Annotated in this window: 54 protein-coding genes (1 of these 54 cut by a window edge); 36 read left to right on the forward strand and 18 right to left on the reverse strand. The window is 42.6% G+C overall.

Going from position 1 to position 57671, the window contains the following annotated elements; translation table 11 throughout:
- From DPF90_RS04510 to carB, 15 genes are all read left to right on the forward strand, one after another.
- Positions 1-201, forward strand: partial view of a UDP-N-acetylmuramoyl-tripeptide--D-alanyl-D-alanine ligase gene (locus DPF90_RS04510; protein WP_114785114.1) — the 3' end only. 1158 nt of this gene lie to the left of the window's left edge; the window shows 201 of its 1359 coding nt (coding positions 1159-1359); the start codon falls outside the window, past its left edge; the stop codon is at positions 199-201.
- Entirely contained in the window at positions 198-1280 is a 1083-nt protein-coding gene (gene mraY, locus DPF90_RS04515) for a phospho-N-acetylmuramoyl-pentapeptide-transferase (protein ID WP_114785116.1), read from the forward strand. Before DPF90_RS04510 ends, mraY begins: the two co-directional genes overlap by 4 nt.
- A gap of 17 nt (positions 1281-1297) precedes the next feature.
- On the forward strand, positions 1298-2617 hold the full coding sequence (gene murD / locus DPF90_RS04520; RefSeq protein WP_420855716.1) for a UDP-N-acetylmuramoyl-L-alanine--D-glutamate ligase: 1320 nt from the start codon (positions 1298-1300) through the stop codon (positions 2615-2617).
- Between the two features lie 14 nt (positions 2618-2631).
- Positions 2632-3831, forward strand: a complete 1200-nt coding sequence (gene ftsW / locus DPF90_RS04525; RefSeq protein WP_114785119.1) for a cell division protein FtsW — start codon at positions 2632-2634, stop codon at positions 3829-3831.
- Complete coding sequence (gene murG / locus DPF90_RS04530; protein ID WP_114785258.1) at positions 3818-4879, forward strand: undecaprenyldiphospho-muramoylpentapeptide beta-N-acetylglucosaminyltransferase; 1062 nt, start codon at positions 3818-3820, stop codon at positions 4877-4879. The genes ftsW and murG overlap by 14 nt, the downstream gene beginning before the upstream one ends.
- An 11-nt stretch (positions 4880-4890) precedes the next feature.
- Positions 4891-6354: a UDP-N-acetylmuramate--L-alanine ligase gene (gene murC, locus DPF90_RS04535; RefSeq protein WP_114785120.1), complete on the forward strand. Its 1464-nt coding sequence runs from the start codon at positions 4891-4893 to the stop codon at positions 6352-6354.
- A gap of 158 nt (positions 6355-6512) precedes the next feature.
- A complete protein-coding gene (locus tag DPF90_RS04540; RefSeq protein WP_114785122.1) occupies positions 6513-7322 on the forward strand; it encodes a cell division protein FtsQ/DivIB in 810 nt (269 codons plus the stop codon).
- Positions 7306-8568, forward strand: a complete 1263-nt coding sequence (gene ftsA / locus DPF90_RS04545) for a cell division protein FtsA (RefSeq protein WP_114785125.1) — start codon at positions 7306-7308, stop codon at positions 8566-8568. Before DPF90_RS04540 ends, ftsA begins: the two co-directional genes overlap by 17 nt.
- A gap of 29 nt (positions 8569-8597) precedes the next feature.
- On the forward strand, positions 8598-9833 hold the full coding sequence (ftsZ, locus tag DPF90_RS04550; protein WP_114785127.1) for a cell division protein FtsZ: 1236 nt from the start codon (positions 8598-8600) through the stop codon (positions 9831-9833).
- A gap of 150 nt (positions 9834-9983) precedes the next feature.
- Positions 9984-10901, forward strand: coding sequence for a UDP-3-O-acyl-N-acetylglucosamine deacetylase (gene lpxC, locus DPF90_RS04555; RefSeq protein ID WP_114785129.1), 918 nt, complete (start codon positions 9984-9986; stop codon positions 10899-10901).
- A 337-nt stretch (positions 10902-11238) separates the two neighbouring features.
- On the forward strand, positions 11239-13968 hold the full coding sequence (secA, locus tag DPF90_RS04560) for a preprotein translocase subunit SecA (protein WP_114785131.1): 2730 nt from the start codon (positions 11239-11241) through the stop codon (positions 13966-13968).
- A 63-nt stretch (positions 13969-14031) separates the two neighbouring features.
- Positions 14032-14430 (forward strand): 8-oxo-dGTP diphosphatase MutT, encoded by a 399-nt coding sequence (gene mutT / locus DPF90_RS04565; protein ID WP_114785133.1) that lies wholly within the window; start codon positions 14032-14034, stop codon positions 14428-14430.
- Positions 14431-14573: 143 nt separating this feature from the next.
- Complete coding sequence (dapB, locus tag DPF90_RS04570) at positions 14574-15383, forward strand: 4-hydroxy-tetrahydrodipicolinate reductase (RefSeq protein WP_114785135.1); 810 nt, start codon at positions 14574-14576, stop codon at positions 15381-15383.
- Between the two features lie 484 nt (positions 15384-15867).
- Positions 15868-17007, forward strand: a complete 1140-nt coding sequence (gene carA / locus DPF90_RS04575; protein ID WP_114785137.1) for a glutamine-hydrolyzing carbamoyl-phosphate synthase small subunit — start codon at positions 15868-15870, stop codon at positions 17005-17007.
- Positions 17008-17023: 16 nt separating this feature from the next.
- Positions 17024-20254, forward strand: a complete 3231-nt coding sequence (gene carB, locus DPF90_RS04580) for a carbamoyl-phosphate synthase large subunit (protein ID WP_114785139.1) — start codon at positions 17024-17026, stop codon at positions 20252-20254.
- Between the two features lie 112 nt (positions 20255-20366).
- On the opposite strand, the gene DPF90_RS04585 is transcribed toward carB, so the two are convergent.
- The 5 genes from DPF90_RS04585 to DPF90_RS04605 all read right to left on the reverse strand — a co-directional run bounded on the left by DPF90_RS04585 (position 20367) and on the right by DPF90_RS04605 (position 24023).
- Positions 20367-21050: a cytolytic delta-endotoxin gene (locus DPF90_RS04585; protein WP_114785141.1), complete on the reverse strand. Its 684-nt coding sequence runs from the start codon at positions 21048-21050 to the stop codon at positions 20367-20369.
- A 20-nt stretch (positions 21051-21070) separates the two neighbouring features.
- The gene (locus DPF90_RS04590) at positions 21071-21688 is read right to left on the reverse strand and encodes a hypothetical protein (protein WP_114785143.1); all 618 of its coding nucleotides are present in this window, start codon (positions 21686-21688) and stop codon (positions 21071-21073) included.
- A 31-nt stretch (positions 21689-21719) separates the two neighbouring features.
- Positions 21720-22307 carry a type-2Aa cytolytic delta-endotoxin gene (locus tag DPF90_RS04595; RefSeq protein ID WP_114785145.1) on the reverse strand — a complete coding sequence of 196 codons (588 nt, stop codon included), beginning with the start codon at positions 22305-22307 and terminating at the stop codon, positions 21720-21722.
- A gap of 62 nt (positions 22308-22369) precedes the next feature.
- Entirely contained in the window at positions 22370-23005 is a 636-nt protein-coding gene (locus tag DPF90_RS04600; RefSeq protein ID WP_114785146.1) for a delta-endotoxin CytB, read from the reverse strand.
- 319 nt (positions 23006-23324) lie between these two features.
- A complete protein-coding gene (locus tag DPF90_RS04605) occupies positions 23325-24023 on the reverse strand; it encodes a hypothetical protein (protein ID WP_114785147.1) in 699 nt (232 codons plus the stop codon).
- A gap of 334 nt (positions 24024-24357) precedes the next feature.
- Here DPF90_RS04605 and DPF90_RS04610 point away from each other — a divergent pair, with 334 nt between their 5' ends.
- The 9 genes from DPF90_RS04610 (at position 24358) to DPF90_RS04650 (ending at position 31310) form a co-directional block, all read left to right on the forward strand.
- Complete coding sequence (locus DPF90_RS04610; protein ID WP_114785148.1) at positions 24358-25314, forward strand: MBL fold metallo-hydrolase; 957 nt, start codon at positions 24358-24360, stop codon at positions 25312-25314.
- On the forward strand, positions 25304-25618 hold the full coding sequence (locus DPF90_RS04615) for a hypothetical protein (protein WP_114785149.1): 315 nt from the start codon (positions 25304-25306) through the stop codon (positions 25616-25618). Before DPF90_RS04610 ends, DPF90_RS04615 begins: the two co-directional genes overlap by 11 nt.
- Positions 25606-26466, forward strand: a complete 861-nt coding sequence (locus DPF90_RS04620; protein ID WP_114785150.1) for an MbnB/TglH/ChrH family RiPP precursor modification enzyme — start codon at positions 25606-25608, stop codon at positions 26464-26466. Before DPF90_RS04615 ends, DPF90_RS04620 begins: the two co-directional genes overlap by 13 nt.
- Positions 26466-27200 (forward strand): putative DNA-binding domain-containing protein, encoded by a 735-nt coding sequence (locus DPF90_RS04625; RefSeq protein ID WP_114785151.1) that lies wholly within the window; start codon positions 26466-26468, stop codon positions 27198-27200. The genes DPF90_RS04620 and DPF90_RS04625 overlap by 1 nt, the downstream gene beginning before the upstream one ends.
- On the forward strand, positions 27193-27795 hold the full coding sequence (locus DPF90_RS04630) for an HvfX family Cu-binding RiPP maturation protein (RefSeq protein WP_114785152.1): 603 nt from the start codon (positions 27193-27195) through the stop codon (positions 27793-27795). The genes DPF90_RS04625 and DPF90_RS04630 overlap by 8 nt, the downstream gene beginning before the upstream one ends.
- Before the next feature lie 122 nt (positions 27796-27917).
- Positions 27918-28655: a hypothetical protein gene (locus DPF90_RS04635; protein ID WP_114785153.1), complete on the forward strand. Its 738-nt coding sequence runs from the start codon at positions 27918-27920 to the stop codon at positions 28653-28655.
- Complete coding sequence (locus DPF90_RS04640) at positions 28625-29008, forward strand: VOC family protein (protein ID WP_114785154.1); 384 nt, start codon at positions 28625-28627, stop codon at positions 29006-29008. Before DPF90_RS04635 ends, DPF90_RS04640 begins: the two co-directional genes overlap by 31 nt.
- Positions 29009-29014: 6 nt before the next feature.
- A complete protein-coding gene (locus DPF90_RS04645; RefSeq protein WP_114785155.1) occupies positions 29015-30214 on the forward strand; it encodes an MFS transporter in 1200 nt (399 codons plus the stop codon).
- 316 nt (positions 30215-30530) lie between these two features.
- Positions 30531-31310: a TSUP family transporter gene (locus DPF90_RS04650; protein WP_114785156.1), complete on the forward strand. Its 780-nt coding sequence runs from the start codon at positions 30531-30533 to the stop codon at positions 31308-31310.
- Here the strand turns inward: DPF90_RS04650 and DPF90_RS04655 are convergent.
- The 5 genes from DPF90_RS04655 to grcA all read right to left on the reverse strand — a co-directional run bounded on the left by DPF90_RS04655 (position 31261) and on the right by grcA (position 36502).
- Positions 31261-32106, reverse strand: coding sequence for a LysR family transcriptional regulator (locus tag DPF90_RS04655; protein ID WP_114785157.1), 846 nt, complete (start codon positions 32104-32106; stop codon positions 31261-31263). The two genes, DPF90_RS04650 and DPF90_RS04655, sit on opposite strands and share 50 nt — an antisense overlap.
- Positions 32107-32212: 106 nt before the next feature.
- Positions 32213-33355, reverse strand: coding sequence for an RCC1 domain-containing protein (locus DPF90_RS04660; protein WP_114785158.1), 1143 nt, complete (start codon positions 33353-33355; stop codon positions 32213-32215).
- Positions 33356-33748: 393 nt separating this feature from the next.
- Positions 33749-34150, reverse strand: coding sequence for a hypothetical protein (locus tag DPF90_RS04665; RefSeq protein WP_114785159.1), 402 nt, complete (start codon positions 34148-34150; stop codon positions 33749-33751).
- Positions 34151-34405: 255 nt separating this feature from the next.
- Entirely contained in the window at positions 34406-35977 is a 1572-nt protein-coding gene (locus tag DPF90_RS04670) for a sensor domain-containing diguanylate cyclase (RefSeq protein WP_240314466.1), read from the reverse strand.
- A gap of 147 nt (positions 35978-36124) precedes the next feature.
- Positions 36125-36502, reverse strand: a complete 378-nt coding sequence (gene grcA / locus DPF90_RS04675) for an autonomous glycyl radical cofactor GrcA (RefSeq protein WP_114785160.1) — start codon at positions 36500-36502, stop codon at positions 36125-36127.
- 781 nt (positions 36503-37283) lie between these two features.
- On the opposite strand from grcA, the gene ung reads away from it, so the two are divergent.
- On the forward strand, positions 37284-37976 hold the full coding sequence (gene ung, locus DPF90_RS04680) for a uracil-DNA glycosylase (protein ID WP_114785161.1): 693 nt from the start codon (positions 37284-37286) through the stop codon (positions 37974-37976).
- 92 nt (positions 37977-38068) lie between these two features.
- Positions 38069-38620 carry a hemerythrin domain-containing protein gene (locus DPF90_RS04685; RefSeq protein WP_114785162.1) on the forward strand — a complete coding sequence of 184 codons (552 nt, stop codon included), beginning with the start codon at positions 38069-38071 and terminating at the stop codon, positions 38618-38620.
- Between the two features lie 40 nt (positions 38621-38660).
- On the opposite strand, the gene DPF90_RS04690 is transcribed toward DPF90_RS04685, so the two are convergent.
- A complete protein-coding gene (locus tag DPF90_RS04690) occupies positions 38661-38843 on the reverse strand; it encodes a DUF3545 family protein (RefSeq protein ID WP_114785163.1) in 183 nt (60 codons plus the stop codon).
- A gap of 701 nt (positions 38844-39544) precedes the next feature.
- Between DPF90_RS04690 and DPF90_RS04695 the strand changes: the two genes are divergently transcribed.
- The 5 genes from DPF90_RS04695 (at position 39545) to DPF90_RS04710 (ending at position 44256) form a co-directional block, all read left to right on the forward strand.
- A complete protein-coding gene (locus tag DPF90_RS04695; RefSeq protein ID WP_114785164.1) occupies positions 39545-40978 on the forward strand; it encodes an alanine/glycine:cation symporter family protein in 1434 nt (477 codons plus the stop codon).
- Positions 40979-41076: 98 nt separating this feature from the next.
- Entirely contained in the window at positions 41077-41850 is a 774-nt protein-coding gene (gene yaaA, locus DPF90_RS04700; protein ID WP_114785165.1) for a peroxide stress protein YaaA, read from the forward strand.
- A 12-nt stretch (positions 41851-41862) separates the two neighbouring features.
- A complete protein-coding gene (locus tag DPF90_RS20325; RefSeq protein WP_205395161.1) occupies positions 41863-42009 on the forward strand; it encodes a hypothetical protein in 147 nt (48 codons plus the stop codon).
- A gap of 2 nt (positions 42010-42011) precedes the next feature.
- On the forward strand, positions 42012-42785 hold the full coding sequence (locus DPF90_RS04705) for a TatD family hydrolase (RefSeq protein WP_114785166.1): 774 nt from the start codon (positions 42012-42014) through the stop codon (positions 42783-42785).
- A gap of 205 nt (positions 42786-42990) precedes the next feature.
- A complete protein-coding gene (locus DPF90_RS04710) occupies positions 42991-44256 on the forward strand; it encodes a NupC/NupG family nucleoside CNT transporter (protein ID WP_114785167.1) in 1266 nt (421 codons plus the stop codon).
- A gap of 80 nt (positions 44257-44336) precedes the next feature.
- Here DPF90_RS04710 and aroQ read toward each other — a convergent pair whose 3' ends face one another.
- Positions 44337-44891, reverse strand: a complete 555-nt coding sequence (aroQ, locus tag DPF90_RS04715; RefSeq protein WP_114785168.1) for a gamma subclass chorismate mutase AroQ — start codon at positions 44889-44891, stop codon at positions 44337-44339.
- A gap of 400 nt (positions 44892-45291) precedes the next feature.
- On the opposite strand from aroQ, the gene deoC reads away from it, so the two are divergent.
- The 3 genes from deoC to deoD all read left to right on the forward strand — a co-directional run bounded on the left by deoC (position 45292) and on the right by deoD (position 48285).
- Entirely contained in the window at positions 45292-46068 is a 777-nt protein-coding gene (gene deoC, locus DPF90_RS04720; RefSeq protein WP_114785169.1) for a deoxyribose-phosphate aldolase, read from the forward strand.
- 91 nt (positions 46069-46159) lie between these two features.
- Positions 46160-47488, forward strand: coding sequence for a thymidine phosphorylase (gene deoA / locus DPF90_RS04725; protein ID WP_114785170.1), 1329 nt, complete (start codon positions 46160-46162; stop codon positions 47486-47488).
- A 77-nt stretch (positions 47489-47565) separates the two neighbouring features.
- Positions 47566-48285 (forward strand): purine-nucleoside phosphorylase, encoded by a 720-nt coding sequence (gene deoD, locus DPF90_RS04730; protein ID WP_114785171.1) that lies wholly within the window; start codon positions 47566-47568, stop codon positions 48283-48285.
- 38 nt (positions 48286-48323) lie between these two features.
- On the opposite strand, the gene DPF90_RS04735 is transcribed toward deoD, so the two are convergent.
- The gene (locus tag DPF90_RS04735; RefSeq protein ID WP_114785172.1) at positions 48324-48929 is read right to left on the reverse strand and encodes a YtjB family periplasmic protein; all 606 of its coding nucleotides are present in this window, start codon (positions 48927-48929) and stop codon (positions 48324-48326) included.
- Positions 48930-49032: 103 nt separating this feature from the next.
- Between DPF90_RS04735 and serB the strand changes: the two genes are divergently transcribed.
- Complete coding sequence (serB, locus tag DPF90_RS04740; RefSeq protein WP_114785173.1) at positions 49033-50013, forward strand: phosphoserine phosphatase; 981 nt, start codon at positions 49033-49035, stop codon at positions 50011-50013.
- 59 nt (positions 50014-50072) lie between these two features.
- On the opposite strand, the gene DPF90_RS04745 is transcribed toward serB, so the two are convergent.
- On the reverse strand, positions 50073-52418 hold the full coding sequence (locus DPF90_RS04745; RefSeq protein ID WP_114785174.1) for a PilZ domain-containing protein: 2346 nt from the start codon (positions 52416-52418) through the stop codon (positions 50073-50075).
- Positions 52419-52552: 134 nt separating this feature from the next.
- Between DPF90_RS04745 and radA the strand changes: the two genes are divergently transcribed.
- Positions 52553-53932: a DNA repair protein RadA gene (gene radA, locus DPF90_RS04750; RefSeq protein ID WP_114785175.1), complete on the forward strand. Its 1380-nt coding sequence runs from the start codon at positions 52553-52555 to the stop codon at positions 53930-53932.
- 34 nt (positions 53933-53966) lie between these two features.
- Here radA and csdA read toward each other — a convergent pair whose 3' ends face one another.
- Genes csdA through DPF90_RS04770 form a run of 4 tightly spaced genes read right to left on the reverse strand, consistent with a single transcriptional unit; the run spans position 53967 to position 57560 of the window.
- On the reverse strand, positions 53967-55178 hold the full coding sequence (gene csdA / locus DPF90_RS04755; RefSeq protein ID WP_114785176.1) for a cysteine desulfurase CsdA: 1212 nt from the start codon (positions 55176-55178) through the stop codon (positions 53967-53969).
- The gene (locus tag DPF90_RS04760; RefSeq protein ID WP_114785177.1) at positions 55175-55780 is read right to left on the reverse strand and encodes a DJ-1 family glyoxalase III; all 606 of its coding nucleotides are present in this window, start codon (positions 55778-55780) and stop codon (positions 55175-55177) included. The genes csdA and DPF90_RS04760 overlap by 4 nt, the downstream gene beginning before the upstream one ends.
- Positions 55773-56741: a 2-dehydropantoate 2-reductase gene (gene panE, locus DPF90_RS04765; RefSeq protein ID WP_338062857.1), complete on the reverse strand. Its 969-nt coding sequence runs from the start codon at positions 56739-56741 to the stop codon at positions 55773-55775. Before panE ends, DPF90_RS04760 begins: the two co-directional genes overlap by 8 nt.
- A 27-nt stretch (positions 56742-56768) precedes the next feature.
- On the reverse strand, positions 56769-57560 hold the full coding sequence (locus tag DPF90_RS04770) for a nucleoside-specific channel-forming Tsx family protein (RefSeq protein WP_114785178.1): 792 nt from the start codon (positions 57558-57560) through the stop codon (positions 56769-56771).
- Between the last annotated feature and the right edge of the window lie 111 nt (positions 57561-57671).

The raw sequence follows: 57671 nt of genomic DNA on the forward strand, positions 1-57671 counted from the left end.
TATGTGCTTACTTACGGATCAGATAGCATAGCGATTAGTAATGTATGTGACGGTAAGCACTTTGATACTCATGACAGCATGATTGAGTTTATAAAGCAGCACATTGCTCAGCATAGTGGTTCCCAGACAATACTTGTCAAAGGGGCGAATAGCGCAGGCATGAATCATATTGTTGCTGCTGTGAAGGAGATGTATACATGATCATTTGGCTTGCAGAGCTTCTACAGCCATACTTTTCATTTTTCCGTTTATTTGAATATTTGTCTTTTCGAGCCATTGTTAGCGTATTAACAGCCCTTGGTTTGTCTTTGTGGATGGGACCTCGTCTTATTAAGCGATTACAAACATTGCAAATTGGCCAAGTCGTTCGTGATGAAGGCCCAGAGTCTCACTTCAGTAAACGCGGGACTCCCACTATGGGAGGGCTGATGATTTTAACCAGTATTATTACAACCGTTCTTGTTTGGGCTGATTTGTCTAACCCTTACGTTTGGGCTGTACTCGCTGTATTGGTTGGGTATGGGACTGTTGGTTTTGTCGATGACTACCGTAAAGTTGTTAACAAAGATACGGATGGTCTCATTGCTCGTTGGAAATACTTCTGGCAATCCGCTATCGCTTTGGTGGTTTCCTTTGCATTGTATGCCTATGGAAAAGAGACAACCGCTACTCAGCTTGTGGTGCCATTTTTCAAAGATGTTATGCCTCAGCTTGGGCTCTTCTATATCGTTCTGAGTTACTTTGTTATTGTTGGAACCAGTAACGCGGTTAACTTAACGGATGGTCTTGATGGATTGGCGATCCTGCCAACTGTGCTTGTCTCTGCAGGTTTTGCTGCGATTGCATGGGCAACCGGTAACGTGAATTTTGCTAATTATCTCCATATTCCCTATGTTCCTCAGGCTTCGGAATTGGTTGTAGTATGTACTGCTATGGTCGGCGCAGGGTTGGGGTTTTTGTGGTTCAATACCTACCCAGCACAAGTTTTTATGGGAGACGTTGGCTCGCTTGCTCTTGGTGGTGCTCTAGGAACTATTGCAGTATTGGTGCGCCAAGAGTTTGTCCTAGTTATTATGGGCGGGGTGTTTGTTATGGAAACGCTCTCTGTAATCCTCCAAGTCGGTTCATATAAACTTAGAGGTCAACGCATTTTTCGTATGGCGCCAATTCACCATCACTATGAGCTGAAAGGCTGGCCAGAACCTCGTGTAATCGTACGTTTTTGGATTATGTCGATTGTGCTTGTGCTGGTTGGTCTAGCAACACTGAAAGTACGTTAAGGAAGTTGAGTTTGATTTTGAAACCTTGGCAAAATATTGAGAGTGTTGTCGTTGTTGGCCTTGGTTTGACAGGGGCTTCGGTAGTAAGACATTTGTTAAGCCTGCCTAAAAGTCTGACGATCAAGGTGATCGATACTCGCGAGCAGCCACCAGGTTCTGAATCTTTGCCGAAAAATGTGGAATTAGTTTGTGGTGGTTGGCCCCAAAATTGGTTGATAGATGTAGATCTAATAGTTGTTAATCCCGGAATTGCTCTATCAACTCCTCAACTGCAACAAGCGATCAGTATGGGAATTCCTGTCATTGGAGACATTGAGCTTTTTGCTTGGCAAGTGGATAAACCCGTGATTGCTATTACTGGGTCAAATGGTAAGAGCACTGTTACTGATCTTGCTGGTTCTGTGGCAAACGCATCAGGCCTTAAGGCGGCTATTGGTGGAAATATAGGTGTACCTGCATTGGATTTACTTGACCAAGATGCTGACCTGTATATTTTAGAATTGTCTAGCTTCCAATTAGAAACAACTTCGAGCCTTTCTTTGGTCGCCGGTGCTTTCTTAAACCTTTCGGAAGATCATATGGACCGATATTCCGATATGGAGGCATACCGCCAAGCTAAACTACGTATTTTTGCACATGCTCAAGCATGTGTGGTGAATGCTGACGATCCAGCAAGCTATCCTGAGCAGCAAGACAAGCGTCTGATCGAGTTTAGTTTGCAGAGGCAAACCGAGTATCATGTCAAATCAGTAGATGGGCGAGAGTTTTTATGTCATCGAGATTCAGCAATATTAGCTGCCGACGAGCTTAACTTAGTGGGTCGACACAATATGGCCAATGCTCTCGTTGTTCTGGCGTTACTAAAGGAAGCTGGTGTAGATGTCGCTAAGGGTTTGGATGCATTAAAAGCTTATACTGGGCTTACTCACAGGTGTCAGCTTATAGCTAATAAGCAAGGCGTAAAATGGGTAAATGACTCCAAGGCAACCAATGTTGCAAGCACTTTAGCGGCTTTATCCGGTTTATCTCTTCCTGGGAAACTTTATTTACTCGTTGGAGGTGATGGTAAGGGCGCTGACTTTTCAGAGCTTGAGTCTGCCCTTAACCCCTTGGATGTTCAGCTATGTTGTTTTGGCCAAGATGGTCGACGCTTTATGTCACTCACACATGATTCAAAGTATTTTGAAACACTAGCGGATATTATTAAGTGGGTGAGTTGTAGAGCGCAACGTGGAGATATGGTTATGCTATCCCCTGCCTGTGCTAGCTTTGACCAGTTTGAAAATTTTATGGTTCGCGGCGAAACCTTTACGGCGCTAGTCAAGCAATTAGCATAACTAAGCTACCGCATATGCAACTAAAATATTTATTAGCAAGAACTAGACATTGGGTCACCACCTCTTCTCCTGAAGCATTGTATGATCGCCAACTGGTTTGGATAGCTTTAGGCTTAATGTTGACAGGATTAGTGATGGTGACTTCTGCTTCATTTCCAATTAGCACGCGTCTTACAGACCAGCCATTTCACTTTATGTTTCGTCATGCTGTATTTCTTTTGCTTGCGTTAGTAACCGCTAGCATAGTACTTCAGGTTCCCTTGAGTAAATGGTCCCAATATGGCTCTTTGTTATTAGGTTTATCGGTTTTTCTTCTTATCGTTGTTTTGGTGGCGGGTAAGTCAGTCAATGGAGCTTCTCGCTGGATACCCTTTGGGCTGTTCAATTTGCAGCCTGCAGAGCTTGCAAAATTGTCATTATTTATCTTTATGTCAGGCTATCTTGTTCGTAAACACCAAGAAGTTCGTTCAAGTTTTTTTGGTGGATTCATCAAGCCGATTATCATTTTTGGTACTCTAGCTAGTTTGCTTTTACTTCAGCCTGATTTAGGAACAGTTATTGTCATGCTGGTTACTTTGTTTGGCATGCTATTTATTGCCGGAGCTAAATTAAGTCAATTTTTAGCACTCATGGCAGTCGGTATTTTTTCTGTGGTTGCTCTCATATTGTTAGAGCCTTATCGAGTAAGGCGAGTGACCTCTTTTCTTGACCCATGGGAAGATCCGTTTGGCAGTGGCTATCAGTTGACACAATCTTTAATGGCATTTGGTCGAGGAGAGTGGTTAGGGCAAGGGTTAGGCAACTCAATTCAAAAACTGGAATATTTGCCGGAAGCTCACACTGATTTTGTTTTTGCTGTACTTGCAGAAGAATTAGGCTTTGTAGGTGTTGTTTTAGTTCTTATGTTGATTTTTAGTTTAGTCATCAAAGCGATTTTAATAGGGCGTAAAGCGTTTGAAAATAATGTGCTTTTTGGTGGTTATTTAGCATTTGGCATCGGAATTTGGTTTGCGTTTCAAACCTTGGTCAATGTAGGAGCCGCAGCGGGTATGGTTCCTACAAAAGGGTTAACTTTACCTTTGATTAGTTATGGCGGATCGAGTTTAATTATTATGACAGTTGCGGTGGCCATATTATTAAGAGTTGATTTTGAATGTCGTATTAGTTCGATGGCCCCAAGACCTAAAAAGATAGCAGATGATGAAAAAAAATAAACGTTTGATGGTAATGGCTGGAGGAACTGGTGGACATGTCTTTCCTGGTTTAGCTGTTGCTAAAAAGCTTCAGCAACAAGGTTGGGATATTCGCTGGCTTGGTACTGCCGATAGAATGGAAGCAGAACTGGTTCCCAAACATGGTATAGAAATCGATTTTATTAAGGTTAAAGGCTTACGTGGGCAAGGTCTATTGAAATTGATTCAAGCGCCTTTTCAGATAGTTAATGCCGTTCTTCAAGCAAGAAAGCATATCAAAGCTTGGCAGCCAGATGTGGTATTGGGCATGGGGGGCTATGTTAGTGGCCCTGGAGGAGTAGCCGCAAGAATTCAGGGTATTCCTGTTGTTTTGCATGAACAAAATGCCGTTGCTGGATTAACCAATCGTTGGCTATCATGGATTGCAGCTAAGGTTTTCCAAGCTTTTCCTGGCGCTTTCCCTGATGCTGAAGTTGTGGGCAACCCAGTTCGTGAGGACGTTGTTGCTATTAGGGACCCTTCTCAACGAATGGGTGGGCGTACCGATAATATTCGTATTTTAGTCATGGGCGGAAGTCAAGGAGCACAAATTCTTAATCGCACTATGCCTGAAGTCATGGCAAAATTAGGTGTCGGATATGAGATTCGCCATCAAGCAGGAAAAAATAACAAGGCTGAGGTTGAGTCTAAGTACCATAGTCTTCAAGTTGAGTCTGCGCAGATAGTCGAGTTTATTGAAGATGTTGCTGAAGCGTATGCTTGGGCTGATATACTTATTTGTCGTTCTGGTGCATTAACGGTATCAGAAGTTGCAGCAGCAGGTCTGGGGGCTATTTTTATTCCCTTTATGCATAAAGATAGACAGCAAGCTTTGAATGCTGATCATTTAGTAGAATGCGGGGCTGCAAAAATGATAGAGCAACCTGAGCTTACAGTAGATAAACTCGCTCAACAAATACAACAACTCGATCGCCATAAACTGATTGAAATGGCAAACAGTGCGCGTTCGGTAGCAAGGTTAGATGCAGATGATAAAGTGGCTGATGCCATCATTGCACTGACAAATTAACGAGAAATTCCATGACTGTTTTACATACTCAAAATTTAGCCCAAATTCGATCCATGGTGCCAGAAATGCGGCGTGTAAAGTGTATTCACTTTATTGGTATAGGTGGTGCTGGAATGAGCGGTATCGCTGAGGTATTGCTCAACGAGGGGTACCAGATATCTGGTTCGGATCTTGCGAATAATCAAGTGACCGAGCGTTTAGCTCAGAAAGGAGCAAGAATCTTTATTGGTCACAATGAGTCTAATGTTCAAAAGGCTAGTGTTGTGGTTGTATCGACGGCTGTCAGCGAGGATAATCCTGAAATTAAAGCCGCTAGAGCAGTTCGAATCCCGGTCGTGCGCCGAGCTGAAATGCTTGCAGAGTTGATGCGTTTTCGTCATGGTATCGCAGTGGCAGGAACGCATGGTAAAACGACAACAACAGCTTTAGTGACTCAGATATATTCTGAGGCTGGTTTGGACCCAACCTTTGTTAATGGTGGTTTGGTTAAAAGCGCGGGTACTAATGCGCGCTTGGGTTCAAGTCGTATCTTAATTGCAGAAGCAGATGAAAGTGATGCTTCATTTCTCCACTTACAGCCCATGGTGAGTATCGTCACCAATATTGAGTCAGATCATATGGATACTTATGGTGGTGACTTTGAAACGCTTAAGCAAACCTTTATTGATTTTTTACACAATTTGCCTTTTTATGGACAGGCAATTGTCTGTATCGATGATCCTGTGGTAGCTGAACTCATCCCGAAAATTAGCAGACAAGTCATTACTTATGGTTTCGACGAACAATCCGATGTTCGTATTGAAAATTACCATCAGCATGGTCAGCAAGGTAAATTCACAGTAGTTCGAAATGGTTGTGCAGATTTGGAGATAACCCTAAACATTCCTGGTCGACATAACGCTCTCAATGCAGCGGCGGCAATCGCCGTGGCCACTGAAGACGACATTCAGGATGATGCTATTTTGCGCGCAATGGCCTCAACCCAAGGTACTGGCCGACGATTTGAACATTTAGGCGAATTTGAAACGGGTAATGGCCTTGTTATGCTAGTTGATGATTATGGTCATCATCCTACGGAAGTTGATGTCACTATCCAAGCGGCTCGTAATGGTTGGCAGGATAAGCGTTTGGTCATGGTATTCCAGCCTCATCGTTACAGCCGAACACGAGATTTATACGACGACTTTGCTAATGTCCTTGAACAAGTTGATGTGCTGATTATGTTGGATGTCTACTCCGCAGGTGAAAAGCTTATATCGGGCGCTGATGGCCGTTCATTATGCCGCACCATTCGCAGTAGAGGAAGGCTGGATCCTATTTTTATTCCTGATATCAGTGTCTTACCTTCAGTTTTAGCGAATGTTTTGCAAGATGGTGACTTAGTGTTAACTCAAGGAGCTGGTGATATTGGCAAAGTGGCGAAGCAGCTTGCGGCACTTGAATTAAACTTAGGCAAAATGACCGCTGGCGATTGAAAAAATGAAAATTCTATTATTTGAGACAAATGATAGAATTAAAGTGTTATTTCTCAATTTCTGTGTTTGATACTTTAGATGACGCCAGTATAATTCGAAGGTAAAGTCAGTACTTTACCTTCTTATGACACACAGGTAATTGATAGGGTTAGGATTGAATGACGGAGGCAATTGCCTTGGTTGAGAGTACGAGCACACAAAGACGTCATTTAACCAAGCATCCACTAGCAAAAAAACATAGCCTCGGTGGGTTGTTTTTGTTACTTGTGGTGCTGTCGATTAGCTCGATTCTATACTCTACGGTATCTTGGATGTGGGATGAAAAGCGTCTGCCTTTGTCGAATATTATATTGGAAGGGGACCTTAAATACGTATCATCCCGAGACGTGCAACGCGCCATTGCAACTTTGCCGCATGTGGGGACTTTTATGTCACAAGATGTCAAAGTTTTGCAAGAAACGGTGGAAGATATTCCGTGGGTTGCGCATGCTTCAATAAGAAAGCAGTGGCCAGATACGATTAAAGTGTTCTTAACCGAGTATGCTGCGGTGGCTATTTGGAATGGGACTGAGCTTCTTAATCGGCAGGGTAATGTTTTCAATGGTGATATTGATAAATTAACTGGTGATCGTGTCAGGCTATATGGTCCTTTGGACAGTAGTAAAGAAGTATTAGAAGTGTGGCGAGAAGTAAGTCCCAAATTTGCGGCGTTAAACCTCAATATTTCGTCTTTATTGCTCAACGATCGCCGAGCTTGGCAGATAATTCTGGATAATGGTATTAGGCTTGAGTTAGGTAAAGAATATTTGCATGAGAGGGTTGAAAGATTCCTTTCATTATACAAAAACTTAGGTAGCGATTCACAGAGAGTCAGCTATATTGACCTCAGGTATGATACGGGAGCTTCCGTAGGTTGGTTTCCCGGACAAGAGATAGAACAAGAGAGCTCAGATGACAAAGACCGCTGATGACAACATTATTGTTGGTCTTGATATAGGCACTGCAACCGTATCAGCTCTGGTTGGAGAAGTATTGCCTGATGGTCAGATAAATATCATTGGAGCAGGCAGCAGCCCGTCTCGTGGGATGGATAAAGGCGGGGTTAATGATCTGGAGTCTGTTGTCAAGTCTGTCCAACGTGCTGTTGACCAAGCCGAGCTCATGGCTGAATGTCAAATCAGTAATGTGTTTATCTCGATATCGGGCCGACATATTGCCAGCCGAATAGAAAAGGGTATGGGAACCATTTCTGATGAAGAGGTTTCTCAAGAAGATATGGATCGAGCGATTCATACTGCTAAATCTATCAAAATAGGTGACGAACAGCGCATTCTTCATGTAATTCCTCAAGAATTTACTATTGATTACCAAGAGGGGATAAAAAATCCGCTAGGGTTATCAGGAGTAAGAATGGAAGTCAGCGTTCATTTGATCTCATGTCATAATGACATGGCGAGGAATATCATCAAAGCTGTCGAGCGCTGTGGATTAAGAGTTGAACACTTAGTTTATTCCGGTTTGGCTGCGAGTACTGCAGTGATAACTGAAGATGAACGAGAACTTGGTGTTTGTGTTGTTGATATTGGTGCTGGCACCATGGATGTTTCTATATGGACTGGCGGAGCACTGAGGCATACTGAGGTATTTTCCTATGCTGGCAATGCGGTTACGAGTGACATTGCCTTTGCATTTGGTACACCAGTCAGCGATGCTGAAGAGATAAAAGTAAAGTACGGTTGTGCCCTCAGTGAACTGGTAAGTAAAGATGATACCGTTAATGTTCCTAGTGTTGGAGGGCGACCTTCACGTAGTTTACAGAGACAGACTTTGTCTGAGGTCGTTGAGCCTCGTTATACTGAATTGATGGGCTTGGTCAATCAAACAATAGACACGATTCAGGAAAAACTGCGAGAAGATGGGATAAAACATCATCTTGCAGCAGGCGTAGTTTTGACGGGTGGAGCTGCGCAGATTGAGGGATTAGTTGAATGTGCTGAACGTGTATTCCGCAATCAAGTAAGAGTTGGAAAGCCTCTTCAAGTGAGTGGCTTAACAGATTATGTAAAAGAGCCGTATCATTCAACGGCAGTGGGTTTACTTCATTATGCAAGAGATAGCCAAATTAATGATGATACAGAGTATACTGAGCCGAAGCGTCAGTCTGTAACGACATTATTTGGTCGTTTGCGTAATTGGATACAAAAAGAATTTTAACCTGAGTGCAGGATAAACGGAGATAACACATGTTTGAACCGATGATGGAAATGTCTGATGACGCTGTCATTAAGGTCGTTGGAGTTGGTGGCGGCGGCGGTAATGCCGTTGAGCACATGGTACGTGAGTCCATCGAAGGCGTGGAATTCATTAGCATTAATACCGATGCGCAAGCGCTTCGTAAAACGAGCGTGAATAGCGTTATCCAAATTGGTGGTGATATTACAAAAGGTCTTGGAGCGGGTGCAAACCCTCAGGTTGGGCGTGATGCAGCTCTCGAAGATCGCGATAGAATTAAAGAAGAGCTCGAAGGTGCCGATATGGTATTTATCGCAGCTGGTATGGGTGGTGGAACAGGAACAGGTGCTGCTCCAGTGATTGCAGAAGTTGCAAAAGAGCTGGGAATTCTGACGGTAGCTGTCGTGACTAAGCCATTTAGCTTCGAAGGCAAGAAGCGCTTAGCTTTTGCAGAACAGGGAATTGAAGAACTATCGAAGCAAGTCGATAGTCTGATAACGATTCCAAATGAGAAACTGCTTAAAGTGTTAGGGCGTGGTATTACTTTACTAGAAGCTTTTGCCAGTGCGAATGACGTACTTAAGAATGCAGTACAAGGTATCGCAGAGCTTATTACTCGTCCGGGCATGATAAACGTCGACTTTGCGGATGTTCGCACTGTGATGTCGGAAATGGGTCATGCAATGATGGGAAGTGGCGTGGCTAAAGGTGAAGATCGTGCTGAGGAAGCTGCTGAGATGGCAATCTCAAGCCCGCTTTTAGAAGATATAGATCTCGCTGGTGCTCGTGGTGTTCTAGTGAATATTACAGCAGGTCTTGATATGCGTCTGGATGAGTTTGAAACGGTTGGTAACACAGTTAAGGCATTTGCGTCAGATAATGCTACAGTTGTTATTGGTACTTCGTTAGATCCTGATATGGCCGATGAAATTCGTGTCACTGTTGTTGCTACTGGTATAGGCACAGAAAAAAAGCCTGATATCACATTGGTAGCGGGAGGGAAGGCAAAAGTGTCCCCTGTTGCTCAGCAACAAGCTCAACCAGTTACGCCAGCTCAACAGCCTGCTGTAAATAAAGTAGAAGAAAAAGCGGCATCAAGTTTGCAGGAGAAACCTCAGGTACCTCCTCAGCCGACAAGTTCTGCTCCTTCAAGCACAGGTGCTGGCCAACAAAGTGCTGCACCAAAAGCCGACAAGGACACCGGATATCTGGACATTCCAGCATTCCTTCGTCGTCAGGCTGACTAAACGTAATTAGACACTGTTCAAAATTATAATTTGACAGTGTTCAAAATTATGAACTAAACCTAATTTGACACTGTTCAAAATTATGGTACGATTCGCGGCTGATATTGTTTATCAACCGAGTTTTGTAGCAATTTGTACTGAGGCAAGCAGATGATCAGACAACGTACTCTGAAAGAAATGGTGAAAACAACTGGTGTGGGCTTACACTCCGGTCGTAAAGTCACATTAACTCTTCGCCCAGCGGCTGCAAACACTGGCGTTATTTACCGTCGAACGGACGTGAATCCACCTGTTGATTTCCCTGTCGATGCTCAATCTGTTCGTGACACTATGCTTTGTACAGCATTAGTCAATGATGAAGGTGTGCGCATTTCAACCGTTGAACACTTAAATGCAGCGCTTGCGGGGATGGGGATCGATAACATTATTGTTGAGGTCGACGCTCCTGAAATTCCGATTATGGATGGCAGCGCAAGTCCGTTCGTATTTCTGCTTCAACAAGCGGGCATTGAAGAGCAAAACGTAGCGAAGCGTTTTATTCGTATTAAAAAACCAGTGCGTTTTGAAGATGGTGATAAGTGGGCAGAAGTCGTACCTTACAACGGTTTCCGTATGGACTTCGAAATTGAATTCAACCACCCAGCAATAGAATCTGATGAGCAGCACCTTTTGTTCGACTTTTCATCACAAGGTTTTGTTAAAGATATCTCTAGAGCCCGAACTTTTGGCTTCATGCGTGATATAGAATACTTGCAGTCACAAAATTTGTGTCTTGGTGGTAGTTTCGATTGTGCAATCGTGCTGGATGAGTATCGCATTCTAAACGAAGAAGGCCTGCGTTTTGAAAATGAGTTTGTTACTCACAAGGTGCTTGATGCTATCGGTGATTTATACATGTGTGGACATCCAATTATTGGTGAATTCCGTGCATTCAAATCTGGCCATGGATTGAATAACCAACTGTTGCGCTCTGTGCTTGCTGATCAAGAAGCTTGGGAGTGGGTAACGTTTGAAGAAGAAGCAACATCTCCTGTTGCTTTTGCAAGCGTTAACGCATTAATTGTGTAAAAATTCTTGTGTTTGAAAACCAGGCAAGCTGCCTGGTTTTTTTGTTTATAGTAGCGGCAAAATGCTGCCTTATTGAAGTAAGCTGGCTCTTAAAGCGGCCAAACATCCGCCATATAATCACTGAAAATAAAGAATGCTTCAAACAAATCACCTTGTTATTGGTCCTTGACGGTAAAATTCCTTAAACTAAGCGCCACTTACGCCTTGAAATCCCGTGTTCTCATCGCAATATCTGAATAACGTGATTTATCTCAGTATTCTTAGTTTAGAACTGTTAGAGACTGAAGGCATAGAATGTAGATCGGGCCCGATCTAAGTAAAGAGAGATGCATAGCAAATGATAACTAAGCTACTGACAAAGGTAATTGGTAGTCGCAACGACCGCACGTTACGTCGCCTTAGAAAAATTGTAAAAGAAATAAATAACTATGAACCGGGCTTTGAAGCACTTTCTGATGAAGAGCTAAAAGCAAAAACTGTTGAATTCCGCCAGCGTCTTGAGCAAGGTGAAACTATAGATGGCCTTCTTCCTGAGGCATTTGCGACTGTGCGTGAAGCGTCAAAACGCGTATTCGGCATGCGTCATTTTGATGTGCAGCTTATCGGCGGTATGGTGCTTAACTCAGGCCAAATTGCAGAAATGCGCACAGGTGAAGGTAAAACACTGACGGCGACACTTCCAGCCTATTTAAATGCTTTAGCTGGGAAAGGTGTTCACGTCGTGACGGTCAACGACTATCTTGCTAAGCGTGATGCTGAAACAAACCGTCCTTTGTTCGAGTTTTTGGGTATGACGGTTGGTGTCAATATACCTAACATGCCTCCTCAAGAAAAAAAACAAGCCTATCTAGCAGATATTCTTTACGGAACTAACAACGAATTTGGTTTCGATTACTTGCGTGACAATATGGCGTTTCGCTCAGAAGACAGAGTTCAACGCGAGCGCTTCTTCGCTGTTGTTGATGAAGTCGATTCCATCCTGATCGATGAAGCCCGAACTCCTTTGATCATTTCCGGCCCTGCTGAAGATAGCTCGGAATTGTATACCCGTATCAATACCTTAATTCCTCACCTTGAGAGGCAGGATCAGGAAGACTCTGAAGAATATCGCGGTGATGGCCACTACACAGTGGATGAGAAATCAAAACAGGTGCACTTGACCGAAACTGGTCAAGAGTATGTTGAAGAGTTGATGATCAAAAATGGTTTAATGGAGGAGGGTGATACACTTTACTCGCCGACCAATATTAGTTTGCTACATCATGTTAATGCTGCCTTACGAGCGCATGTTTTGTTTGAGAAGAACGTTGATTACATAGTTAACGAAGATGGTGAAGTCGTGATTGTTGACGAACACACTGGTCGTACTATGCCCGGGCGTCGTTGGTCTGAAGGTCTTCACCAAGCTGTGGAAGCAAAAGAAGGCGTTAAAATTCAAAACGAAAACCAGACACTAGCATCGATTACTTTCCAGAATTACTTCCGTCTATACGAAAAGCTGTCCGGTATGACAGGTACCGCAGACACTGAAGCATTTGAATTTCAGTCTATCTATGGGTTGGAAACAGTCGTTATCCCAACTAATAAGCCTATGGTTCGTAACGATATGCCAGATGTGGTGTACCGTACTGAGGCAGAAAAGTTTGCCGCTATTATTGAAGATATTAAGCAGCGAGTTGAAAAAGGCCAGCCTTCTTTGGTGGGCACTGTATCGATAGAAAAGTCAGAGCTTTTATCTAATGCACTGAAAAAAGCCAAGATCAAACACAATGTCTTGAATGCTAAGTTCCATGAGCGGGAAGCTGAAATTGTTGCAGAAGCAGGCACACCGGGTGCCGTTACCATTGCGACTAACATGGCTGGCCGTGGTACAGATATCGTGCTTGGTGGCAGCTGGCAGGCGAAAATTGATGCTTTGGATAGCCCAACTCAAGAACAGATTGAGGTGATCAAAGCAGACTGGAAAGAAGTGCACGATAAAGTGTTAGAGGCAGGTGGCCTGCATATTATTGGTACGGAGCGTCATGAATCTCGCCGTATTGATAATCAGCTGCGTGGTCGTTCTGGCCGTCAAGGTGATGCTGGTTCGTCACGTTTCTACCTTTCTATGGAAGACTCACTGCTGCGTATCTTTACTTCCGATCGTATGGCGAGCCTTATTCAAAGTGGTATGGAAGAAGGGGAAGCGATTGAGTCTAAAATGTTATCTCGCTCAATTGAGAAGGCTCAACGTAAAGTTGAGGGTCGAAACTTCGATATCCGTAAGCAGCTTCTAGAATACGACGATGTGGCCAATGATCAGCGTAAAGTTGTTTATGAGTTGCGCGATGAACTGATGAATGTGGAAGACATCAGTGACATGATTGATCAAAACCGAGCGGATGTTATAACTGCTGTCATTGACGAATATATTCCACCTCAGTCTTTAGAAGATATGTGGGATGTCGAAGGACTACAAGAACGTCTGAAAAACGATTTTGATCTCGATGCGCCAGTCAAGCAGTGGCTTGAAGATGACGACAAGCTCTATGAAGAAGCTCTGCGTGAGAAAATCTTGGAAACATCGATTACAGTCTACAAAGAGAAAGAGACCGTAGTTGGTGAGCAGGTGCTGCGTAACTTTGAAAAATCAGTCATGCTGCAGACTCTTGATACGCTCTGGAAAGAGCACCTTGCAGCTATGGACCACCTGCGTCAGGGAATTCACCTGCGTGGCTATGCGCAGAAAAACCCGAAACAGGAATATAAGCGTGAGTCGTTCGAGTTGTTTGAAGGTTTGTTGGATGCACTAAAATCAGATGTGATTACCATTTTGTCTAAAGTTCGTGTTCAGCAACAAGAAGAAGTGGAGCGCATGGAAGCTCAGCGCCTAGCACAAGCTGAAGAAGCTGCGAGACGAGCTCAAGCACAGCATGCTTCAGCTGGTAACCAGCTAGCTGATGAAAGCCAAGAAGACCACTCTAATCAGCCTATGGTCCGTGAAGAGCGCAAAGTTGGACGTAATGAGCCTTGTCCTTGTGGTAGTGGCAAAAAGTACAAACAGTGCCATGGCCAGCTGAGTGGCTAAAAATAGATAGATTTTAAAACATCAAGAGTCGCATTAGCGGCTCTTTTTTTGAGGAAACTGATTGTGAAACGTATCCATATTGTCGCGGCTATCATTTTAAATGCTGAAAAAAGTGAAGTATTTATCACTAAGCGCCCACAGGAAAAACATAAGGGTGGCTTCTGGGAGTTTCCTGGGGGAAAGGTTGAAGACAAAGAAACCATAGCACAAGCCATTAAACGTGAGTTAGATGAAGAAGTTGGTATTCAAGTGACACAACATAGCTTGTTCGAGCATTTAGAATACGACTACACAGATAAATCATTGAAGTTTGATTTTATTCTTGTCACCGATTTTGAAAACCAACCTTTTGGCAGAGAAGGGCAGCAAGGTAAGTGGGTACCTATCACTAAGCTAAGAGACTATGAATTTCCCGAAGCAAATAGAACAATCCTTGACAGAGTGGTGGATGAATATAGCTAGCTATAAGAGTCGTCAATCAGGAGAAAGAAGATAGTGCTTTTCAGCCAAGTAGGAAAATTTCACTATCGAATGTATAGCCAGTCGTCTTTAATATTGGTAGTTTTAACTCAATAGCATACAAAACGTGAATAATGGAGAAGTGCATGGTACGTATTGCAATTGCGGGAGCAGCTGGACGCATGGGGCGTAACCTAGTCAAAGCGACTCACCAGAACCCACTTGCCCAAGTCGGTACAGGCTCAGAAAGGCCTGAATCTTCTTTGGTTGGTGTTGATATCGGTGAGCTTTGTGGAGAGGGTAAGTTTGATGTTGTACTGACGGACGATTTGAGTAAACAGATCGACCAGTTTGACGTCATCATAGACTTTACTGCGCCAGCAAGTACCTTAGCAAACCTCGAACTCTGTCAGAACCATGGTAAAAGTATTGTCATTGGCACGACAGGCTTTACAGAGGCAGAGCGCCAACAAATCGAAGAAATGGCAACGAAAATGCCTATTGTGATGGCATCAAATTACTCTGTTGGCGTAAACCTTGTTTTCAAGCTACTTGAAAAAGCAGCGAAGGTAATGGGTGATTACTGCGATATCGAAGTGGTTGAAGCTCATCACAGGTATAAAGTAGACGCTCCCTCAGGGACTGCTCTTAGTATGGGGGAAGCCATTGCGGGTGCTATGGGTAACAAGCTGAGTGATGTTGCTGTTTATGCTCGTGAAGGGATGACTGGTGAACGAACTAAAGATGAGATAGGTTTTGCCACGATTCGAGCTGGCGATATTGTCGGCGAGCATACCGCTATGTTTGCTGATATTGGCGAACGGGTAGAGATAACCCATAAAGCTACCGATCGTATGACCTTTGCCAATGGTGCGGTTAAAGCTGCGGTATGGTTAAAAGATAAGCCCGCGGGTTTTTATAGCATGACAGATGTGCTTGGCTTAAATGATCTGTAATTAAATAATTATGCGCCGAGCTTGCTCGGCGTTTTTAATCTCTTCCTCTACTTTCACTGTTTACAAAACTTTAATCACTTTGTCCATTTATCACGATCTTTTCTTTATCTTATGGGTGTAATGCTAATTTTTTTATCTGAAGTGTTTGAAAATAGCATTTAATTAGGTGGTTTAACGTTTGCGTAATTCTATTATCTTTTGATGGCATACTCTTCTACTGCCTTACCAAGTAAATTTATACGTTTTGTATCCAATGGCTAAAATTACGGGAGTAAACCTAGTATTTTAGCTGCTACAAGGGCTTATTTGCATTAACTGCCCTAAAATGCAAATTAATTTTTATGCTCCTGTTGACACATTTAATCTTCGTCATTAGAATGCTGCCAATTTGTCTAAATAACCTGAAATCACTTATTCAAGGTGTAAAGGAAGGCAGATTTGCAGTTTAATTTATAATTTATGCATTTTTATTCTGGAGGTTGTCTTGAGTAAATCAGCACTGTTAGTCCTAGAAGATGGGACAGTGTTCCGCGGAGTTTCCATTGGAGCAGATGGTTCATCCGTTGGTGAAGTCGTTTTTAATACCTCGATGACGGGGTACCAAGAAATCCTCACTGATCCTTCCTATTCTCAACAAATCGTCACTCTCACTTACCCACATATAGGCAATACCGGAACCAACTCCGAAGATGAAGAATCCTCTTCTATCCATGCACAAGGCCTTGTGATTCGCGACCTTCCCCTTATCGCTTCTAACTTCCGTAATGAACAAACCCTTTCTGATTACCTTAAGTCGCAAAATATCGTAGGTATCGCTGATATCGATACGCGTAAGTTGACTCGTATTCTGCGTGAAAAAGGTGCGCAAAACGGTTGTATTGTTGCTGGCAGCAATCTAGACGAAGCTTTAGCCTTGGCCAAAGCAAAAGAATTCCCTGGCTTAAAAGGTATGGACCTTGCGAAAGAAGTTACAACGAAAGAAGCGTATCAATGGCAACAAGGTTCGTGGACGCTCGAGGGTGGTCTTCCAGATGCGCAAGACAGTAGCGAGCTACCATATCACGTTGTTGCCTATGACTTTGGAGCAAAGCGAAACATCTTGCGTATGCTCGTTGACAGAGGCTGCTGCTTAACAGTTGTGCCTGCTGAGACAACAGCAGAAGAAGTGATTGCACTTAATCCTGATGGTGTATTCCTTTCAAATGGTCCTGGTGACCCTGAGCCATGTACTTATGCAATTGAAGCAACAAAAGCATTCCTAGACAAAGGTTTACCCATCTTCGGTATCTGTTTAGGGCACCAAATCTTGGCGCTTGCATCGGGTGCTAAGACGGTGAAGATGAAATTTGGTCATCATGGCGCAAACCATCCAGTGAAGGATCTTGACCGAAACGTGGTTATGATTACTTCACAAAACCATGGGTTTGCAGCTGATGAAGACAGTTTGCCAGAGAATTTGCGTGCTACCCACGTATCCTTATTTGATGGTTCTCTTCAGGGCATTCATCGCACCGATAAACCAGCATTTAGTTTCCAAGGTCACCCAGAAGCGAGCCCCGGTCCTCACGACGCTGCGCCGCTATTTGATCACTTTATTGAACTTATTAAACAACACAGCGCTTAATTTGGAGTAGTAGAGAATGCCAAAACGTACTGACCTAAAAAGTATTCTTATTCTGGGTGCTGGCCCGATAGTTATCGGTCAAGCATGTGAGTTTGACTACTCTGGTGCTCAAGCGTGTAAAGCGCTTCGCGAAGAGGGATACCGAGTTATTCTGGTTAACTCTAACCCTGCGACGATTATGACTGACCCTGAGATGGCAGATGCCACCTACATTGAACCTATACAATGGGAAGTAGTACGTAAGATCATCGAAAAAGAACGTCCTGATGCAGTACTTCCTACAATGGGAGGGCAAACGGCTCTTAACTGCGCACTTGATTTAGAAAAGCATGGCGTGCTTGAAGAGTTCGGTGTTGAGATGATAGGCGCAACTGCCGATGCGATTGATAAGGCGGAAGATCGTTCTCGTTTTGATAAAGCGATGAAGTCTATCGGTCTTGAATGTCCACGTGCTGATACTGCTAAGACTATGGAAGAAGCATACCGCGTTCTTGATATGGTCGGTTTCCCATGTATTATTCGCCCTTCATTCACTATGGGCGGTACCGGTGGTGGTATTGCGTACAATAAAGAAGAATTTGAAGAAATTTGTCGCCGTGGTTTAGATCTTTCTCCGACTAATGAATTGCTGATCGATGAGTCTTTAATTGGCTGGAAAGAGTATGAGATGGAAGTGGTTCGCGATAAAGCGGACAACTGTATCATCGTATGTTCTATCGAAAACTTCGATCCTATGGGTATCCATACTGGTGACTCAATTACAGTGGCTCCAGCACAGACATTGACGGATAAAGAATACCAATTGATGCGTAACGCCTCGCTTGCGGTACTGCGTGAAATTGGTGTTGAAACGGGCGGTTCAAACGTTCAGTTTGGTATCAACCCGAAAGATGGCCGCATGGTTATCATTGAGATGAACCCTCGTGTGTCACGTTCATCAGCTTTAGCATCAAAAGCAACCGGTTTCCCTATTGCTAAAATCGCAGCCAAACTGGCGGTCGGCTTTACTCTTGATGAGCTACAAAATGATATAACAGGTGGTGCAACGCCAGCATCATTTGAGCCTACCATCGACTACGTTGTGACTAAGATCCCGCGCTTTAACTTTGAAAAATTTGCTGGTGCGAATGATCGCCTTACGACTCAGATGAAGTCAGTTGGCGAGGTGATGGCGATTGGTCGTAATCAGCAAGAATCGTTGCAAAAAGCATTACGTGGCCTTGAAGTTGGTGCAAACGGCTTTGATGAGATGGTCGATCTCGATGCGCCAGATGCTTTAACGAAAATTCGCCATGAGCTAAAAGAAGCAGGTGCTGAGCGTATTTGGTACATTGCAGATGCGTTCCGTGCAGGCATGTCAGTCGATGGTGTATTCAACCTTACGGCAATCGACCGTTGGTTCCTAGTTCAAATCGAAGAGCTTGTTAACCTAGAAAACCAAGTGAAAGCGGGTGGTTTCGCAGGTCTGACTCCAGATGTATTGCGCAAGATGAAGCGTAAAGGTTTCTCTGATGCTCGCCTGTCTTCAATCCTTGGTGTGTCTGAGAATGAAATCCGTCGTCTACGTGACCAATATGACATTCATCCTGTCTACAAGCGTGTCGATACTTGTGCGGCTGAGTTCTCATCTGATACAGCTTACATGTACTCATCTTACGATGAAGAGTGTGAAGCGCAGCCTACAGATAAAGACAAGATCATGGTTTTGGGCGGCGGTCCAAACCGTATTGGTCAAGGAATCGAATTTGATTACTGTTGTGTACATGCTTCACTTGCACTGCGTGAAGATGGTTACGAAACCATCATGGTTAACTGTAACCCTGAGACGGTTTCTACCGACTACGACACTTCAGACCGTCTTTACTTCGAACCTGTAACTTTGGAAGATGTACTTTCTATCGTACGTGTTGAAAAGCCAAAAGGTGTGATTGTTCAATACGGTGGTCAAACACCACTGAAGCTGGCTCGTGCGCTGGAAGCGGCAGGTGTACCTATTATTGGTACTAGCCCAGATGCGATTGACCGCGCAGAAGACCGTGAGCGTTTCCAAGCAGCTGTTGACCGTCTTGGCCTTCTACAGCCTGAGAACGCGACAGTAACGACTATCGAGCAAGCGGTTGACAAGTCAAAAGAGATTGGCTTCCCACTGGTTGTGCGTCCTTCATACGTACTTGGTGGTCGAGCTATGGAAATCGTGTACGATGAGCAAGATCTGCGTCGCTACTTCAACGAAGCAGTAAGTGTATCAAACGAGTCTCCGGTACTTCTTGATCGTTTTCTAGATGACGCAACTGAAGTGGATATCGATGCTATCTGTGACGGTGAGCGAGTGGTGATCGGCGGTATCATGGAGCACATCGAGCAAGCGGGTGTTCACTCGGGTGACTCTGCATGTTCACTTCCTGCTTACACGCTAAGTCAAGAAATCCAAGACAAGATGCGCGAGCAAGTTGAGAAACTCGCATTTGAGCTAGGTGTACGTGGTCTTATGAATACCCAGTTTGCGGTGAAAGACAGCGAAGTTTACTTAATCGAAGTAAACCCTCGTGCTGCACGCACTGTCCCGTTTGTTTCTAAAGCAACAGGCGCGCCACTGGCTAAAATTGCTGCACGCGTAATGGCAGGTCAATCTCTAGATTCTCAGGGCTTTACCAAAGAGATCATCCCACCTTACTACTCAGTGAAAGAAGTCGTACTACCGTTCAACAAGTTCCCTGGTGTTGACCCACTGTTAGGCCCAGAAATGCGCTCTACCGGTGAAGTTATGGGTGTGGGTGCAACCTTTGCAGAAGCTTATGCGAAAGCGGAACTAGGTTGTGGCAATGTTTACCCAGAAGGCGGTCGCGCACTACTGTCTGTTCGCGAAGGTGACAAACAACGTGTTGTTGATCTCGCCTCTAAACTGACCAAATTGGGCTACCAGTTAGATGCGACTCATGGCACAGCGATCATCCTAGGTGAAGCAGGGATCAACCCTCGTCTTGTTAACAAGGTACACGAAGGTCGTCCACACATTCTAGACCGTATCAAAAACAACGAGTATACCTATATCGTGAATACGACGGCAGGTCGTCAATCGATCGAAGACTCTAAAGTACTGCGCCGTGGGGCCCTAGCAGAAAAAGTGAACTACACGACAACTCTCAATGCGGCATTTGCCACTTGTATGTCACATACGGCTGATGCTTGTGCCTCGGTGACTTCAGTACAAGAGTTACATGCAAAAGTGGCGAAAAGCCAAGCATAAGTAGACAAGGTTTACGCTGTATAGAGACTATAAAGCCTGCTTATTCAAGCAGGCTTTTTTATTGGATAAACAGTTTACCTAATAAGTCGCTCCGAGCTCATGAAGTTTTTATTCATGATTGGTTGGGAGAATAGCCCAAAGGCTGTGTGCCCTTTAGTCCGTTAAGTGCTACGGAGTAGTGAGTGCTGGATGATACGGTAATGAATAACACCTTCTCTTTACTGATATTGGCTTGTATATAAAACCCAAGCGGCACGAAAACCAGTACATCATCTTCTTGAATCGCGAGCAACATAGTGTAGTAGTAAGAGGACTTATTGGCAGATTCACTGGACCAAAATATCCAAGCGCTGCTTTCGTGTCGATAAAGGTTTACAAAACCATCAGACACGATATCCATTATTTTCGCTTTTAGATCAGCTGGAAAGGTGCCGCCGACCACTTCATCAAGCTGTACTTCAAGCTTTGAAATTGCCCCTTGAGGAGAATCACTCGATATTACAGGTTGGATAGTCCTTTCGATATGGATGTTATTCTCTTTTGCTAATTGTTCAGCTTGAGCAATATTCAATTCTAATGATGAATTGAGTGCTTGTTGAAATACTCGAGTTGCCGCTATTGCTTGGCTGATGTATTGAGGCTCCAAAGCAAATAGCGTTTTGAACTTCAGGTCTTGTTGCTCGTCTGTTGCCAAAACCCTTGAATTTGGAGCTAAAGCATTGTTTTTTAAAATTGAGTCACCCAGTACAACAGGGCTATTTACTGGAGTAACCTTGACATCTCTAGTGATGTGCATATTGGCTTACCTCTATGAAATTAGCTAAGTTGTCTGACGGCTTGAAGTCCTTTCAGTTTGATGTCTATCTTATCACTGTCTATCGTCAGCATGTCCGGTTTATGTGGCTGACTAAAAATGCTATGACTGTTATTTTCTATCTCAACTTCTATTGAAAGGAGACTGACAGCCATAAGAGGGCCTGTGCGATTGCTTTGAGAAATAACGAGGAAATTGTACTGATAGTGGGCATGATTACCCTGATTTGTTTCAGTTTCTGAATAGCCAAACCAAGGTTGATCCTTTTGTTTATCGAGATCGCAAAATGCGTGGGCTACTATGGTTTGGAGTCTTTGCTTATCGAAAATACCGAATGAATCTTGTGCAGTCAGTTGGCCTGCTATGTCTGAAGTGAGCATGGATAGGGCTTGATATTGTTTGTTTAGTTCTACGTTTAATGTTGCAATTATTGCTAACCCAGGCTCTGCTTTGATTTGTGCTTTGGCCAGTTCAAAGTCAATAATGCGGTTTTCATTTGAACAGTCAGTAAAGAGTTTGGATAGCTCATATGCTTGAGTCAGATATCGCTCATCCTCAACTTCTAAAAATACCTGATAAGGTAACTCTTTTTGTTTACAAGGCACGATTTCAATATTCATAAATAACCTCTTAGAAGATGTAAGGTTTATATCAGCGTTCTAATGCTTCGGCTATGACCATACTTTTAAAGTTCATGGTTTGTGTGACTTTTGAACCTGCCACCAAAGACAATACGTTACTATCAGAGGACTTTAAGTGAATGTCGACGGATGTAAGCTGGCCAACCATAGTGGCACCTGTCGACTGATTTTGCACAATGTTAAACATATTGTACTGGTAGGACACTTCTTTTTCACTTTGACCAAATATCACAAAGTAACCGCCATTTTTCTGAGCATTGAGATCTAAAAAAGCTCGCGCAGCCATACCAAATGCAGCCCAATTTTCAGTCACCGCTCCTTGAACCATACCAATCAAATTTTGTAATTGATCTATCGCGACCCATGCTTGCATTGTTTGAGCTGTTTCGGCAACCGTCTTTGTGCCAACAACTGCCATGGTTTTATGGCTTTTAGCAATAGTAAGAGCTTGGTCAAAATCTATACCTTGTGTTGCGGTGTGAAGATTGTCAAAGGCACTTAACATATTTACTGCTTGATCTAGATGTTCGAGATTGATGTTTAAGATGGGGCTGAAAATATCAGTTTTAATATCCGGTGCTATGGTTACCGATTCCATGACCTTTCCTTAGTTGATTATATTGCGAATTAGGAGGTGGCAAATGGCCACCTCCGAGGCTTTTATGCCTGTAGCGCTTCAACGACAGTGATTGATTTAACGTTCACAGAGTAGTTGTGCTTATCTTTGGTTGTAATCCAAAGTACTTTCTCTTTGTCGACATCAACAGTGATGGTTAAGCCAATTGGAGCGGCTGCCATAACCGAGCCTGTATCTTTATTGGCCACAGCGAATAAGATGTTGTAGGTGTAGGTGGTCTTGTGCTCGCTTTCCTTACTCCAGAAAATCCAAGAACTTTCTTTTTGCTCATTGAGGTTCGTAAAGCCTTGCTCAATCGTATTTTTGAATTTTTCATAGGTTGGCGTTTCTTTGTCTAGGTAAACACCCACAACAGTATCAAGCAGGTTCATGACATCATCGACCATAGCCGATACTTGGTTATCTTGTTTAACGATTGACTGGTTTATCGTGCCTGTGACTGCCATTTCTTTGTGTTCTTTGACAAGCTGTAGTGCTTGGTCAAAGTTAAACTCTAGCGTGTCACCATTGATGGCGTCTTGAAAAACTTGTGCCATTTCAATTGCTTGATGAACATTCTCTGCTGGAACTTGAAACAGAGTATTGAAGTTAAGCTTGCTTTCACCTGCCTTTTTGATCACATCGTTACTATCTAGAACGACAACGCTATCAAAAGTCATAATCTGATCTCCATGCTGTATTGGTTGGGAGTAAAGTTCATCCCAAGGTCTATATGCAGATCGTTTTACATGCAGGTTTGGTGTTTCATAATTGCGACACTATTCACATAACGAACAACTCGTTATTAAAAGGTATTATTTAAGTTATTGATTAATATTATTTTTACGATTGTTGAATCAATAGTGACCTGTGCTGCGTATTTGGAGGGTTTGATTGATAGTATTCATTTATCCACGATAGATTAAAAGTTTATCTATCAATAAGGAGTTTATTTTTATAAAGAAGCGTTAAATTAATAACGCTCTTTTTAATAATGGATTATTTGAAAATACAAGTGGTTCTAGTAAAAGCATCATCAAATGTTTGGTAAACCAATCCGTTATCTAAATGAGCGGATATATGCCCGTCATAGCCCATACTTGACCACTCATCTTGGTTTCTAAATAGCTTGTATGACATATCTTGATCTGATGTATACCAATCAGACTGATTTAAAGAAAAGCTTCCCCACTCTGAAAATAAATAACCAAACATTCTTGCGGTTGGAAAGAGTGCAATATCCTCAATCTTGGGTAAGCTGCCACCTAGTTTACTACAGTATTGCTCAGACTGAGAAAAGGTTCGGATCATATTGTCGGGTGTAGAGAAAAAACTTGGATTAAAAGAATACGTGAAACTTGAGCCTACAGAGTCAGAGATGAGCAATTTGATTTTTCCTTTCTCTCTAATGGTTAGGACATCTTCTTTAATATCTACATTACCTTCTGTTACTTCAACAGAGTAAGGTGCTACGCCGCCTATCATATTAAGCTTCATGGTTGCACCACTATATGCGGTTTTAGGCAAGCCAGAAGTCGCGCCATTTAGAGCTAGTTCTTTTCTCATTGGAGTACCATAGCTCATCGTAATGGATTCAATAGAGGGAGTGTTTTCATCTTTTGGTTGATAAAGCGCATTATCAGCGAAACACAGTTGGCTTGAAGCCAGTAAAGAGAAAACTAACGCTGTTTTTTTCATCGCAGGGTTATCCTTTTATGTTATTGGGTTATCAATTTACATTTCGGATAATAGTGATTTAGTTCCCACTTGCTAGAAGAAGCAGCGAAAGCTTTGGCTCCATTCCATGCAATCGGTTTTGTATCTAGATTCTGGTCACTCAATATATTTTCTTTTGTTCAGTTTATCTAAACGATAATTAAGAATATCTAGATATTCTTAACTTTAATTATTAGATATCTTAGTTGAGTACTTTGACGGACATCAAAAACAGCTCGTTTTTCCTGCCCTTGTTGCTTCTTTGGCTGCTCACCCAAAGAAGAGAAATAATAAATGTCACTCATAGGTATCTTATATGAAAAAGCCTTTAAAAGCCTTGATACTGGCTATGGGGTTATCTCTTGGTTCAGCGAATAGTTACGCTCTTTCTCTCGAACCGCTCGATAAAAATTTTACTCTTCAACTGCTTGGATCTGGTGGACCTATTTCCGATGATCTTCGCGCCTCTTCCGGTGAACTTATCTGGTGGAAGGGAAAGTCACAAGTGATGATAGATGCTGGTGGCGGAGTTTACCTAAGGTTTGGTCAAGCTGGCGGTAAGCTTGAGGATCTCGATTTTCTCGGTCTAACTCATTTTCACACCGATCACGTTGCTGATGTGCCAGCACTGCTTAAAGGTGGTTACTTTTTTGATCGCCAAGATCCTTTAGATATTGCTGGGCCTGAAGCCGGTTCGGCTTTTCCTAGTATGACCGCCTATATGCAAGCATTGTTCGATGGTGATAAAGGTGCTTACTCCTATCTCAATGGTTTGTTTGATGGCAGTGATGGCTTATTTCCTGTCACTATCACAGACGTACCCTACAAATCTTCACAAGGAACCAAAGTTTACCAGCAAGATGGACTGACCATTTATGCGCTCGGGATTCCCCATGGTGATGTACCTTGCCTAGCCTATCGCATTGAAAGCGAAGAAGGCGTGATGGTAATTTCTGCTGAACAAAATGGCAGTAATCCGGACTTTGTCGAGTTTGCTAAAGGGGCTGATATTCTTTTGATGCCTTTAGCGATTCATGAACAAGCCGATGAAGTGTCGTCATTTTTGCATGCTAAGCCCTCAATCGTCGGCAAAATCGCCGCACAAGTTAACCCCAAACTTTTGGTCCTCAATCATTGGATGGGGCTAGGTCTTAAGCTCAAACCTGAATCGATCAAGATAGTGAAACAGTATTACAAAGGTCAGGTGATTGCTGGACACGATTTATCTAGTTATCCCATGAGCGCTGCTAAGGAGTTATCCAATGAACAATAAACTCGTTCTATCTATTGCAATGACATCGGTTATTACTCTCAACTCAGGTATGGCTTTTGCTGATACTTCGCCGGAAGCTCCGGTTGAAGCCCAATCTAAATCAAAGCATGGCGGGAAATGTGCAGCGGGTAAATGCGGCACAGAAAAGCGCTTTGAAAAACAAGAATTAACAAGTGACCCCCAAGGCCGATTAGTGCGAGCTCGTGACGGTAAATGTGGTGTGACGGGAGAGGGGATCGCTCCTTCTTCTGAAACCATCAAGTTAACTCAAAGTAAAATCACAGGTGGGATATGCGGACAATAACCAATACGTCAAAAGGACTAGGGCTGCGCAGTGAATATATTGATTTGCTGGGCCAGCTACCTGAACATCCTGATATTGATTTTCTTGAATTAGCGCCAGAGAACTGGATGAATATCGGCGGTATGAAGCGCGAACAGTTGCAAGATATTGCGCAAAAATACCCTTTGGTTGCTCATGGACTCAGCTTATCTATTGGCGATTGTCAGACTTTAAATGAACCTTTTATAAGAGATGTCGCGAATTTTCTCGATGAGTTTAATATCGAAATATACAGTGAGCATTTGAGCTTTTCGCGAGACAGTCAAGGCTATTTGTATGAGTTACTACCGATACCAAGACAAAAAGAGAATATTGCTTATTTAGTTGAACGTATTCAGCGGGTCCAAGATTTAGTTCAGCGACCAATTGCGCTGGAAAATATCTCTTATTACCACAGTTATAGTAACGAAATGCCCGAGGGAGAGTTTATCGCTGAGATCTGCGATAAAAGTGGCTGTGATCTGTTGCTGGATATCAACAATGTGTTTGTAAACAGTCACAATCACGGTTATTGCCCTTACAACATGCTCAATAGCTTACCAAGTGAGGCGATACGCTATTGCCATATTGCTGGTCATCTTAAAGAAAAAGATGGTTTTTTGCTCGATACCCATGGAGCGCCAGTTCCTGATCAAGTATTGGATTTAGCTCGCTACACCTATGGTGTTCACGGTAGTAAACCTTTGCTTCTAGAGCGGGATCAGAATATGCCATCCCTACTGGTACTCGCTGAAGAATTGCGCAGTATTCGTAGTGAAATACAGGAATTTGGTCAAACGCTCGAAGGGCTTTGTAAGGGGGGGAGTTAATGCTTAATCCCCCTAGCCAAATGTTGGCTCAAACCGAGCGTTTATCGGCAATGATACGTTTACCAAACGAGCACAGAGATGGTTGTCGATACAGCGAATTTATTCGTGATAATGTTTTTGGTGTGGTGACTAACACCTTCCCACTTTTTTCAGCACAATTTTCTCATTTACAACTTGAGCAAATGATTGATGGCTTTGTGGCTAAACATGCTGCCTTTGAGGCTGAATTTCACCACATAGCAAGCGAATTTGTACAGTTTGTGCAGAAAGATGAAAGTGCTAGTTCGGGAACTATGTTATTGCAACATTTAGCCTTGCTTGAATATGAATGGGTTACTTTTTGCGTAGAGATCGACGCTGTAAGCGACAATTTGAGTGATTTTTATCGAAAAGAAGTAATAGAGAGCGACAGCTTACAAGTCAATCCTACTTTAAGGCTCAATCAAGTCCCTTTCCTACTTCATCAAGACTCAGTGACATTTTTAACCACGGATCGTCATAGCGTGTTTTACGGCGTATTTCGCAACCAAGAGCAGCATGTCGTCTCTCAGAGGCTAAGAGATATTGATATCGCTTTGATTCAAATACTGATAGACCAACTTGATTTAACTTCAGCTCAACTACAGCAAAGGGTTAATCACAGCAATATCAGATTTAACGTGTTGGGGTGGGTGCAACATTTTAGTGAATTAGGACTTATAAGGTCTAATTTTCAGGAGAATAATTATGATTAAGTCAGCTATTAATTGGTTCGATGGCTTAGTAGAAAAGTGTCAAAGATATGATTATCTGGCCTTACTTGCTATTCGTCTTTATCTTATCCCAGTTATCTTTGTTGGCGCTCGCTCTAAAGTTTTGGGATTCTCGGGCACAGTCGCTTGGTTTGGTGCTTCTACGGCTGATGGTGGCTTAAACCTTCCTTTTCCCGAGCTTCTCGCATTTCTTGCTGCCGCGACTGAAGTGGTCGGGTGCATTTGTATTGCTCTGGGTCTTTTTACCAGACTGATGGCCATTCCTATGATCTTTTTGATGAGTGTTGCCAGCGCCATGGTGCATTGGAAACATGGTTGGGACGCTATTGCTACTAGCAGCATGGAAGCAAGTGTGCGGTTGAACGGGTTTATTGAATGGCTAGCTGCTAATTTTCCCGGTCGATACAACTATATTACAGAACTTGGCGATCCTGTGATGCTCAATAATGGGATGGAGTTTGCCGCAACCTATTTTGTTATGTTGATGGTGCTGTTTTTCTACGGTGGCGGCCGGTATGTGAGCCTAGATTACTGGTTACGCAAACCATTTAATGTTACTTCAGTTAAACCTAACTAGATCTCCATTCACTCAAACCCGCTGCTTTCGCAGCGGGAAAATCTATATTCTTGTATTCAGTAGCAAAACCAAACTTATAGTGTATTATGCGCATATTGTTTTATTGATAATGTTAAACAGTTGTGGATGTACGTAACGCGGACATGGAAGCGATGTGCCATGTATTCAAACGCTATATTGAGTACATGGGAGTCGACCAGACGGTGTCTTTTTCTCGAGTAGATACTCAGTTAGAGCAAGTGAAGACCGTGTCGACCAACTACTCGTGGCATCTGGCTTATTGGGGTGATGAGCTGTACAAAAACCTCCATTCGCGCCTCAAACCGGGGATTAATCTTTGGAACAGTCAGGGAGCCCAAAACTTTCGTGAGTCGGCCAAAGCCAGCCATAACCGTGTTGATATTGTGACGAATCAGGGCTCACAGTACGATATCCTCTCTATCTCTTTGCCAATTACGCCCTTACCTTGCGATGTGGTCAGTCAGGCGATTGCGTTTCGTCCTAAGGTTAACCACCTTGCGCTTGAATGCTGGAGCGATAAACAAATACACATCTCTATCGATAGTTTGTCGACAGCTAATTCAACTCAGCCGAGTGTTGCTGAAAACAAACCTTATGTGTTTGGCAACTTGATGCTGACGCAAGATGAACTGACGAGTGTGCGTTACTTTCTTGAGATGAAAACCTTTCAAGAGGTGGCTTTACTTCGCGGTTGTAAAGAGACAGAAGAAGCCCGACGAATCTATATCATCAAATGCAAACTTAGCTGTGAATCTCAGCCTGATTCGGTCTTCTTTAGAAAATTGGTGGAACATGGAGTGACGGTCGCGTGTCTGGACAGTTTCATCATGTATCGTTAACGGTTAGTGATTTAGTCGCTAGCCAAGATTTCTATGCATTGCTTGGTTATCAGCTTGAACGAAGTTATTGGGATGAGCAGGTCACCATTCACATGTTGGAAAACCAAGGCTCGAGAATCGAGCTTTTTCACTTTTGTGGGGACGTTTCAGCCCCAGTTCCTGAATCTTTGATCGCGCTAAAAAGAGTGGGCATCACCCACTTTGCTTTGCGGGTCAATGATCTTGAAGCCTTTCATAGAAAATTATCGGAAGTTACTAACATTACTACTATTTACAACGCTAGGCTAGGTAGTTTCCGTTACTTTTTCTGTTCAGACCCCGATGGAAATCAATTAGAACTTATAGAGGAGTAAAACAGAATGTCACTTACTTGGAAGCAGCGCTCCAGTGCTGTCCTTGGTAATGCCATGGAGTTTTATGATATCGCTGTATTCGCATCGATATCTATGTACATATCCCAGCTATTTGCCACCCAAGGCATTGAACACTCAGAGCTGGTGGTGTGGGGAGTCTTTGCTCTACGTTTTTTGATCCGGCCTTTTGGCGGTGTCGTCATTGGTCGCTATGCCGACAGATATGGTCGTAAACGGGCATTGGTTTTTTGTAACCTATTGACGGGTTTAGCAACTGTCTCGATGGCGTTTGTCCCCGTAGATAGCGTCGGGCAGTACATTGTGGCTGTATTCTTGTTTTTTCAAATGATTCAAGCATTTAGCTTCGGTGGTGAATACCCAACCCTAATCAATTACCTTCTCTACGATGCGAAGAAGTCAGAACGTTCACGTGTGAGCAGTTTGATTGTCGCGAGCTCCATTGTGGGTGTGATCATTTCCCTTCTTATCGTTGCGGCTTTAGAACACTACTTAACCACAGAAGAGATGAGTGATTGGGGATGGCGAGTACCATTGTTAGTGGGTGTAGCAAATATCATTGTAAGCTTATATTTACGTCTTTCTCTACCTGAATTGCCTAAAGCGGAAGCGGTGGCCAGTAAGTCTAGTTGTCAGATAATTGCCAAAGTGTTTTGTATTTCCATTCTTGGTGCTGTGGTGTTCTATGTACAGAACCTAGCTAGCGGCATTTTGGGTAAAGCCATGGGGATCGACAATCTTGCGTTGATAAATTCATCGTTACTTGTTTTGTTGTTGCTCGTATTTTCTTTTCTCGTCGACAAATGTTCTTCACCACAACAAGCGTTTAAATTTGGGGCGCTGTTTATGCTGTTTGCGGCGATACCTTTGTTTGTGCTTCTTGATTCTAGTGAATTTATCTGGCAAGCCATAGCTGTGTTTGGTATCAGTGCGTTGGCTGCGATCATTTTAGGTAACTTGGCTGCGCTGTTATGGCAGCAATCAGCTAACCAAACTACCGGGTTAGGAATTGGTTATAACATTGCATTATCGATTTTTGGTGGCCTCACGCCACTGATAGTGACAGAAGCGATGTTGTTAAGTTCTGCTTATGTTGGCTTGTATGTTGCCATAGCGACCTTGCCTGGATTAGCTGTATTGGCCCGCTTTAATGCAGGCGCTGATCAAAAATCAGTTCAGATGGTTTAGTCATTAGGTTAAAACATGTCCCTCAAGAAAGTCATATTTTATATCCAGCGGCTTTCTTGAGTTTTTGTTGTCTAAGTAATCAATAAGCCTCCTCTTGACATTTTGTTACTATTCAAAGCTTCGAGCCTGCTCAAGGATAAATCAGAGTACAATTTTTCTTTGAGTGATGGGAATGGATAAGAGGCACTTTTATCCATACATTCTGTTTTTAATTAATCATGAAAAAAAGGAATAGGTTAATATCTAAGCTTTCCTTATGTGGGTCTAAAATAGAATGATATGTTTATTATCAATTATTGATTAACAAGCTCTCGATATGGACATCTCATTTGAAATATTAGCCTTACTTTTCTTTGTCGCCACTGCGGCTGGTTTTATTGATGCTATGGCTGGTGGGGGAGGATTACTCACCTTGCCAGCTTTACTTGCAGCAGGCGTTCCACCGACTCAGGCACTGGCGACCAATAAGCTGCAAAGCTCATTTGGCAGTTTCTCGGCGAGTTGGTACTTTGTTCGCAACGGTATTGTGAGCCTCAAAGAAATGCGCCTTGCTATTGGCTGCACCTTTGTAGGCGCTGCGATTGGTGCTGAAGCTGTTCAGTATGTTGATGCAGGTATTCTGACCAGCTTAATTCCCATTTTACTCTTGGCTATTTCTTTGTACTTCCTACTCATGCCTAAGGCTAAAGCACACTCTGGTGAAGCAAAGATATCAGAGGCGATGTTTGCCTTGTGTGTGGGTGGCGGTGTGGGTTTTTATGATGGATTTTTTGGTCCCGGAACGGGTTCCATCTTTACCGTGTGTTTTGTGGTGATTGGACAATTTTCTTTGGTGGCGGCGACTGCTCGAACCAAGGTGCTCAACTTTACCTCCAATATTGCTGCGCTGCTGTTTTTTATTATTGCTGGCTTGCCTATTTGGCAACTCGGTTTAGTGATGGCGATTGGCGGTTTTATCGGGGCGCGTCTTGGTGCGAAAGTGGTGGTAACAAAAGGGCAAAAATGGATTCGACCCTTGGTGATCACTATGTCTATGGTGATGGCACTTAAACTGCTTTGGCAACAGCATCACCAATGGTTGCTATCAATGTTTTAACTCTGGGAGATTGATATACGTTTTGTCTGACACAAATATGGATAGGACGAATAAGATGCGCCAGTTCAGTAAAACGAAAACAGTACTTTTCTGAGATGCTTAAGGTTTTGATAATGGAGTTAGGTATAAGCGCGGGCGCGGTTCCACCTAGAGCAAGCTGAGCGGCGGCTGTATAAGCGTCCATTTCCATAATTGGTGTGATATTGAACTTATCGAGAGTTTGTCGCTGATAACTGTTGGATGGATTGGTTAAATCATTGGTAATTATGGTATCGGGCAGCTTATTTAACGGCTTATTATACACAATTGCAAAAGGCTCATCAGCCAAGTGGAATGTGAGTAGGCCATGATGGGCGGGCATTAAGCCAGCGCAAAGGCCCAATGTGGCTTTACCCGATTTGACATGTTCCACAATTCGCGGTGTGTGATTGGTAGTGATGGTCAAAAAGGCATCGTGTTTTAAGTAATCCGCGATGGTTTTACCAAGATATCCTGCAATCAGAGACTTTGAACTATCTAGAGTTATCCATGAGGTATCTTGCAGAGTTTGCTGTTCATAAATAAGGCCGCGCAGCTCGTTAAATGATGGGCCAATACTGTCGATCAAAGCTTGTCCATCTGCAGTGAGTTTTATTGAACGGCCGTCAGGCTCAATCAGTTTTTTATCCAGTTTCTTTTCTAAATTGGCAATCCGTTTGCTGACTGCTGACTGGCTGATATACAGTAAACTTCCCGCACGACTCATGGTTTTGGCTTTGCTCAAAACCAGCAAAGTTTCAATGCCTTCAAGTAACATAACTAATGTTGAAAAATAGGAATGAATAATTCAATGTAGCGCAACTTGATTTAGTTTCACAGTCGAGTTTCAACACTTAATTAAAAAAGGAGGGTATCCTCCTTTTTTAATTAACGCTATGCGGGTTGGTTTTTAGCTCTCTATGACCCAAGCCCAATTGACCTTGCATATTGTCGCCCCAACATTTGAGGGAATCATCGGCTAACAGAGCGCAAGTATGCTTATCGCCCAGTGATATTTGTTTTGCACTTTGGCCAAGCGTGACTGTGGTTGGAATGGTTTGGCTATCACGGCTGCCAATGCCTAGCTGCCCGTATTGATTATCTCCCCAACATTGCAGTGTGCCATTTTGTAGTATGGCGCAGCCATGCTGTTTACCGAGCGCCAGCTTTTCCACATCGTTTGAGAAGCTTAGGCTGCTTGGCCGTGCTTTGTTTCTTTGACTGCCTATTCCAAGTTGACCGGATTGGTTATTGCCCCAACATTTGACTTGTTTATTATCCAGTAGCGAGCAAGCAAAGTGCTCACCAGTTGCAATTTCTGATGAAGCGCGACCGAGTTCAACCAAAAGAGGGAGCATGTAAGACTGATTGTCTTGGGTGCGATTATTGGCGAAACCAATCCCTAGCTGACCAGAATAATTATTCCCCCAGCATTTTACTTGACCGGACTGAGTTTGTAGGCATGTGAAATTCTCTCCCACTTGGATATCGCTTAAAGGTGAGGTTTCCATCACATTGGTAGGACTTAGTTCACGTCGAGTTCGGCCTGTGCCAAGTTGACCAAAAAAGTTATCCCCCCAGCATTGCGCTGCATTATTAGCTTTGATTAAGCATGCATGATTGCTCCCCATAGATAACGCCAGTGCAGAGGTTTGATTCGGCAACGGCCTTGGAGCGAAGCGACGGTAAGAGCCCGGACCAAGTAAATAACGTATATTGTCACCCCAACAAGCAATATTTCCCTGAGTTGATAGGGCGCAGGAGTGGTCATCCGCTAGGCTAAGTTGCTCCGTGTCTTCGGATAGACTGACCAAGCTTGGTCTTGTTACGCTATGAACATCTGATAAACCGACACCTAGCTGGCCTGCGTAATTGTTTCCCCAGCAGTAGAGCTCATCTGAAGTTGATAGCGCGCAGGTATGGCTGCTACCTAAAGAGACTTGTTTCCAAGAAGTTGGCGTTTGTGCCTGTACAATAGAGATAAAGAAAAAGAGACTGACGAAAAAGAAAACCTTCATTTTAATCATAAACGCCTTATATTTTTATCCAATCAGTGTATAACCGTTATGCTATTAATTTTGACTGGTTAACACCTAGTGATGATTATTACTTAAAATAAAAATAGGCTAATGTCCATATCATTAGCCTATTTAATTCTATGTTTCTATATTGAAATACAGAGTTAAAGTTTATCGCAGAAACATAAGTTAACACTACAAATTGGCATTTCACCAGGAGGGCAGCTAATACTGGCTATTGAGCTAGAGGAAGAAAAAAGAGCGACAGCGAGTAATAGGATTGTTTTTTTCATAATGACCTTATTTTTATATTTTATAATGGATAAAATATAATGTGTTAAAAATTGTTAATGATCAATTTTTTAATAAATAAAATCAACTAATTCAATTAAATGCTTCAAGCTAAACTCTGAGTTGGAAGTTAGATTCTATTTGACCTTGGAAATAATAGGTTCTGTATCCATTGATTAAATAGCTTGAGCCATTAGCACGAATCACTTCAAAAATTTCCCATCGAGAGGTGCCACTGTCTGCAGGCTGAACATTATATCCAGAAGGGCACTGCAGAGACTTTTGTTGCCATAATGCCTCACTTACTCTGAATACCTTAAAGTAACGACCACTTGCTTCAGTTATACGCGCCCACTGTCCTTTTATGGTGACGTAGTTATCATCATGGTCTAACAGCCAATCCCAATCACGACCACCATCAGGCGGGCCACAATAGACATAAGTGGTAGTATTGGCACAGACTGACGAACTTAATAGTAGCAATGAAGATAATAATAGAGATGAAAATTTCATATGATAAACGTTCCTTGTTATTAAAATGTTACAACAAGGTAGGGTATTTCATTTGCCTGAGTAAATAAGTCAAGAATATAAAATATGCATAAGGTCTCAATTATTTAATAATAAATTACAATACTTTGATGTTTGGCTATAAAAATAGCATTGCTATTAATAGATAAGGTAATTAAATTACGTTTATAAAAAATTAAGTTGATTGTAATTATTTATGCAAAATTAACGCTGGATTATTAAATGAATTATGAGTATCTAATTATTAACTTTTAAGCTAGACCATGCATTTGCCTTATTTCTTCCCGCTTCTTTTGAGGCATACAATGCTTCGTCGGCTCGGGCTATGACCATATCCACAGTGCTGTCGTCTGGGGTAATTTCTGCAACCCCTAAACTCACGGTGACAGTACGATTTAGTGAAAAGGCGTTTGACTCAATGGCTTTTCTAATCGCTTCGGCAACTTTTAAAGCGCTCTCTTCCGGTGTTTCAGGGAGTAAGATGATAAACTCTTCTCCTCCCCACCTTGCTAATGTGTCTGTATGTCTGACCTTTTTTGAGACGAGTTCACTGAGCTCTTTAAGGCAATCATCCCCTGCATTGTGTCCAAGCTCATCATTGATTTTTTTGAAGTGATCAATATCGAACAGGATCACGCTGAGTGTCGTGTTAAAGCTTTTCGACTTAGCATGTTCAAACTGTATGTTTTCAGTAAAGGTATTTCGGTTTGAAAGCTTGGTTAAAAAATCGGTACTTGATAGGTAAGTTAGCTCTTTTTTATGAGTAAATTCAGAGTAAATATTCCAAATGTAGAACAAAGACACAACGATAATCAGGATAAAGTAGGTGGCGTAGTTTTGCAGTAAAGTCCCCAACAAATTGTCTCGAGAGCTGCTGATTAGGTAAGCCACATGTTGGTCTTTGAAGTTTTTGATTGAAAGAAAACTGATGATGTAATCTTTGCCTTGTAAAGAGACGGCCTGTGAGAAGCTTTCTTTTTTATCAAATAGCGGTTTTAGCTTGCTACTGTAGGTTTTAGCCTGATCAATAAGACTTCTGTGGTTAACGTCTCGTAAGTGTTTTTCAAACACAGCTTTGTCATAGTAATACCCATCAGTTAGAACACTGGGGATGTAGTGATTTTTCATGTCCTTAAACAATTTTGAGTCTACCGCATCCTGACTAATAATAAACTGGAAGTCATTTTGTGGATAAAGCTCGACCAGCAGGTCGACAATACTACCCATCGAAAGGGAAACTTCAACACTGCCAAGAGACTGTTGTCCTTTGTTAACGGGATAAACAAATCGATAGCCGTTGAAAATACGTCCTTCTTCAAAGCCTTCGACTATACGTTGTTCAGTGTTGGCTAACCGCACTGATTCGCGGATGGAAAACAAGTTATCACCGAACTTTTCGGGTTTGTGTACTCTGAGGAAACTATCACCATTTGGGAAGTGGAAATGTAACTGCCTGAAGTTGTGAGATCTGAGCCGCTTGTAGTCAGATTTTAGTAGCTGATACAACTTGAGCCTTGCCTCATCGCGCTTTACTCCATTTTCTTCTAACGCCACTGTTAAGAGCTCAAGCACTTTTTCGTTACTTATAATCTGCTGGTAAACAAAGTGAGAAAACTTGTTGTACACGCCAATACTAGAGCGTACTTTTGACTCCATAATAATGGAGTAATTGTCGAGAATCCGACGCTTTTGGTCCTGATACTCACTCACCAAAATACCAAAAGATATTGCGATGAGGGCAATGAGTGTGCCAAGGTGAACAAAAAGTCTCAGCCCAAGGGCGGGCCGCAAGTTTGAACTATGATGCAAACCAATTCCCCATTTGATCCTATGAACTATCGTTTACTGATAGTTTAGTATATTAATGGCTTGTGGAAGGTGATTAATGGATACGTTTTGGAAGGGGATTGATGGGGGTAAATAAGGCGCGTAATAGCGCCCTATGGTTTGGTTTCTTTACAATGACTCTGTAAAAGTTCGAGCAATGACGTCTCGTTGTTGCTCTGTAGTTAATGAATTAAAACGTACTGCGTAACCTGAAACTCTGATGGTAAGTTGAGGATATTTCTCTGGGTTTGCGACTGCATCTTCTAAGGTCTCACGTTTTAGAACGTTAACATTAAGGTGTTGTCCGCCTTCAATACGTGGAGCCGTTTCAATAGTTACCTCACGGCTTTCATACTCACCGAGATCGCTAGTCGCGATCACTTGATCACAAGTATATTCAGTCTGTGCGGCAACGCATCGCGCTTCGCCTTTCTCTGTGTCAAGTAGCCAAATTGAGTTAACTAGTGCGTCATTGGCAGCTTTGGTAATTTGTATCCCTTGGATCATGTCTATCCCCTATTCGAAATAATTGTTTGTTGGTGTTTTTTTCTAAATTTCCATACTTGATTATCATATAGCGCACTGACGTTTTCTTAGCTTTGATTTTAATCAATGAAATACTAAGTACTCTAAGTTGTTGATACTATTTAGACTGATTTAAATAGCTTTACTTTCTTGATGTATGTTTTATTTACTCTTGTTATAAAGGGTAAAAGTCTTACTTGGACTATTTTGTTGTTATTTTACTATATTGTTATTTCTGGGATTGAAATGTAAAAGGGCTTAAAAGTGGTGAATCTTTCAAAGGCAAAAGTGGTAAGCTCAATTGGTCGCTAGTCATAGTGATTGTCATCTTGAGAAGCATAAAGAGATGGTGGCATTGCCTCTTGAAATAAGTAGAATTGCCGCTTTTTAAACACTTTAAGCTCCGCCTAGCGGGTTTTTGTTTTGTGCTGTTTAAGATAAGAGTTAGTTAGGCGTATGAAATATAGATAGAAAAAAGCAAATAGACTCGAGTGCATTAATTACATAGCTGGGTTTTTGAAACATTGGCACTAAATTTTCATAGCCTAGTTAGGCTTGCAACTCATGAGGATAAAGTTATGCCGTATACATCCTTTTATATTCGTCCCCGCGTTTCTCGTATGCCAGTGCCAAACCGACATGTCACAGGACAAGGACACCATAGGATACCGCAAAAACATTAATATCACCTTGTTAACCGCTTTGTTCCTTGGACACTTTTTGCGACAATCAGTACAGCATTAACTAGAAAAGGAACAATACAATGGGCCAGCAACTTGCGTGGCATGATGTCATTGGAGCGGAAAAGCTGCAGGATTATTTTCAGCAGACCCTAAACTTCGTTGAGTCTGAAAGGGCTTTAGGTAAAGCCGTGTATCCCCCCGCCAAAGATGTTTTCAACGCGTTTCGAGCGACTGAATTTGGTGATATAAAGGTCGTCATCCTTGGTCAGGATCCCTATCACGGACCAAAGCAGGCTCATGGTTTGTGCTTTTCTGTTCTTCCTGGAATTAAACCACCTCCTTCCTTAGTAAATATGTACAAAGAGCTATCTCAAGATATTGAGGGGTTTGAGATCCCAACCCATGGATATCTGCAAAATTGGGCTGAGCAGGGAGTTTTATTGCTTAACACTGTCTTGACCGTAGAGAAAGGTAAAGCGCATTCGCACTCAAAAACAGGCTGGGAAACGTTTACAGACAAAGTCATTGAAGCGATAAACCAACATCAATCAGGCGTTATCTTTTTACTCTGGGGATCTCATGCGCAAAAGAAAGGCCGATTTATTGATCGTAAACGTCATCACATTTTAGAAGCGCCACACCCTTCTCCTTTATCTGCACACCGAGGTTTCTTCGGTTGCCGACATTTCTCAAGAGCGAACCATCTTCTCCAGTCCATGGGCAAGTCGGAGATTGATTGGCGATTACCGGTGTCAGTGGATGTGACTGAATAGATAGTTTTTCGTTGTTAATTTTCGACTAGGGTCAATATCCGATCAAATGCTTTCTTATACACTTACAAAAAAAAGGCTTAAGAGGTGTCATCATGATGATGGAAAGGATCCACAGAGAACACAGTTATATGGTTCGGCTTCTGGCTGTATTGAAAAAGAAAATAGCGCAAATGCATACAGAGCAGCCAATAAACTACATCTTGGTCAAGGAAATTGTCGACTATATGGCCAATCATTCAGAGCGAGTCCATCACCCTAAAGAAGATATTCTCTATCACTATTATACGGAGCATTACGGCCATAAACAGGAGATGGAAGACTTGGAGCAAGAGCATGAATTATTGTCAGACAAAACTCACGCTTTCCTCAATACGGTTGAAATGATTTTACAAGATGCTGTTGTTCCTCGACATATCTTTGTCGAGCAGCTTGAAGAGTTTATCAAAGTACAAAGGCGTCATTTGGAGTTTGAGGAGCGTTCCATTCTACCTTTAATTGAGAAAAGCTTTAATCTCCATGACTGGCAGGAAGTCGAAAAGCGTTGGAATGTCGGTGAGGACGATCCTGTGTTCGGTGATACTATCGCCGAAGAATATCAACAGATTGCCCAGCGTGTTCGCCAAGGTGAACGAGAAAGTGTTTAATTAAAATAAAAAGGAGGCACTTGTGTGCCTCCTTAAAGTATCAGTAGTCGAGTTCATCAAAATCATCGAAGCCGATGTCCATGTCTTTCAGTTCTCTCTGTAGCCTTTGCTTATCCTTAATTGCTTCAATTTCGCGCCATTTACGTTTGACTGGTTTAGAGCGAGCTGCTCGAGTTTTTGGAAAATCCATTTCCATGATATCTTCAAAGTTTAAGCCTTCCATAAGCCACCTCTTTAAATGATTTCCCTTTAAGGGGTACAGTTTAAATACCACTCCGTTTGAAGCCTAACCTTGATTGGTTTCGCATTTGTTACGATTAAATTAATTTTTTATGCATTTTTAACTGAGCCTCACAGAAAAATGATGAAAATTTGTTGATTTTTTATCCAAACGGAAAAGATTTAGTGTGCAAACTATCACAAGTTAAATGTTAAAAGGGTGTTTAAAAATTAAACGAACTGATTTGTGATGAGTTTCGATATTGTGCTACTTGTTTTGTATGATTGCTATTGTAAATATCACTAACGAGAGTCTTGGATGAGTCCTTGGCATTAAAGGAGTGACAATCATTTAAAGAAGGTCATATGTCTGTCAGGTTGTCTATTATTTATTGTTGTTAAATTTTAATGCTAATGTTTCTTGGTTGTGTTTTTTTTGTGTTTTTTTGTGTTAGCTAATGGTGATTTTATAGTTAAAATTAAAACAGATATGAATGTGCTTTCATATTGATTTTTGACTGGGTAGATAGCATTATCCGCCAGTCAAAAAATACGTTGCTACGTAAAATGGAAGCATGAGGCGCGTTTTACATATCTGAGTTGCACGATAAACAAACAATAATACTAAGCAAAGTTGACACTTGGTTAGCGACTGGATGGAAGGCAAGGAAGCATAGAGCAGCGAACACTCAATATGAGGAGCTTATGACAGATTTAATTAATTTGATGAATGACCTACTTTGGGGTTCGATTCTGGTTTATTTACTGGTTGGTGTCGGAGTGTACTTTACTGTCAGACTTGGCTTTATCCAATTTAGACATTTCGGTCATATGTTTTCGGTTTTGAAGAACAGCCGTAAAGCCGACAATGCAGGCATTTCATCATTTCAAGCCTTATGTACTAGCCTTGCTGCCCGTGTTGGTACTGGTAATATGGCTGGTGTTGCTGTTGCGTTAACGGCCGGTGGACCTGGTGCCATTTTCTGGATGTGGCTTATCGCTATGCTAGGTATGGCGACATCATTCGCTGAAAGTACATTAGCACAGTTATACAAAACCAAAGATGATGATGGCAACTATCGCGGTGGTCCTGCTTATTACATGGAAAAAGGCTTAGGAATGCGCTGGATGGGCGTGCTCTTTTCTATTTTCCTTATCATCGCCTTTGGTTTGGTATTTAACGCTGTACAAGCTAACTCTATTGCTGGAGCAATGAATACAGCATTTGGTTGGGACGAAACTTACGTTGGTATCGCCGTAGTAATGCTTTCTGCAGTGATCATTTTCGGTGGTATTAAGCGAATCGCACGTGTTGCTGAAATGATTGTTCCTGCAATGGCGCTACTGTACTTATTGCTAGCCCTGTTCGTTGTTTTTGCCAATATTGAAAAACTACCAGCAGTACTTAGCTTGATCTTTAAGAGTGCTTTTGGCCTACAAGAGGCTGCGGCTGGTGGTCTTGGATACGCGATTGCACAGGCGATGATTAATGGTATCAAACGCGGCTTGTTCTCAAATGAAGCTGGTATGGGCTCTGCACCGAATGCAGCGGCATCTGCGACGCCTTATCCGCCACACCCAGCATCTCAGGGGTATGTACAGATGCTCGGTGTATTTATGGATACCATAGTTATTTGTTCTGCTACTGTGGCTATTATTCTTATGTCTGGTGAATATGTACCTCATGGTGAAATCACAGGCATCGAGCTAACACAGGCAGCGTTGAGTTCTCAGGTTGGTTCTTGGGGCGGAGTTTTTGTTGCGATTGCAATTTTCTTCTTTGCCTTTACTTCCATCATCGCTAACTATTCCTATGCAGAGACAAACCTAATATTTCTTGAGCATAACCACAAGGCACGTTTGGGGATTTTCCGTATTATTGTTCTGGGTATGGTGATGTTTGGTGCCGTAGCTTCTTTGCCTATTGTTTGGTCACTTGCTGATGTATCTATGGGAATGATGGCTATTGTTAACCTAGTCGCTATTCTGTTACTTTCAGGAATCGTTATCAAACTGGCTAAAGACTATAACCGTCAGCTTAAAGCGGGTAAGGTTCCAACGTTTGATAGCAATGACTTTCCTGAGCTCAAATCACAGTTAGAAGATGGTATTTGGGATAACAGCAAAAAAGAGTCATAGACCTTATCTATGATAACGATACAGAAAGCCATGCAGACATTGCATGGCTTTTTTTGTACTCTATAGATAATCACAACAGGAAGGATAGAGTTAAAGTCATGTTAATCGTCGTATCACCTGCAAAAACTTTAGATTATGAGTCACCTTTAGCGACAGAGAAATATACGCAACCAGAGCTAGTTGAATACTCCAAGCAATTGATCGATGTATGTCGAAAGCTCACGCCTGCTGATGTTGCTAGTTTAATGAAAGTTAGCGACAAGATTGCCGATCTTAATGTTGGACGCTTCCAAGACTGGAATGAGAAATTTACAACCGAGAACGCACGTCAAGCGATTTTGGCTTTTAAGGGTGATGTGTATACAGGACTAGATGCACAAACACTTTCTGACGATGATTTTGACTATGCCCAAAAGCACTTAAGAATGCTATCTGGATTGTATGGGTTACTTAAACCCCTCGATCTAATGCAGCCTTACCGATTGGAGATGGGCACTAAGCTCGCGAATAGCAAAGGAAGTAATCTCTATCAATTCTGGGGTAATGTGATAACAGATAAGCTAAACGCGGCTATTGCAGATCAGGGTGATAATGTGCTGATAAACTTAGCTTCGAATGAATACTTTAAGGCAGTTAAACCAAAGTTACTCGATGCTCAAGTGGTGACGCCGATATTTAAAGATTGTAAAAGCGGCCAGTATAAGGTCATCAGCTTCTATGCTAAAAAGGCACGCGGTATGATGGCAAGATATATTATCGAAAATCGCATTGATAGTGTGGCAAAACTGACAAACTTTGATGTTGCGGGTTATTATTTTGTTGAGCAAGAGTCATCACCAACAGAGTTGCTCTTTAAGCGAGAAGAGCAATAAAGGTTTTTAGTTATGTATGCTTGGCTCAAAAAGTGGATTGTACGTTATGACTCATGGTGTGAGTCTATGGGGCTCGTTGAAGCCAATCGACGCCGCTGTGTTCTTTATCGTGATGACTCTAATGACCAAGTATCTATTTCTACACACAAGGCGCAATGATAATGCGCCTTTTTGACACCCACTGTCATTTTGATTTCGATGTTTTTACAGATGACTTTGCCTATCAGCTTGAGTTGGCTCAGACTCAAGGTGTAGAGAGGATAATGATTCCCTCTATTGGCCCATCAAACTGGGATAAGTTGCTTGCAATGTCGACTGAACATGCGGGTATATATACAGCATTAGGTATGCACCCTTATTTTCTTACCGACAATAGTGTTTATCACCTTACCGATTTACAGAAACAAACAGAGGCCCATCTTAATCACTTTCGAGCGATTGGTGAATGTGGCCTAGATGCTATGGTTGATGTTGACCATGACATACAAGGTAAGGTATTTAATGCACAAATTGCATTGGCAAATGACCTTCAATTACCTTTAATACTTCACAGCAGAAAAACGCATAATGAAGTCCTTCAGCTGTTAAAAAAGCAGAAGTTTGCTTTTGGGGGTATATTGCATGGCTTTTCTGGCAGCTATCAACAAGCGATGCAATTTATCGAACTTGGTTTTTATATTGGTATAGGTGGAGTTATCACTTACCCTCGTGCGAGGAAAACTCGCCAGACGGCAGCGAATTTACCTCTTGAATGGATAGTGCTAGAGACAGATGCTCCAGATATGCCGCTTATGGGGTATCAAGGAAAGCCTAATCACCCCGCAATGTTATCTCAAGTCTTGTCTTGTTTGGCTCTTCTGCGTGATACAGATGAGCTATCTGTCGCACAAATGACATGGAAAAATGCCAATCTGGTCTTTAAAGTTTGTGAATAAAATCTAAGTAAAATGTTATTTATATGATTTAATATATTTATAAGCGAGATCTTTATCACATAAATGAGTGAACACATGATGAATCTTATTAGAAACTGTGAAGAACACATTACTTTATGTGTGGCCGGATGAGTATAATTGCCCCCGCTTTATAGCTCCATAATTGTAACACGCCAACAAACAACATATAAGGAAGTCATAAACTATGAGCCTGTTTATGAGCCTAGTCGGTATGCTAGTTCTACTTGCAATCGCAGTAGCATTATCTAGCAACCGTAAAGCTATTAACTATAGAACAGTGGGTGGCGCATTCGCTATTCAATTTGCACTTGGTGCATTTATTTTATACATACCTTGGGGGCAGGAACTGCTAAAGGGTTTTTCTGACGGCGTTTCGAATGTTATTGCATACGGTAATAAAGGCTCCGATTTTATCTTTGGTGGTCTAGTATCAGACAAAATGTTTGAAATGTTCGGTGGCGGTGGTTTCGTCTTCGCTTTCCGAGTCCTTCCTACACTAATTTTCTTCTCTGCATTTATCTCTGTTTTGTACTACATCGGTATTATGCAGTGGGTAATTAAGATCCTTGGTGGTGCACTACAAAAAGTATTGGGTACTTCACGTTCAGAGTCTATGTCTGCGGCGGCAAACATTTTTGTCGGTCAAACCGAAGCTCCTCTAGTCGTTCGTCCATTCGTTCCTAAAATGACTCAATCAGAGTTATTTGCTGTAATGTGTGGCGGTCTAGCCTCTGTTGCTGGTGGTGTACTTGCTGGCTATGCATCTATGGGAGTTCCGATCGAGTATCTAGTCGCTGCATCCTTTATGGCTGCGCCTGGTGGTTTGCTGTTTGCAAAGATCATCATGCCAGAAACTGATAAGCCTAATGAAAGCTTTGATGGTGATATTAATGGTGCAGAAGACAAGCCTTCTAACGTTATTGATGCCGCCGCTGGTGGTGCAGCAGTAGGTTTACAGTTGGCACTGAATGTTGGTGCCATGCTACTTGCTTTCGTTGGCCTTATTGCGCTTGTTAACGGTATCTTGGGTGGTGTTGGTGGTTGGTTTGGAATGCCTGAGCTGACGCTAGAGTTAATCCTTGGTTATGTTTTCTCTCCACTTGCTTTCCTAATCGGTGTTCCATGGGAAGAAGCAACGATTGCGGGATCATTTATTGGTCAAAAATTGGTAGTAAATGAGTTTGTTGCATATCTAAACTTTGCTCCGCTTTTGGGTGATTCAGCAGAAATCGTGCTATCTGAGAAAACTAAGGCAATCATTTCATTTGCACTGTGTGGCTTTGCTAATCTGTCTTCGATTGCAATTTTGTTAGGTGGCATAGGTGGGCTTGCACCTCAGCGTCGTTCTGATATCGCTCGCATGGGGATGAAAGCGGTTGCTGCGGGTACATTGTCAAACCTAATGGCTGCAACCATTGCAGGCTTCTGCCTAACCTTATCTGGTATGTAGTAAGACCAGCTCGTTGAAGTGAATAAAAAACCCGCTATGAAGCGGGTTTTTTGTTAGTTAGGCCAAAATGATTAAAGCCATTATTTTGAAACTGTTTTTACTTGGATGTTTTGTAAAGCTTTGAAGATAAGCTTTTTGTCATTGTCTTTTAGGTAGGGATCATTAATTACTGTTGCAAAAGTCTGGTATTGATCGTCAGTAAATTTGTTACCAGTTTTTAGGTAGTCAGAGATAGCAGCATTCAGTTCACCACTAAGTTTGATTAAAGCTGGACGTATCTCCGTTTTAAGGTCTCTAGGTTTTTTATGGATATCAGCCGTTTGACTCAGAATATCAGCGCGATAGCGATATTGAATAGCTTTAGCTGCTGAAATTAGACTGCGGGTAAATTCTGTTGTTGAATCACCATCTAAGCCGTATTTTTCGCTGGCAGCTTTTGATTTCTCTACAACGACAGCTTCCCTTTCTACATCTTCTATAGCGAGGTGGTGGTTGATTTTATAAAGGGCTACGTCTTGCATAAAACTCATGCGTTGATTAATTTTTTCAAATACAGTTTTATAACTTTCTTCAGCGTGAGCGAAAACAGGCAATATGAGAAGAGTAGACAGCAGCAAGCCTTTTATTTTATGCATTAAATTTCCTAATACTTAACAAATAAGAATAATTGACATTTCTATCATAGATGCACTTCTCGGTCACATTTATATTTATAATGATGAGATGAAATATTGTTATCCATGATAGTTCATATTCATGCTTGAGTTATTGCATATCAATATCCTGATAAAGCTTAGATTAAGCGCTTGTTTAGGCTTCACTACTTAACTCATTTAGTAGTCTCACCTAAGGCTGAAGTTAGTTTGAGATCCAAACCGTTTGCGTTTTATAAGTGGCTATCGTTATGGGTTAAGCCTAGGTATTGTGACTATATGAGAGTGTTACAGCTGACTGAAAATTTTGATTTCCAGTTTATAGAAATTACATTCTAACTTTTCCATTAGGCCAAAAAATAAATATTGTTCGGAGATAGGAATGAGCGATTTAAAAGACGCGGCTTTAAGGGCGCTTAAATTGATGGATCTTACCACGCTAAATGATGATGATACCGATGAAAAAGTCATCAAGCTGTGTCGCGAGGCTAAGTCAAAAGTTGGCAATACGGCAGCGATCTGTATCTATCCTCGCTTTATCCCTGTAGCCAAAAAGACACTTAAAGAACAAGGCACACCCAATATTAAAATTGCGACTGTGACTAACTTCCCGCATGGAAACTCCGATATTGGTATCGCGGTGGCAGAGACCAAAGCTGCAATCGCTTATGGTGCTGATGAAGTTGATGTGGTCTTTCCATATCGTGCGCTGATGGCAGGTGACGAAGAGGTAGGCTTTGAACTCGTAAAGCAGTGCAAGCAAGCCTGTGGTGACATTTTGCTCAAAGTGATTATTGAAACCGGTGAGCTTAAACAAGAAGCATTGATAAAAAAGGCTTCACAGATATCAATCAATGCTGGCGCTGATTTTATCAAAACATCGACGGGCAAGGTCCCAGTCAATGCCACACCTGAATATGCTCGAATGATGTTGGAAGTGATTCGAGATATGGAGGTCGCTTCTACTGTTGGTTTTAAGCCTGCTGGTGGAGTACGTACTGCTGAAGATGCTGCCGCTTATTTGACCATGGCGGATGAAATATTGGGTGAACACTGGGTCGATGCACGTCACTACCGATTTGGAGCCTCGAGTCTTCTGACCAACCTCCTTCATACATTAGAAGTGACAAAAGAAACCGCTGATCCTGCAGCTTATTGAGATCGATAGATCTTAATCTTGTCAATTTAGCGGTAAGTGTTTACTTGCCGCTGTATCTGATTCATCAACCCCCAATGTATGGGAGGCTCTAATGTATTTACCCCAAGAAATCATACGCCGAAAGCGTGATGGTGAGGTGCTGACCTCTGGTGAAATTAATTTTTTTATCCAAGGAATTACCAATAACAGCGTTTCTGAAGGTCAAATAGCAGCTTTTGCAATGGCGATTTTTTTTAATGAAATGACGATGCCAGAGCGAATTGCGTTGACTTGTGCAATGCGTGACTCGGGAATGGTCATTGATTGGTACGAACAAGACTTTCCTGGTCCGGTGGTGGACAAGCATTCAACTGGTGGTGTAGGAGATGTGACCTCATTAATGTTGGGTCCTATGGTTGCGGCCTGTGGAGGCTTTGTTCCTATGATTTCGGGAAGAGGACTAGGGCACACAGGAGGAACACTGGATAAGCTAGAGTCTATCCCAGGCTACAACATTATGCCATCCAACCAAGTCTTTACTGATGTGACTAGGCAAGCGGGCGTTGCCATCATAGGACAAACCGGAAATTTAGCGCCAGCGGATAAACGTGTCTATGCCACTCGAGATGTCACGGCAACGGTTGATAATATTTCTTTGATCACTGCCTCTATTTTATCGAAAAAGTTAGCCGCTGGATTAGAGTCTCTAGTTATGGATGTCAAAGTAGGATCAGGCGCCTTTATGCCAACCTACGAAGAATCTGAGCGTTTGGCGAAATCCATTGTCGGAGTGGCAAATGGTGCAGGTACCAAAACAACCGCTATTTTAACCGATATGAATCAGGTATTGGCCTCATCAGCAGGTAATGCATTGGAAGTCAGAGAAGCAGTTCGGTTCTTAACCGGTGAATATCAAAACCCCCGTCTTTTAGAAGTGACGCTAGCTCTTGCTGCTGAAATGTTGGTATTGGGAAGGTTAGCTGATAACACTGAGCATGCGCGTACCAAGTTAATCGAGGTATTGGAAAATGGTAAAGCAGCGCAATGCTTTGGCATGATGATTGAAGGTTTAGGTGGGCCAGTCGATTTTGTCGAAAATTACGATGATTACCTAGAAAAAGCGCCTTTTATCCAAGCTGTATTTGCTGAGAAAACGGGAATTGTTACTGCTATGGATACTCGCGCTATAGGGATGGCTGTGGTTGCTATGGGGGGAGGGCGCCGCTTTGCGACAGATAAGATTGACCATGCTGTAGGGTTTGACCATTTTATTCGCTTGGGTGAGCAGGCGTGTTCAGCTAAGCCATTAGCTACTATCCATGCTCGAAATGAGCAGCAATGGAAAGAGGCCGCTACATCACTTCAACAAGCGATCGCTGTTGGAGGTGAATACACCCCAACTCCTGGTGTGTATCGTCAAATTAGAACTGAAGATGTATAGAGCGTGCCTAACTGTATAAATAACGAAAGCTTAAACGCAACTAGAATGCTAAACATTGGAAAAAGGAATAATCAATTATGGCTACCCCACATATCAACGCCCAGCAAGGAGATTTTTCAGATGTTGTACTTATGCCAGGCGACCCACTTCGTGCTCAGTACATAGCTGAAACCTTCCTAAATGATGTCACTCAGGTCTGTGATGTTCGTAATATGCTGGGTTTTACTGGATATTATAAGGGGCGCCGTGTATCTGTGATGGGGCATGGTATGGGTATTCCCTCTTGCTCGATATATGTCACGGAGCTTATTAAAGATTATGGTGTGAAGAAAATCATTCGAGTTGGCAGTTGCGGTGCGGCTAGTAATGATATTAAAGTCCGCGATGTCATTATTGGTTTGGGAGCATGTACTGACTCAAAAGTAAACCGTATTCGCTTTAATGACCACGACTTTGCTGCTATTGCCGATTATCACATGGTACGCGCAGCTGAAGATGCGGCAAAAGAGCGTGGCATCGAGGTAAAGGTTGGTAATTTATTCTCTGCGGAGCTGTTTTACACACCTAACCCTAGTATGTTTGATGTAATGGATAAATACGGTATTTTGGGCGTAGAGATGGAGGCTGCCGGAATATATGGGGTGTGCGCTGAATATGGCGCTAAGGCAATGACGATTTGCACGGTTTCCGATCACATAAAAACGGGCGAACAAACCACTTCTGATGAGCGCCAAACAACCTTTAATGAGATGATACTGATAGCACTCGATTCAATTATCTTGTCCGATGGCAAGTAAACTTTGCCATGATAGGGTTGATGTTGAACATCAGCCCCCTAGCCTAGGTCTTTTAGAAGTAGATTTTCACCCTTTTGTCTGGGCTTTCTGCGCACAACAATGGTCAGAAGTATCCCAGTAATAAAGCTCATGGCGACCATAGTGTACATGTAGCGATCGCTTTTCCTGTAATAATGGTCAGAGAAAGCAGTGACTTTGCCCGTTTCAAACGTAAGGCGCACAAAACCTATCACCACATTATCGTAAGTAACAGGTTCTACGAGTTGCTGCTTTCCTATCCTTGCTGTCTCGAGCGGGGTATCTAAACCGAGAATTTCTCGTACACTTTTGCTTTTGTCACTCGATGCTAATCGCACACCTTCAGCATCATAAATAGTGGCGTCAAATACTAAATCGTCTTTGGATAGCTGATTGGTGAGCTTTAATAAGCGCTCTTGGTCTTGGCTTGCAATCATCTCTCCTGCAGCCAATGATGCTTGAGATACAAGAACTTTAATTAGAGTATCTAACTGGTTTTTTTGAATATCTTGGTTCGCTTGGCTTATCTTGACGCTATTGATTCCAATCACAAGTAACATACTGATAAGAGAGACGATTGTGAGTACTCTCAAAGCCATTCGAAACGAAAATAGGGAAGATTCCATATTCACCTAAACATAAGATAAGTTTACTATAAAGAATATTGATACTTGCGCAGGCAAATTGCAATAGGTTAAGTTGTGGTTAAGTTTTTCAGGAATAACTCACATGGAAACGTTTAAGACTCTTTCTATTCAAAAACAGGCTTCTTTGTATGCTCGGTTACCGGAAGCCAGACTCACTAATCACATGGATAAGGCGAAAGCTAACTGGATTGTTTTTGGTGAGCAGTTACTAGCCGAACATTTTGAACGCATCCATACCTTCACAGGTTACCACAATGATATTGTCGATGTATGGAAAGTCGGGCCTTATCAAGTTGCTTTGATGCAAGGGGACTTAATGTCCGAGCATGAGATAATATTGCAAACATTGTCACTTGATTATGCGTCTCTTAATGATGTTCCAGACCTGTCTAAACCGGGTTTGATTGTGCTGGATATGGACTCTACCGCCATTCAAATAGAATGCATTGATGAAATTGCAAAATTGGTAGGTGTTGGAGAGCAAGTGTCTGAGCTCACAGAGCGTGCCATGCAAGGTGAACTCGACTTTGAGCAAAGCTTGCGTAGCCGAGTCGCAGCGCTTGCTGGTGCTGATGAATCAATTTTAACCCAAGTTAGGGATGAATTAGCTCTAATGCCTGATCTTGGCGGTTTAATTGGTACGCTTCGACAATTTGGTTGGAAAACGGCAATTGCCTCAGGCGGCTTCACTTACTTTTCAGATCACCTTAAAACGACAGTGAATTTGGACTATGCGCGCTCCAATCAACTGGAAATTGCTAATGGTAAGCTAACAGGAAACGTACTCGGTGAGATAGTATCTGCTCAGACTAAAGCCGATATCTTACACGAACTCGCAGAGTTGTATGATATAGAAACACACAATACTGTTGCTGTTGGTGATGGGGCGAACGACCTTATTATGATGGAAGCGGCGGGTTTGGGTATTGCTTACCATGCTAAGTCTAAAGTGGAAAAAAGCGCCCAAGCTGCAGTGCGTTATGCTGGATTGGGTGGCGTGTTATGTATTTTGTCTGCCAGTCTGGCTAAGCAGAGAAAGATAAGTTTTCAGGCTAAGCCATAAAGTCGGTCAATGACACGCGGAGGCGTTGAGTTTAAACGTCTCTATTAACGAGTAAAAAGCTACTCATTTGGCAAGTGCAGTCTAAGTGTCACTTCTTCAGTGATGTCTGTTATTTCGCTATAGCCGACGATACCGGTAATTTCTTTTTCCAATGTTTTAGCATGATGCATATTAAGCGGTGCAAGTTCAGTAATGTCTTGTTGAAGTAGTGCGCTCATCGGCTCGAATACTGGCGCACTACAGATTCGAATCGCATAGAAACGCCCCATCGTTTGAGCTTTTTTTATAAATTCAATTCGCTGTTGTACTGACTCAAATTCACTGATGAGCTTTGACTCGTATGACTGGATTCGTTTACCAAATAAAGTTAACGCCAGATAGATTTCGTGAAACTGTGGCTGTGCCCCGTCGATATGCTTCATCGGCTGGGCAAGTAACGTATTGGTATGTCCTTTGAAAATAGGCTCAAGAGAGAACTTATCTTCCTTACCGAGCTTTGCCAATGGAACTAAATAGGATGGCAGAGGGAAATTAACACCAATCACTCTAGGTTTGAGAGTTCGCGTTGGTTTTTCAACAAAAATAGGCGCGCTGACGATTTTACCTAGGAGAATATCATGCAGGTCTTCTAATAACTCATTGCTAGGGAGCACTTCTGTTATAGAATTTAACTTGTCTTGATTGTGTTGAATTAAACTGCCGAAAAAGGCGATGTTTTTCATGGTATGGCTATCTTCGAGAATCACCAGTTGTAATCGTTTTCCCCCAGGTGAGATTCTAATTACTGTATATGGTACTTGGTTTAAGGTGACGTTTTTATCGAGTTTGTCTAACTCGGTAAAGTTCACCGAGCATGTTTCTCCAGCTTTAAGCGTGCTAGGAGAAGTCAAAGCAATGCTGATACCACGTTTGGAAATATCAAGCGTTATGCCAGAGTGTGTTTGTTTATCTTCCCCAGTAAGTACCAAAGGAGAGCGAAATTGAAAGCGTGGCTCTTTGCGGCGTGATTTAGCATCATAATAAATACAAGCTGGATTATTAGCCGGGTTTCGAACATGGCGAAAATTATTGATGGCGCTACTGGGGAGTTTGGGCTTTGGGGCGATTAAGTAGTCGTCTTTACTTGTCTCTGTCGATAGCTCTTGCAAAATGCCGCAATGGGTGAGTGTGCTTGCATCCAGAGTGAGCTCCGAAGAATGCCGCGCTAATTCGGAGCTTTCTTCTTCAGTAAGCTTGAACATATGAATTCTAAATACTTTCCAACTTTCTTTCCTCGCCCCTACGTGGCAAAACAGTTGTTGTACATCAGGCTTTGCCTCTGACAGCATCATAGAAAAAAACAAAGTTTTTTCTTGATGGCCATGTGTGAAGGTATAAAACGTATGGCTTGAATTTTGTTCACCTGCTTTAAGCATGCGTGCTATGCGTTTGGGATTAAAAAGATTGGTTAAGGCTTGTTGATTACGTTCATCATGCCAATAGTGCCATATTGGCTGATTATTTTCTGTCATTAAGGCAAGCTTTAACTCAGAACCACTGAAGAACAGAGGAAGATTACAAGTATGTTTTAGAAAAGTGTGTTCATAGCCTCTTGAGCGAGCCCGAATGACTTTGTCTTGTGTGTCATGGCGGTTACGTTGGCTATCACTGCTTAGTTTACTATCGATTAACTGCTCAATGACATTCGATTCGTCTAGTTTAAGCAAACGAAGAAACTTGACCGAGTCATTATCGTAGGATTCATCTACACCAACAATTCGGTATTTTATAGGGTTGGTTAATCCTTCGAGCTCGGACTCTTTCATCAATTCAGTAAACTTCACAGAGATTTCTGAGCCAGCTTGATAATCGAACGCCGACGGGACTTTAAACTTTGCTCCTGATGGAGAAAGGTCTATGGTTGTTGCATGAACAAGATCAATAGCGAGTTTAAACTCGATTTGAGAAGAGATTTTGAGGCGATTTTCTCGGCGTTTTAAGTCGTAGCCAAGCTTAACCGCTTCAACATCGAATATGCTGGTCTTTTCTTCGGTTTCGTCACCATGTAACTGGCCTCTTTTTTTCATTACACGGAAGTTATTGTGAGTGTTGCACAATGCCTCCCATACCCCTTCCGTATAACCGCCATACCTGCGTACATTTTTTTGGTAAGTATTGAAGGCGACGTCATCAAGCCAGTGTTTTACCCCATCCAGCTCATACTCTCGGCACTCACCATTAACCCTGCCTCTTAAGTCAACAATTTTAGAGCAAGGCGCCATCACTCGGTTTAATTCCATTTTGACTAAAAGTTTGACAGACGGGGCCTCCCCTTCGGTCATTTGGCTAAGAACGAAGTCAAAATCTTCTGAGTGATAAGCAGTGATGAGTCGCTCTGCTAACGACAATATTTCGGTTTGTTCCATCGGTTACTACTCAATAACCCCTCGCAAAAAATATCTACCTTGATATATAAAACTTTAGTGTTATGTTACAACGAATCAAGGTCTATCGATGACGAATGATAAGGTGATCGGTATTAATTGGGGTCTGGAGTGATATGGCAAAGGTAAAAAGAGCCTACGTATGTAACGACTGTGGGGCGGATTTTCCTAGGTGGCAGGGGCAGTGTAATGCATGTGGTGCTTGGAATACGATCAGCGAAGTTCGGATGGCTGCCTCACCAGCGGGGAATAAACATGAACGGCTTTCAGGTTACGCAGGTAATTCAGGAGAAACTCAGGTTCAAGTATTGTCTGAGATTGATTTGCAAGAGGTCCCTCGTTTTACCAGTGGCTTTAAAGAGCTTGATCGTGTGCTTGGTGGAGGTGTTGTGCCAGGTGCGGCGATACTGATAGGTGGAAACCCAGGGGCGGGTAAATCGACCCTGCTTTTACAAACCATGTGTTATCTCGCTTCTCATATGCCCACACTCTATGTGACAGGAGAAGAGTCTTTACAACAGGTGGCGATGCGAGCCTCGCGCCTCGGTTTGCCAAAAGATAATTTAAAGATGCTGTCAGAGACTAATGTGGACAGAATTTGTCAGGTTGCTGAAAAAGAGCAGCCCAAGCTATTGGTGATTGACTCGATTCAAGTGATGCATGTTGCGGATGTACAATCATCACCCGGAAGCGTAGCTCAAGTGAGGGAGTCGGCGACTGCTTTAACCCGTTATGCTAAACAAAATAATGTCGCAGTGTTTATTGTTGGGCACGTGACCAAAGATGGTACTTTAGCAGGACCGAAAGTACTAGAGCATATTATCGATTGCTCAGTATTACTTGATGGTGGCACTGACAGCCGTTTCAGAACGCTTCGCAGTCACAAAAATCGTTTTGGCGCAGTGAACGAGCTAGGTGTTTTTGCGATGACAGGACAAGGACTCAAAGAAGTCAGCAATCCTTCGGCAATCTTTCTTTCAAGGGGGGAAGAAGAGACGTCGGGAAGCTCTGTCATGGTGGTTTGGGAAGGCACACGACCTTTGCTGGTGGAAATACAGGCGTTAGTCGACTATTCCCAATTGGCTAACCCGAGACGTGTTGCTGTTGGCCTTGAGCAAAACCGCCTTTCTCTTTTACTCGCGGTGCTACATAAACATGGCGGTTTGCAAATGGCGGATCAAGATGTGTTTGTGAATGTGGTTGGTGGGGTAAAAGTTACCGAAACCAGTGCTGATCTAGCATTAGTCATGGCACTGCTATCAAGTTTTAGAGACAGAGCTCTACCTCGAGATGTGGTGATCTTCGGCGAAGTTGGACTGGCGGGTGAAATACGTCCGGTTCCAAGCGGGCAGGAAAGATTAAACGAAGCATTTAAGCATGGTTTTAAGAAAGCGATTGTACCAGCGGCCAATATGCCCAAGGGAGGAATCGCGGGAATGCAAATCCACGTAGTAAAAAAACTGTCTGATGCTATTTCTGCATTTGAAGAGTTGTAAATGGATAGGGTTGAACGTGCTCAACCCATAGCTCTTATAGCATGTTAACGGCTTTTTCAACGCCAGCTATTAATCTGTCAACATCTTCCAAGTTGTTATAAACAGCAAAAGATGCTCTTATTGTGCCTTTAACGCCAAGGGCATCCATTAACGGGTGAGCGCAGTGGTGACCAGCCCTGATGGCCACACCTTGTTGATCTAGCAAAGTGGCCACATCTTGATGATGAACGCCTTCAACTACAAAAGAAATCACACTTGCTTTAGGCTGATAGCCGAGTACTTTCACGCCTTCAATCTTGCTTAGCCTCTGATAAGCTTGCTGAGTGATGCTTTTCACATGTTTTTCGACTTCTTGGATAGACAGCGCACTATACCAATCAATTGCCTTAGCGAGTGCGATTGCCCCTGCCACGTTTGGTGTGCCTGCTTCAAATTTTCCGGGAAGTGCGCTGTATGTGGTACCTGAAAAAGAGACATGCTCAACCATTTTACCGCCGCCGTGCCACGGTGGCATGGCTTCAAGTAACTCTAATTTTCCATAAAGCACGCCAATACCAGCAGGAGCGAAGATCTTATGGCCTGAGAAAACATAAAAGTCAGCACCAAGCTTATTGACATTAATGGGCTCATGGACGATGCCTTGTGCGCCGTCAATAATCACTTTCGCGTCAACTTGCTTTGCCTTAGCAATCACCTCTTCAATCGGTAACCTAGTTCCTGTGACGTTGGTGATATGTGCCAGTGCAACAATTTTTGTTTTTTGGGAGAGTAAAGAGTTAAATGCCTTCATATCCCACTGACAGTCTGTTGTCATGGGGACTTTTACCACTTTAGCACCGGTTTGCTCAGCTACGATTTGCCAAGGTACGATATTGGCGTGGTGCTCCATCTCACTCACTAAGATTTCATCATCAGGTTCGAGCGCATTCCGAGCAAAGGTTTGAGCGATAAGATTTAGCGCTTCAGTCGCTCCCCGCGTCCAAATGATTTCTTTTTCGCTTTTTGCCCCAATAAATTTGGTGACAGTTGAGCGTGCGGATTCAAACTGACCGGTCGCGTGTGCAGTGAGACTATGACTGCCGCGATGAACGTTAGCATTTTGTGCGCGATAGTAGTGAGCAATAGTCTCGATGACGCAGTCAGGCTTTTGCGTCGTTGCAGCGCTATCAAGGTATATCAGCGTTTGTTGATTGACAGTTTGCTGCAATGCTGGAAATTGAGTGCGAATAGCCTCCACGTCTATCATGATTCACTGCCACCTAACTTTTGATAATGAAGAGTAGGAAGAGTAATCATAGGCTGCGCAACTGTCCATGCATGCTTCTTGCCTGAAAGATTGATGATAATTTCCATTGCAAACTCAAGGGCAGTGCCAGGCCCCTGACTGGTTAATAGATTGTGATTGACGTCGTAGGTCACGCGTTTAGCACGCCATTTTTCTTTGCTTATATGAGACTCAAAACTTGGGTGGCAGGTCATAATCGCATCCGGATACAGATTATGGTGAGCAAGCACTATGGCAGGGGCTGCGCAGATAGCCGCAACTAATTTGCCTTCATACATTTGCTGGCGAACGATTTCGATTAGCAATGTGCTATCGCGAAAAACTTCAGAACCACCCACGCCTCCGGGTAAAACAACGGCGTCAAACTCATCGTCGGCAATATCGACCAGTTTGCACTCTGCGGTTAATGTTACGCCGCGCGACGCCTTCATTGCTAACTGACCTTCGAAATCAGCGCTTGCAATAACGGTTTGATAGCCTGCTCGCACCATCATGTCGATGATAGTGATGGCTTCCATCTCTTCTGTACCTTGAGCTATAGGTACCAGTACTTTTTTAGTCATGGTCTTGTTCAATCTGCTTAATTTTTTGAAAGAGCGTTTGGTTGACGGGCGCAGAGATATTATGTGCCTTTGCTCTTTGTAAAAGATAACCTGTGATAAAGTCTATCTCGCTTGGGCGTTTATGGAAAATGTCTTGATACATAGACGAGTAATTGTCAGATGTTGCCTCAATAACCTGATGTACTGTAGTGACTAGCTTTTCGCGAGTTACAGGTAGCCCTTCAGCGTTTAACACTTGCCTTATTTCGTCTATCAGCAAAGTGATGACTTCCTGATATTTAAGGGAGGATAACTCTCCATTTTTAACCTGATCAATTGCAGTCAGCGGATTGATGATGCAGTTTATTGCCAGTTTATGCCAAGTTGGAGTAAGAATATCAGTTTGCCAGCTTGTCTTTGGCAGCGCATGCTCAAACACGGGCTGTAAAAAATCACAACGTTTACCACCGTCGTTATAGCCGCCAAGCTCTGTGTATCCGTTACCTGTATGCAGTACTTGATTTGGTTTTGGGCGAAAGGCGCCATGCGTAGTAGTGGCAATCACCAGTGGATTATTCGGTAATAAAGTGTCGATGGCCTCTGCCGTACCCATGCCATTGTGCATTAAGACCACAATCGTTTCTTGGGCAATATCAAGAACCATTCTCTCGATAACTGGCAGAACCTTAGGGGCTTTAAGCGTGACCAATAACAGGTCTGCTGATGTAAGTTTGTCCTTATCATTGCTGGTAAATTGTATTTCAGGGAAGTGCTCTTGCTGAAGATAAATGGAGTCGCATTGGTGTTGAGACCAAAGTGACACTGAATGGCCAGCGCGGCTTAAGCAACATGCCCATAAAGAGCCAATAGCCCCAGGACCAAGAATAACAATCTTCATTTTAACGATAATAGGCGCAAATTTGCCAAGAGAATACGATGATATGAAGGTATTGCCAATAAAAATGGCACGTAAACGTGCCATTTAAAAAATTGTAGCTTGTTACTTGGTTTAGAACTTATAGGTAACCGATACGTAGTGGCCAAAACCAGTAGTTTTTCCTGCCAAGCCATCATCTTTTAGACCGTAAACGTCTTTATAGCCTTTTAGACCATAGCCGACGGCGAATTGGTCTGAATGCCAATAAATACCATTAAACATGGCACCACCATTTGAGGTTTGTAGTGCAGTATTACCATCTTCCATACCAAACTGATAGTCAATATAACCTTGGTATGAGATAAAGGAACCGTTTTCGAAGAAATAAAATGGTTTAAACCAGTTCGTTGAGATTTGGTAGCCATTCCAATCTTTCATATTGGAATCATAGGTTCCGTAGAGGTTCAGCCCTACTTTGCCAAACCAAGGGAGCTCGACATCTGAACCTAAACCAATTTTTTGGGTATTGACACCTGAATTTCCTCCCCACTCCATTAACGTTGCAACATAGAGTTCTTTGACTGGGCCAAAAGATAAATCTTTACCAGTTAATGCATCTAGAGACATCCGAGGGGCAAATTTCATAAAGATTTTTTCTGCGCCATCCTTATCACTATCAGGATCAGAAGTTAGGTTAAATACATCGACATAGCCATATAAGTCAAATAGACCGGAACGACCACCAAATTCCATTTCTAAGTAATCATGGTCTGATTCACCAGGTAGCTCATTAAAGGCTCCCATTAGGTTAAATTGAAGCCATTTGTAATCGTTTTTGTGAATATCACCGTCTGAGTAGTCAGCTGCCATAACAGGGTTAGACATTGCAGCAACAACACCAAGAGCTAAAAGTGATTTACGCATAGTGGGACTCTCTATGTATAGTTTGTGTGAAAATGTAGTTATCGTGCCGAGGTATACAATCTTCGCTGTACTTTGGCTGGGCGCATAATAGCGATAAACACATCATTTATC

The organism is Vibrio tetraodonis (assembly GCF_003350295.1).
GTDB classification, from domain to species: domain Bacteria; phylum Pseudomonadota; class Gammaproteobacteria; order Enterobacterales; family Vibrionaceae; genus Vibrio; species Vibrio tetraodonis.

Coding starts and splice junctions, on each gene's coding strand:
- ftsW (WP_114785119.1), top strand. CDS start 2,632: ATGCAACTAAAATATTTATTAGCAAGAACTAGACATTGGGTCACCACC.
- DPF90_RS04690 (WP_114785163.1), bottom strand. CDS start 38,843: ATGGAAGGCTTAAACTTTGAAGATATCATGGAAATGGATTTTCCAAAA.
- DPF90_RS04770 (WP_114785178.1), bottom strand. CDS start 57,560: ATGCGTAAATCACTTTTAGCTCTTGGTGTTGTTGCTGCAATGTCTAAC.
- mraY (WP_114785116.1), top strand. CDS start 198: ATGATCATTTGGCTTGCAGAGCTTCTACAGCCATACTTTTCATTTTTC.
- DPF90_RS04600 (WP_114785146.1), bottom strand. CDS start 23,005: ATGACTTTTGATAGCGTTGTCGTTCTAGATAGTAACGATGTGATCAAA.
- deoA (WP_114785170.1), top strand. CDS start 46,160: ATGTATTTACCCCAAGAAATCATACGCCGAAAGCGTGATGGTGAGGTG.
- serB (WP_114785173.1), top strand. CDS start 49,033: ATGGAAACGTTTAAGACTCTTTCTATTCAAAAACAGGCTTCTTTGTAT.
- DPF90_RS04590 (WP_114785143.1), bottom strand. CDS start 21,688: ATGAATATTGAAATCGTGCCTTGTAAACAAAAAGAGTTACCTTATCAG.
- DPF90_RS04760 (WP_114785177.1), bottom strand. CDS start 55,780: ATGACTAAAAAAGTACTGGTACCTATAGCTCAAGGTACAGAAGAGATG.
- DPF90_RS04585 (WP_114785141.1), bottom strand. CDS start 21,050: ATGCACATCACTAGAGATGTCAAGGTTACTCCAGTAAATAGCCCTGTT.
- DPF90_RS04620 (WP_114785150.1), top strand. CDS start 25,606: ATGCGGACAATAACCAATACGTCAAAAGGACTAGGGCTGCGCAGTGAA.
- ftsZ (WP_114785127.1), top strand. CDS start 8,598: ATGTTTGAACCGATGATGGAAATGTCTGATGACGCTGTCATTAAGGTC.
- carB (WP_114785139.1), top strand. CDS start 17,024: ATGCCAAAACGTACTGACCTAAAAAGTATTCTTATTCTGGGTGCTGGC.
- DPF90_RS04540 (WP_114785122.1), top strand. CDS start 6,513: ATGACGGAGGCAATTGCCTTGGTTGAGAGTACGAGCACACAAAGACGT.
- panE (WP_338062857.1), bottom strand. CDS start 56,741: ATGGCACGTTTACGTGCCATTTTTATTGGCAATACCTTCATATCATCG.
- DPF90_RS04735 (WP_114785172.1), bottom strand. CDS start 48,929: ATGGAATCTTCCCTATTTTCGTTTCGAATGGCTTTGAGAGTACTCACA.
- secA (WP_114785131.1), top strand. CDS start 11,239: ATGATAACTAAGCTACTGACAAAGGTAATTGGTAGTCGCAACGACCGC.
- DPF90_RS04685 (WP_114785162.1), top strand. CDS start 38,069: ATGATGATGGAAAGGATCCACAGAGAACACAGTTATATGGTTCGGCTT.
- yaaA (WP_114785165.1), top strand. CDS start 41,077: ATGTTAATCGTCGTATCACCTGCAAAAACTTTAGATTATGAGTCACCT.
- DPF90_RS04595 (WP_114785145.1), bottom strand. CDS start 22,307: ATGGAATCGGTAACCATAGCACCGGATATTAAAACTGATATTTTCAGC.
- ftsA (WP_114785125.1), top strand. CDS start 7,306: ATGACAAAGACCGCTGATGACAACATTATTGTTGGTCTTGATATAGGC.
- DPF90_RS04665 (WP_114785159.1), bottom strand. CDS start 34,150: ATGAAATTTTCATCTCTATTATTATCTTCATTGCTACTATTAAGTTCG.
- lpxC (WP_114785129.1), top strand. CDS start 9,984: ATGATCAGACAACGTACTCTGAAAGAAATGGTGAAAACAACTGGTGTG.
- DPF90_RS04655 (WP_114785157.1), bottom strand. CDS start 32,106: ATGTTACTTGAAGGCATTGAAACTTTGCTGGTTTTGAGCAAAGCCAAA.
- DPF90_RS04650 (WP_114785156.1), top strand. CDS start 30,531: ATGGACATCTCATTTGAAATATTAGCCTTACTTTTCTTTGTCGCCACT.
- dapB (WP_114785135.1), top strand. CDS start 14,574: ATGGTACGTATTGCAATTGCGGGAGCAGCTGGACGCATGGGGCGTAAC.
- grcA (WP_114785160.1), bottom strand. CDS start 36,502: ATGATCCAAGGGATACAAATTACCAAAGCTGCCAATGACGCACTAGTT.
- DPF90_RS04610 (WP_114785148.1), top strand. CDS start 24,358: ATGAAAAAGCCTTTAAAAGCCTTGATACTGGCTATGGGGTTATCTCTT.
- DPF90_RS04625 (WP_114785151.1), top strand. CDS start 26,466: ATGCTTAATCCCCCTAGCCAAATGTTGGCTCAAACCGAGCGTTTATCG.
- csdA (WP_114785176.1), bottom strand. CDS start 55,178: ATGATAGACGTGGAGGCTATTCGCACTCAATTTCCAGCATTGCAGCAA.
- DPF90_RS04615 (WP_114785149.1), top strand. CDS start 25,304: ATGAACAATAAACTCGTTCTATCTATTGCAATGACATCGGTTATTACT.
- murC (WP_114785120.1), top strand. CDS start 4,891: ATGACTGTTTTACATACTCAAAATTTAGCCCAAATTCGATCCATGGTG.
- deoD (WP_114785171.1), top strand. CDS start 47,566: ATGGCTACCCCACATATCAACGCCCAGCAAGGAGATTTTTCAGATGTT.
- murG (WP_114785258.1), top strand. CDS start 3,818: ATGAAAAAAAATAAACGTTTGATGGTAATGGCTGGAGGAACTGGTGGA.
- aroQ (WP_114785168.1), bottom strand. CDS start 44,891: ATGCATAAAATAAAAGGCTTGCTGCTGTCTACTCTTCTCATATTGCCT.
- radA (WP_114785175.1), top strand. CDS start 52,553: ATGGCAAAGGTAAAAAGAGCCTACGTATGTAACGACTGTGGGGCGGAT.
- DPF90_RS04745 (WP_114785174.1), bottom strand. CDS start 52,418: ATGGAACAAACCGAAATATTGTCGTTAGCAGAGCGACTCATCACTGCT.
- DPF90_RS04660 (WP_114785158.1), bottom strand. CDS start 33,355: ATGATTAAAATGAAGGTTTTCTTTTTCGTCAGTCTCTTTTTCTTTATC.
- DPF90_RS04705 (WP_114785166.1), top strand. CDS start 42,012: ATGCGCCTTTTTGACACCCACTGTCATTTTGATTTCGATGTTTTTACA.
- DPF90_RS04710 (WP_114785167.1), top strand. CDS start 42,991: ATGAGCCTGTTTATGAGCCTAGTCGGTATGCTAGTTCTACTTGCAATC.
- DPF90_RS04630 (WP_114785152.1), top strand. CDS start 27,193: ATGATTAAGTCAGCTATTAATTGGTTCGATGGCTTAGTAGAAAAGTGT.
- ung (WP_114785161.1), top strand. CDS start 37,284: ATGGGCCAGCAACTTGCGTGGCATGATGTCATTGGAGCGGAAAAGCTG.
- DPF90_RS20325 (WP_205395161.1), top strand. CDS start 41,863: ATGTATGCTTGGCTCAAAAAGTGGATTGTACGTTATGACTCATGGTGT.
- DPF90_RS04605 (WP_114785147.1), bottom strand. CDS start 24,023: ATGAAAAAAACAGCGTTAGTTTTCTCTTTACTGGCTTCAAGCCAACTG.
- DPF90_RS04695 (WP_114785164.1), top strand. CDS start 39,545: ATGACAGATTTAATTAATTTGATGAATGACCTACTTTGGGGTTCGATT.
- deoC (WP_114785169.1), top strand. CDS start 45,292: ATGAGCGATTTAAAAGACGCGGCTTTAAGGGCGCTTAAATTGATGGAT.
- DPF90_RS04645 (WP_114785155.1), top strand. CDS start 29,015: ATGTCACTTACTTGGAAGCAGCGCTCCAGTGCTGTCCTTGGTAATGCC.